At 64.1% G+C, this 57,212-nt stretch carries 50 protein-coding genes (2 of these 50 only partly in view); 32 read left to right on the top strand and 18 right to left on the bottom strand.

Features of this window, described 5'->3' with window-relative positions:
* The 12 genes from BLR29_RS15825 to BLR29_RS15770 all read left to right on the top strand — a co-directional run.
* On the top strand, window positions 1-241 hold the 3' portion of the coding sequence (locus BLR29_RS15825) for a hypothetical protein (protein ID WP_255371274.1). 113 nt of this gene lie to the left of the window's left edge; 241 of the gene's 354 nt are visible here — the last part of the coding sequence; its start codon lies beyond the left edge, outside the window; it ends in the stop codon at window positions 239-241.
* Window positions 242-601: 360 nt separating this feature from the next.
* Window positions 602-1,552: a Bug family tripartite tricarboxylate transporter substrate binding protein gene (locus tag BLR29_RS15820; RefSeq protein ID WP_255371299.1), complete on the top strand. Its 951-nt coding sequence runs from the start codon at window positions 602-604 to the stop codon at window positions 1,550-1,552.
* Between the two features lie 296 nt (window positions 1,553-1,848).
* The gene (locus BLR29_RS15815) at window positions 1,849-2,253 is read left to right on the top strand and encodes a hypothetical protein (RefSeq protein ID WP_143018468.1); all 405 of its coding nucleotides are present in this window, start codon (window positions 1,849-1,851) and stop codon (window positions 2,251-2,253) included.
* Window positions 2,254-2,261: 8 nt separating this feature from the next.
* Window positions 2,262-2,594: a TIGR00366 family protein gene (locus BLR29_RS15810; protein WP_092137966.1), complete on the top strand. Its 333-nt coding sequence runs from the start codon at window positions 2,262-2,264 to the stop codon at window positions 2,592-2,594.
* A gap of 75 nt (window positions 2,595-2,669) precedes the next feature.
* A complete protein-coding gene (locus tag BLR29_RS15805; protein ID WP_092137965.1) occupies window positions 2,670-2,867 on the top strand; it encodes a DUF3311 domain-containing protein in 198 nt (65 codons plus the stop codon).
* Entirely contained in the window at window positions 2,864-4,366 is a 1,503-nt protein-coding gene (mctP, locus tag BLR29_RS15800) for a monocarboxylate uptake permease MctP (RefSeq protein WP_092137964.1), read from the top strand. The genes BLR29_RS15805 and mctP overlap by 4 nt, the downstream gene beginning before the upstream one ends.
* A 141-nt stretch (window positions 4,367-4,507) precedes the next feature.
* The gene (locus tag BLR29_RS15795) at window positions 4,508-5,584 is read left to right on the top strand and encodes a porin (RefSeq protein ID WP_092137963.1); all 1,077 of its coding nucleotides are present in this window, start codon (window positions 4,508-4,510) and stop codon (window positions 5,582-5,584) included.
* 396 nt (window positions 5,585-5,980) lie between these two features.
* Window positions 5,981-8,662 carry a pyruvate dehydrogenase (acetyl-transferring), homodimeric type gene (aceE, locus tag BLR29_RS15790; protein WP_092137962.1) on the top strand — a complete coding sequence of 894 codons (2,682 nt, stop codon included), beginning with the start codon at window positions 5,981-5,983 and terminating at the stop codon, window positions 8,660-8,662.
* A 310-nt stretch (window positions 8,663-8,972) separates the two neighbouring features.
* Window positions 8,973-10,022, top strand: coding sequence for a thiamine pyrophosphate-dependent enzyme (locus BLR29_RS15785; RefSeq protein WP_092137961.1), 1,050 nt, complete (start codon window positions 8,973-8,975; stop codon window positions 10,020-10,022).
* A gap of 17 nt (window positions 10,023-10,039) precedes the next feature.
* Window positions 10,040-10,648 (top strand): G/U mismatch-specific DNA glycosylase, encoded by a 609-nt coding sequence (gene mug, locus BLR29_RS15780; RefSeq protein ID WP_092137960.1) that lies wholly within the window; start codon window positions 10,040-10,042, stop codon window positions 10,646-10,648.
* 4 nt (window positions 10,649-10,652) lie between these two features.
* Window positions 10,653-11,231, top strand: a complete 579-nt coding sequence (locus tag BLR29_RS15775; protein ID WP_092137959.1) for a hypothetical protein — start codon at window positions 10,653-10,655, stop codon at window positions 11,229-11,231.
* A 210-nt stretch (window positions 11,232-11,441) separates the two neighbouring features.
* Complete coding sequence (locus BLR29_RS15770; RefSeq protein WP_092137958.1) at window positions 11,442-12,437, top strand: SLAC1 anion channel family protein; 996 nt, start codon at window positions 11,442-11,444, stop codon at window positions 12,435-12,437.
* Between the two features lie 61 nt (window positions 12,438-12,498).
* On the opposite strand, the gene BLR29_RS15765 is transcribed toward BLR29_RS15770, so the two are convergent.
* Window positions 12,499-13,572, bottom strand: coding sequence for a GlxA family transcriptional regulator (locus tag BLR29_RS15765; RefSeq protein WP_255371273.1), 1,074 nt, complete (start codon window positions 13,570-13,572; stop codon window positions 12,499-12,501).
* 263 nt (window positions 13,573-13,835) lie between these two features.
* Here BLR29_RS15765 and BLR29_RS15760 point away from each other — a divergent pair, with 263 nt between their 5' ends.
* Both BLR29_RS15760 and BLR29_RS15755 read left to right on the top strand, forming a co-directional pair.
* Window positions 13,836-14,579: a GIN domain-containing protein gene (locus BLR29_RS15760; protein ID WP_176860971.1), complete on the top strand. Its 744-nt coding sequence runs from the start codon at window positions 13,836-13,838 to the stop codon at window positions 14,577-14,579.
* Window positions 14,580-14,962: 383 nt separating this feature from the next.
* The gene (locus BLR29_RS15755) at window positions 14,963-17,785 is read left to right on the top strand and encodes a 2-oxoglutarate dehydrogenase E1 component (RefSeq protein WP_092137956.1); all 2,823 of its coding nucleotides are present in this window, start codon (window positions 14,963-14,965) and stop codon (window positions 17,783-17,785) included.
* Window positions 17,786-17,885: 100 nt separating this feature from the next.
* Here the strand turns inward: BLR29_RS15755 and BLR29_RS15750 are convergent, their stop codons facing one another.
* From BLR29_RS15750 to BLR29_RS15740, 4 genes are all read right to left on the bottom strand, one after another.
* A complete protein-coding gene (locus tag BLR29_RS15750; RefSeq protein ID WP_092138247.1) occupies window positions 17,886-18,893 on the bottom strand; it encodes a bestrophin family protein in 1,008 nt (335 codons plus the stop codon).
* Between the two features lie 77 nt (window positions 18,894-18,970).
* Complete coding sequence (locus BLR29_RS31990) at window positions 18,971-19,156, bottom strand: hypothetical protein (protein ID WP_143018467.1); 186 nt, start codon at window positions 19,154-19,156, stop codon at window positions 18,971-18,973.
* A gap of 114 nt (window positions 19,157-19,270) precedes the next feature.
* Window positions 19,271-20,710, bottom strand: coding sequence for a catalase (locus BLR29_RS15745; RefSeq protein ID WP_092137955.1), 1,440 nt, complete (start codon window positions 20,708-20,710; stop codon window positions 19,271-19,273).
* A gap of 79 nt (window positions 20,711-20,789) precedes the next feature.
* Entirely contained in the window at window positions 20,790-21,785 is a 996-nt protein-coding gene (locus BLR29_RS15740) for an alpha/beta fold hydrolase (RefSeq protein ID WP_369804625.1), read from the bottom strand.
* 467 nt (window positions 21,786-22,252) lie between these two features.
* Between BLR29_RS15740 and BLR29_RS15735 the strand changes: the two genes are divergently transcribed.
* A complete protein-coding gene (locus BLR29_RS15735; RefSeq protein WP_092137953.1) occupies window positions 22,253-22,762 on the top strand; it encodes a DUF1993 domain-containing protein in 510 nt (169 codons plus the stop codon).
* 77 nt (window positions 22,763-22,839) lie between these two features.
* Here BLR29_RS15735 and BLR29_RS15730 read toward each other — a convergent pair whose 3' ends face one another.
* Window positions 22,840-24,048: an MFS transporter gene (locus BLR29_RS15730; RefSeq protein WP_092137952.1), complete on the bottom strand. Its 1,209-nt coding sequence runs from the start codon at window positions 24,046-24,048 to the stop codon at window positions 22,840-22,842.
* Window positions 24,049-24,145: 97 nt separating this feature from the next.
* Between BLR29_RS15730 and BLR29_RS15725 the strand changes: the two genes are divergently transcribed.
* From BLR29_RS15725 to BLR29_RS15700, 6 genes are all read left to right on the top strand, one after another.
* On the top strand, window positions 24,146-25,075 hold the full coding sequence (locus BLR29_RS15725; RefSeq protein WP_092137951.1) for a LysR substrate-binding domain-containing protein: 930 nt from the start codon (window positions 24,146-24,148) through the stop codon (window positions 25,073-25,075).
* 165 nt (window positions 25,076-25,240) lie between these two features.
* Window positions 25,241-25,876, top strand: coding sequence for a 7-carboxy-7-deazaguanine synthase (gene queE, locus BLR29_RS15720; protein ID WP_092137950.1), 636 nt, complete (start codon window positions 25,241-25,243; stop codon window positions 25,874-25,876).
* A gap of 3 nt (window positions 25,877-25,879) precedes the next feature.
* Window positions 25,880-26,356 carry a 6-pyruvoyl trahydropterin synthase family protein gene (locus tag BLR29_RS15715; protein WP_092137949.1) on the top strand — a complete coding sequence of 159 codons (477 nt, stop codon included), beginning with the start codon at window positions 25,880-25,882 and terminating at the stop codon, window positions 26,354-26,356.
* A gap of 17 nt (window positions 26,357-26,373) precedes the next feature.
* On the top strand, window positions 26,374-26,994 hold the full coding sequence (gene tadA, locus BLR29_RS15710; RefSeq protein ID WP_092137948.1) for a tRNA adenosine(34) deaminase TadA: 621 nt from the start codon (window positions 26,374-26,376) through the stop codon (window positions 26,992-26,994).
* A complete protein-coding gene (ldcA, locus tag BLR29_RS15705; RefSeq protein ID WP_092137947.1) occupies window positions 26,991-27,914 on the top strand; it encodes a muramoyltetrapeptide carboxypeptidase in 924 nt (307 codons plus the stop codon). The genes tadA and ldcA overlap by 4 nt, the downstream gene beginning before the upstream one ends.
* A 175-nt stretch (window positions 27,915-28,089) precedes the next feature.
* Complete coding sequence (locus tag BLR29_RS15700; protein ID WP_092137946.1) at window positions 28,090-29,712, top strand: ABC-F family ATPase; 1,623 nt, start codon at window positions 28,090-28,092, stop codon at window positions 29,710-29,712.
* A 141-nt stretch (window positions 29,713-29,853) separates the two neighbouring features.
* Here BLR29_RS15700 and BLR29_RS15695 read toward each other — a convergent pair whose 3' ends face one another.
* On the bottom strand, window positions 29,854-30,480 hold the full coding sequence (locus BLR29_RS15695; RefSeq protein WP_092137945.1) for a hypothetical protein: 627 nt from the start codon (window positions 30,478-30,480) through the stop codon (window positions 29,854-29,856).
* Between the two features lie 197 nt (window positions 30,481-30,677).
* Between BLR29_RS15695 and BLR29_RS15690 the strand changes: the two genes are divergently transcribed.
* The 4 genes from BLR29_RS15690 to BLR29_RS15675 all read left to right on the top strand — a co-directional run bounded on the left by BLR29_RS15690 (window position 30,678) and on the right by BLR29_RS15675 (window position 36,281).
* On the top strand, window positions 30,678-32,108 hold the full coding sequence (locus BLR29_RS15690) for an aldehyde dehydrogenase family protein (protein WP_092137944.1): 1,431 nt from the start codon (window positions 30,678-30,680) through the stop codon (window positions 32,106-32,108).
* A gap of 189 nt (window positions 32,109-32,297) precedes the next feature.
* Window positions 32,298-34,766 (top strand): penicillin acylase family protein, encoded by a 2,469-nt coding sequence (locus BLR29_RS15685; RefSeq protein WP_092137943.1) that lies wholly within the window; start codon window positions 32,298-32,300, stop codon window positions 34,764-34,766.
* Window positions 34,767-34,803: 37 nt separating this feature from the next.
* Window positions 34,804-35,553 (top strand): glutamine amidotransferase, encoded by a 750-nt coding sequence (locus tag BLR29_RS15680; protein ID WP_176860970.1) that lies wholly within the window; start codon window positions 34,804-34,806, stop codon window positions 35,551-35,553.
* A complete protein-coding gene (locus tag BLR29_RS15675) occupies window positions 35,550-36,281 on the top strand; it encodes an MOSC domain-containing protein (RefSeq protein WP_092137942.1) in 732 nt (243 codons plus the stop codon). Before BLR29_RS15680 ends, BLR29_RS15675 begins: the two co-directional genes overlap by 4 nt.
* On the opposite strand, the gene BLR29_RS15670 is transcribed toward BLR29_RS15675, so the two are convergent.
* Window positions 36,272-36,526, bottom strand: a complete 255-nt coding sequence (locus BLR29_RS15670; RefSeq protein WP_092137941.1) for a DUF1289 domain-containing protein — start codon at window positions 36,524-36,526, stop codon at window positions 36,272-36,274. The genes BLR29_RS15675 and BLR29_RS15670 overlap by 10 nt on opposite strands.
* Before the next feature lie 255 nt (window positions 36,527-36,781).
* Between BLR29_RS15670 and BLR29_RS15665 the strand changes: the two genes are divergently transcribed.
* Window positions 36,782-37,246, top strand: coding sequence for a PaaI family thioesterase (locus BLR29_RS15665; RefSeq protein WP_092137940.1), 465 nt, complete (start codon window positions 36,782-36,784; stop codon window positions 37,244-37,246).
* A 67-nt stretch (window positions 37,247-37,313) separates the two neighbouring features.
* Here BLR29_RS15665 and BLR29_RS15660 read toward each other — a convergent pair whose 3' ends face one another.
* From BLR29_RS15660 to prpB, 5 genes are all read right to left on the bottom strand, one after another.
* Window positions 37,314-38,438 carry an asparaginase gene (locus BLR29_RS15660; protein ID WP_092137939.1) on the bottom strand — a complete coding sequence of 375 codons (1,125 nt, stop codon included), beginning with the start codon at window positions 38,436-38,438 and terminating at the stop codon, window positions 37,314-37,316.
* A 315-nt stretch (window positions 38,439-38,753) separates the two neighbouring features.
* A complete protein-coding gene (gene prpF, locus BLR29_RS15655) occupies window positions 38,754-39,947 on the bottom strand; it encodes a 2-methylaconitate cis-trans isomerase PrpF (RefSeq protein WP_092137938.1) in 1,194 nt (397 codons plus the stop codon).
* Between the two features lie 76 nt (window positions 39,948-40,023).
* Complete coding sequence (acnD, locus tag BLR29_RS15650) at window positions 40,024-42,621, bottom strand: Fe/S-dependent 2-methylisocitrate dehydratase AcnD (RefSeq protein ID WP_092137937.1); 2,598 nt, start codon at window positions 42,619-42,621, stop codon at window positions 40,024-40,026.
* Window positions 42,622-42,702: 81 nt separating this feature from the next.
* Window positions 42,703-43,860 carry a bifunctional 2-methylcitrate synthase/citrate synthase gene (gene prpC / locus BLR29_RS15645; RefSeq protein ID WP_092137936.1) on the bottom strand — a complete coding sequence of 386 codons (1,158 nt, stop codon included), beginning with the start codon at window positions 43,858-43,860 and terminating at the stop codon, window positions 42,703-42,705.
* A 74-nt stretch (window positions 43,861-43,934) separates the two neighbouring features.
* Window positions 43,935-44,843 (bottom strand): methylisocitrate lyase, encoded by a 909-nt coding sequence (gene prpB, locus BLR29_RS15640; RefSeq protein WP_092137935.1) that lies wholly within the window; start codon window positions 44,841-44,843, stop codon window positions 43,935-43,937.
* Between the two features lie 415 nt (window positions 44,844-45,258).
* On the opposite strand from prpB, the gene prpR reads away from it, so the two are divergent.
* Complete coding sequence (gene prpR, locus BLR29_RS15635; protein WP_369804632.1) at window positions 45,259-47,205, top strand: propionate catabolism operon regulatory protein PrpR; 1,947 nt, start codon at window positions 45,259-45,261, stop codon at window positions 47,203-47,205.
* Between the two features lie 127 nt (window positions 47,206-47,332).
* Window positions 47,333-47,770 (top strand): carboxymuconolactone decarboxylase family protein, encoded by a 438-nt coding sequence (locus BLR29_RS15630; protein ID WP_092137933.1) that lies wholly within the window; start codon window positions 47,333-47,335, stop codon window positions 47,768-47,770.
* A gap of 273 nt (window positions 47,771-48,043) precedes the next feature.
* On the opposite strand, the gene BLR29_RS15625 is transcribed toward BLR29_RS15630, so the two are convergent.
* The 4 genes from BLR29_RS15625 to BLR29_RS15610 all read right to left on the bottom strand — a co-directional run bounded on the left by BLR29_RS15625 (window position 48,044) and on the right by BLR29_RS15610 (window position 51,474).
* On the bottom strand, window positions 48,044-48,499 hold the full coding sequence (locus BLR29_RS15625; protein ID WP_092137932.1) for a cupin domain-containing protein: 456 nt from the start codon (window positions 48,497-48,499) through the stop codon (window positions 48,044-48,046).
* A 9-nt stretch (window positions 48,500-48,508) separates the two neighbouring features.
* Entirely contained in the window at window positions 48,509-48,946 is a 438-nt protein-coding gene (locus BLR29_RS15620) for a carboxymuconolactone decarboxylase family protein (protein ID WP_092137931.1), read from the bottom strand.
* A 264-nt stretch (window positions 48,947-49,210) separates the two neighbouring features.
* Window positions 49,211-50,500 carry an ergothioneine biosynthesis protein EgtB gene (egtB, locus tag BLR29_RS15615; RefSeq protein ID WP_092137930.1) on the bottom strand — a complete coding sequence of 430 codons (1,290 nt, stop codon included), beginning with the start codon at window positions 50,498-50,500 and terminating at the stop codon, window positions 49,211-49,213.
* Between the two features lie 353 nt (window positions 50,501-50,853).
* A complete protein-coding gene (locus tag BLR29_RS15610) occupies window positions 50,854-51,474 on the bottom strand; it encodes an FMN-dependent NADH-azoreductase (protein WP_092137929.1) in 621 nt (206 codons plus the stop codon).
* A gap of 158 nt (window positions 51,475-51,632) precedes the next feature.
* Here BLR29_RS15610 and BLR29_RS15605 point away from each other — a divergent pair, with 158 nt between their 5' ends.
* The 3 genes from BLR29_RS15605 to BLR29_RS15595 all read left to right on the top strand — a co-directional run bounded on the left by BLR29_RS15605 (window position 51,633) and on the right by BLR29_RS15595 (window position 53,794).
* Complete coding sequence (locus tag BLR29_RS15605) at window positions 51,633-52,613, top strand: LysR substrate-binding domain-containing protein (protein WP_092137928.1); 981 nt, start codon at window positions 51,633-51,635, stop codon at window positions 52,611-52,613.
* 156 nt (window positions 52,614-52,769) lie between these two features.
* Window positions 52,770-53,183: a DoxX family protein gene (locus BLR29_RS15600; RefSeq protein WP_092137927.1), complete on the top strand. Its 414-nt coding sequence runs from the start codon at window positions 52,770-52,772 to the stop codon at window positions 53,181-53,183.
* Between the two features lie 71 nt (window positions 53,184-53,254).
* Window positions 53,255-53,794 carry a DUF4136 domain-containing protein gene (locus BLR29_RS15595; RefSeq protein WP_092137926.1) on the top strand — a complete coding sequence of 180 codons (540 nt, stop codon included), beginning with the start codon at window positions 53,255-53,257 and terminating at the stop codon, window positions 53,792-53,794.
* A gap of 58 nt (window positions 53,795-53,852) precedes the next feature.
* Here BLR29_RS15595 and BLR29_RS15590 read toward each other — a convergent pair whose 3' ends face one another.
* On the bottom strand, window positions 53,853-55,088 hold the full coding sequence (locus BLR29_RS15590) for an EAL domain-containing response regulator (RefSeq protein WP_092138245.1): 1,236 nt from the start codon (window positions 55,086-55,088) through the stop codon (window positions 53,853-53,855).
* A 160-nt stretch (window positions 55,089-55,248) separates the two neighbouring features.
* Here BLR29_RS15590 and BLR29_RS15585 point away from each other — a divergent pair, with 160 nt between their 5' ends.
* Window positions 55,249-57,212: the 5' portion of an FtsK/SpoIIIE family DNA translocase gene (locus BLR29_RS15585; protein WP_092137925.1), read on the top strand. Its footprint extends 1,747 nt past the window's final position; only the first 1,964 of its 3,711 coding nucleotides appear in the window; the start codon lies at window positions 55,249-55,251; its stop codon lies beyond the right edge, outside the window.

Genomic DNA, 57,212 nt, shown 5'->3' with positions numbered 1-57,212 from the left:
GCAAGCAATGCGCTCGTCGGCAGCTATCGTGAAGGACATGCGTCCGGTGATCGTCCGGGTCGCTGCCGCCCGCAAGAATGTCGACCCCTACACCGATGGTGCAGTGGGGACTCGCACGCCGGACCCGTGGGCCGATGGCGGGCATGGAATTGGCAAGCCGGATCCATACACCGATGGCGCATACGGCACGCGCAAGCCGGACCCCTATACCGACGGTGCGCGTACGGGAAGTGAGGCGTAGCGCGTTCGAGGTCCGGCGGCATGGTTGCCTGTTTCCTGATTGGACGCGTGGGCATGTAGACCCCAGGGAATCGCATGCCCCGATAACCTGATGTCTTGTCGCGGACGACTTGTCCGGCAATCTGTACGACACACCCTCTGACCGGCTCCCGCGCGCGCGTCACACGCGTCCTTCGGGTGTGCGCTTATCGCACGAAACCATCTCCTGCCACGCAAAACTGGCGCTCTTCATGGCGGCGATACCGAACACGGTCTCGCATAATTGCCGTACCGGAGTGAATCCGGCCGCAAGCCCGCCGCGCGGGCACAAGTCCAATGAAGGAGATGCGTTTTGAGTACCAAGATTTGCACGGCGCTCGCTTTGCGCCTGGTTACCGTTGCAATCGGTGCACTCGCTGCCGGCCACGTGGTCGCGGCGGAGTGGCCAACAAAGCCGATCAAGGTCATCGTCCCATACACGCCGGGGGGCTCGACCGACACTGTCTCCCGGGTGGTATTCGAGAAGGTTTCCCAAAATCTGGGCCAGCCCATCGTGATCGAGAACAAGCCGGGTGCCAACAGCACGCTGGGCGTTTCGGTTGCCGCGCGTTCGGCACCTGATGGCTACACATTCGTCTCCGTGCTGGCGGCCTACAGCGCCAATATGTCGCTGTACTCGAAGCTGAGCTACAAGCCCTCGGACCTGACGCCGGTGGCACAGATGGCCGAGTTGCCCCTGTTCCTCTTTGCGAGCAAGAAGCTGCCGGTGAAGACCGTGGGAGAACTGGTCGACTATGGCAAGAAGCATCCCGATACGCTGACGTTTGGATCGAGCGGCGTGGGTAGCTCTGCCCATCTGACGGGCGAACGGCTGGCGATGGAATCGAAGGTCAAGATGACCCACATCCCGTACAACGGCAGTGCGCCGATCCTGCCGGCATTGATGTCCGGCGAGGTGTCCATTGCGTTCGATCCACTGCTCGTGCCGATGCCACATGTGAAGTCCGGCAAGATCAATGTGCTGGCTGTCGCGTCGGCCAAGCGCTGGCCGGGTGAGCCGAATATTCCGACCATGGAGGAAGCGGGATTCCCGGGCTTCATCATGAGTTCGTGGACAGGGCTTCTGGCCCCGGCCGGAACGCCGCAGCCAATTGTTGATCGCATGGCCAAGGCAATCGCCGCTGCCACGCGTAGTCCGGAGGTTGCGAAGAAGCTGACGGATCTGGGCTTCATACCGGTGACGGGTAGCTCGGAGGAGTTCCGCAAGCTTATCGAGCGGGACACCACGCGTTACGCGGAGATCGTCAAGGCGGGGAAAATCACGCTCGATTGACGTCGGCACTCAGCGCACAAAAAGGCGAGCACGATGCTCGCCTTTTTTTCGCCCTGCATTCGTCCTGATACATCACATGATGATATAAATACAGAAGCGGGCTCGATGCATTGTCGTTCCCGGCTTTGGCCAATAGCTCGCATACGTTGGCCAGAGATTCGCCTATTTGCCTCAGCCCGCACGCGCTCGCTTCACTATCATTCGAATCATCGGTTCCCCGGGACGATTCAATGCAGAGGGCTCCCGAAAGCATCGAATCCTGATTCATCCGCAGCAGGGCTGCGACGTGGTGTTCCTTGAAATGGCACCACTCATTTGGTAGGCAACGTATGACCAGTGATCCTGTCGACATCGCTTCCGCGCTTATCGCAAACCGGCGGCCATTTGTCCTGGCACTGGTCATCGGTGTCGCCGGACTCGCGAATGAATATGCGGGCGACATGACGATCTTCGCGTCCAACGGCACGGTGCTTGCCGGGAATGCATGTGGACTCGGCGCCGAGAGCCAGTTGCAGGAGGGCGTCAGGAAATGCTTCGCGAGCGAGTCTCCCATGGTTATGGATATCGAGCTGGTCGATGGCGACATTGACGACGGCGACACGCAGCCTGCCGGCTTGCTGAAGATTTACCTGGAGGCCGTCGTGCCGCGCGCGGGTCGCTGGCAACCTCCTCTGGAGAGGCTGGCGGATACGGCGGCATAAGGCGTGAAATGATTCAGCGTATTTCGTGGTTCTTCACACAGGCTGCGCCTCGCGCGCTGCCTCATCCCCTGATCTCTTCGATCTTCGTGGCCATCGCGACATTCGTGCTCGCATTCGGCCTGACGCCTCAGGCACCGGGCGAACGCGTACTGATGTGGGGTTTCGGCTTCTGGAATCTGCTCGCGTTCTCGATGCGGCTTACGGTCAGACGTGGACGAACGTGGTGGCACCGGTCCGGGCATCGCCGGCGGAATGGCCGTGCGCGACATCAGGGGCTATTGCGTGACTGCGGCCTGCTGTTCGCTGGCGCCGTGTTTGCCGCCGGCCTGTACTTGTTCTGATGCCATTGCCACGGGTGACTGACATCGTTGAAGCAACGGTGCTTGTATCCGCTCAACAATTTTAGGAGAGCAAATATGGAGACACGAAAGAAAGGAGACCGCGGCTGGATCTGGCTGCTCCTCCTCGCCCCCTACATCGGCCTGTTGTGGCTGCCGTTCTATAACAGCGCCCAGCCAGAATGGTTCGGCTTTCCGTTCTTCTACTGGTATCAGTTCCTCTGGGTGCCAGTCACCTCCTTGCTGCTGTTCGTTGCCTATCGGAGCATGAAATGATCGACACATCGGCAGTTGACGGCGTGGCGATGACGGTATTCATTGCATTCTTCGTGCTCGTCACGGTGCTGGGCTTTGTTGCGGCGCGCTGGAAGCGCGGCGACCTGTCACAGCTTCACGAATGGGGGCTCGGCGGCCGGCAGTTCGGCACGGTGATTTCATGGTTCCTGGTCGGCGGGGATTTCTATACGGCCTATACGGTTATCGCGGTCCCTGCATTGGTGTATTCCGTGGGCGCGTATGGCTTCTTCGCAATGCCGTACACGATCATCGTCTACCCGTTCGTGTTTGCGGTGATGCCGAAATTGTGGGAAGTCTGCCACCGCAAGAACCACATCACGGCGGCTGATTATGTTCAGGGAGAATTCGGCGGCAAATGGCTGCCGGCGGCAGTTGCCATCACGGGGATCGTCGCCACGCTGCCATATATCGCGCTGCAGCTCATCGGCATGCAGGTAGTGATCAAGGGACTCGGTGTCGACGGCGAGTTGCCATTGATCGTCGCCTTCGCAATCCTGGCCGTGTACACCTATTCGAGCGGCCTGCGTGCGCCGGCCATGATCGCCTTCGTGAAGGACATCATGATCTATATCGTGGTCATTGCCGCGATATCGATTATTCCGAGCAAGCTCGGTGGCTACGGGGCACTGTTCCATGCAGCCGATACGTATTTCGCTGCGAAGGCCGGCGCCACGGGCATCATTCTGAAGCCGGCACAGTTCACGGCATATGCGACGCTGGCGCTCGGATCGGCGCTGGCGGGGTTCATGTATCCGCACACCATGACGGGTGTGTTGTCGTCGAGCTCGGCAAACACGGTGCGCAAGAATGCCATCGCGCTGCCGGCTTACACGCTGTTGCTGGGTCTGATCGCAATGCTCGGCTATATGGCAATCGCGGCCGGCGTGCACGTGACGTCCGCTTCGGACGTGGTGCCGGCGCTGTTTTTCAAATTGTTCCCGTCGTGGTTCGTGGGATTTTCGGCGGCGGCCATCGCCATCAGCGCACTGGTGCCGGCAGCCATTATGTCGATTGGCGCGGCAAACCTCTTCACGCGCAATCTCTACAAGCCGTTGATCTCGCCGAACGTGACACCGGAGAAGGAAGCGAAGAGCGCCAAGCTGTTCTCGCTGGTCGTGAAGTTTGGCGCGTTGCTCTTCATCATCGTGCTGCCGACGCAATACGCCATCGACCTGCAGTTGCTCGGCGGGGTCTGGATTCTCCAGATCTTCCCGGCGGTCGTGTTCACGCTTTACACGCGGCGCCTGACTGCAACCGGGCTATTTGCCGGCTGGGCTGTCGGCATCGTCACCGGCACCAGCCTGGCGATCTCCCTGGGGCTGAAGCCGGTGTACACGCTGCATTTTGGCGACGCTGCCTATCCGACATATATCGGCGTGATTGCGCTGGTGGTCAATATTGTCGTGTCGACGGTGGTATCGGCGGTGACACAGAAACGCCGTGTTGCCGACGACAGGGCCTCCATCGCCGCACGGTAACAAGTCCGCCTTCCGGCCTGGCGGGCTGGAAGGCGGCACGGGTTGCCTGGTGCGGCCCTGGGGTCTGGCGGACAGATGTACCGAAGAAGGTCGCTGTTATCGCCATGTAGTGGTGTTCCAATAAAATGATCTGGAGATTTGATGAAGAAGGTTCTTGCGGTATTTGCCGCATCCGTTGCAGCTAACGCCGTATATGCCCAATCGAACGTGACGCTGTATGGTGTCGCGGACGCTGGCGTTGAATACATCAACAATGCAGGGCGCAACGGGAATGGTCTCGCACGGGTAACTTCGGGGAATCAGTCCGGCTCGCGCTGGGGTATTCGTGGCGCGGAGGACCTGGGCGGCGGGATGAAGGCGGTCTTCCAGCTGGAAAGCGGTTTTGATATCGACACCGGTAATTCCGGTCAAAGCGGTCGCCTGTTTGGCCGCGATGCCTACGTGGGGCTGGAAAGCCGGTATGGCGTGCTGCGTCTGGGACGGCAGCAGACCTCGATGCGCGAATTCGGCTCTGCCTACGATCCCACCGTCATTGCCGACCGCTACGGCATGCTGTCGATTGCGCCGGAGTTTGGCGCACGCGCGGATAACGCCATCAAGTACCTTGCCGCGTTCGGCGGCTTGACCGCCCAGGCGTTCTACTCGTTCCAGGCCAACGGCACCGAGGTGGCTGGCAGCAACGTGTTCGGCCGCGAGTTTGGCGCATTCGTCAATTATGCGAACGGCCCGTTCTCCGTGGGTGCGGCGTATGACGATATCCATGTCGGCACGCCGACGAATCAGGCGCCAGTGCTCCGCCGCGTTTCGGTGGGGGGCGCTTACGCCGCGGGTGCCGCCAAGGTATTCGCAGGGTATCGCCTGGCCAAGGCGTACGACGGTGCGAGGCTGCCCGGCGCGCAAGCGGCCGACGCGGGCTCCAACTTCTACTGGCTGGGGGTGGTCTACAAGCTGACGCCGGCGTTCTCCCTGATGGGCACGGCCTACTACCAGGACTTCCGGCAGACCGGATCGGACCCGTGGCAGTTCGTGCTGACCGGCGACTACGCGCTCTCCAGGCGGACCGACGTCTACGCGTCGGTGTCCTACGCGCTCAACAAGGACAACTCGCAACTTGGCGTCAACGGCTACAACAGCGGCAGCGGCACAACCGCCGTCTTCAACGTCGAGCCTGGCAAGAACCAGTTCGGCGCGGTGATGGGCGTGCGTCACCGTTTCTGACGCGCGTTGCCCCGGCGACGGGGCGTCGTTTTTGTACGCTCGGCAGGCGACAGAGCAATCCCGGCAGGGCGTGCCTTCGTCGCACCGACTGCGCATCCGGATGGCACATCGTTGCGGGAAGCGAGACAAAGCCTGCCGCCGGGTGGCGAGCAAGCCATGCTGATGCGCTGCAGCATGGCAGCGTCGCCTGGCGGCCGGGCCTTTGGCGTCTCCCGGCAGGAAGAGATGCTCGTCGATGGAAAAAGCCGTACCGGGTGACGAACCGTCACGAATCGCCATCAATCGCCTTACCGTGGCGAGTTCCGGGTGCTAACCTTGCCTAGCTACCCCTGCCTTCGCCCTCTGTGCATCGAGGGCAGGCGCTTTGCGTGATTGACGCATGAGAGGAGTCCTATCATGGCGGAAGCCAACCCAGCCAATTCCCGCAACGACGAGATCGACGCTCAGGAAACCGCCGAATGGCTGGATGCGCTCGACTCGGTGATTGCCTCCGAGGGACCGGAGCGCGCGCATTACCTGATAGAGCGGCTGATCGAGCGGGCGCATGGTGCCGGCATCTACCTGCCGTTCAGCGCCAATACCGCCTACCTCAATACCATCCCGCTGGAGGCGCAGGCCCGCAGCCCCGGAGACCAGCGGCTCGAACATCGCATCCGCTCCTATATCCGATGGAACGCGCTCGTGCTGGTGCTGCGGGCGGCGCGCGAGACCAATGTCGGCGGCCACATTGCCAGCTTTGCCTCGGCGGCAACGCTGTACGAGATCGGCTTCAACCATTTCTGGCATGCGCCGTCGGCACAGCACGGCGGCGACCTTGTCTATTACCAGGGGCACTCCTCGCCGGGCTTCTACGCGCGGGCCTTCCTGGAGGGCAGGCTGACGGCCGAGCAGATGGACAACTTCCGCCAGGAGGTGGGCGGCAAGGGCATCTCGTCCTACCCGCATCCGTGGCTGATGCCGGATTTCTGGCAGTTCCCCACCGTTTCGATGGGGCTGGCGCCGATCATGGGCATCTACCAGGCGCGCTTCATGAAATACCTGCAGGACCGGGGGTTCGGTCAGCACGAAGGTCGCAAGGTGTGGGTGTTCTGCGGCGATGGCGAGATGGATGAACCCGAGTCGCGCGGCGCGCTGGGCATGGCCGGGCGCGAGCATCTCGACAACCTCATCTTCGTCATCAACTGCAACCTGCAGCGGCTCGATGGCCCGGTGCGTGGCAACGGCAAGATCATCCAGGAGCTGGAATCGGAGTTCCGCGGCGCGGGCTGGAACGTGATCAAGGTGGTGTGGGGCAGCAAGTGGGATGCGCTGCTGGTGCGCGACAAGGCCGGTATCCTTGCGCGCCGCATGATGGAGTGCGTCGACGGCGACTATCAGACCTTCAAGTCGAAGGACGGCGCCTATGTGCGCGAACATTTCTTCAATACGCCTGAACTCAAGGCGCTGGTGGCGGACTGGTCCGACGACGATATCTGGGCGCTGAACCGCGGCGGCCACGATCCGCACAAGGTCTACGCCGCCTACAAGGCGGCCAGCGAGCATCGCGGTCAGCCCACCGTGATCCTGGCCAAGACCATCAAGGGCTATGGCATGGGCGAAGCCGGCGAGGCGCAAAACATCACCCACCAGCAGAAGAGCATGCGGGTGGAGGCGCTGATGCATTTCCGCGATCGCTTCCAGTTGCCGCTCACGGAACAGCAGCTCGACGAGTTGCCGTACCTCTGCTTCGAGAAAGGATCGAGCGAACACGCCTACCTGCATGAGCGCCGCCAGTCGCTGGGCGGCTACCTGCCGGCGCGCCGCCGGCGCGGGCCGGCGCTGGAGGTGCCGCCGCTATCGGCGTTCGAGGGGCAGCTCAAGGCCAGCGGCGAGGGCCGCGAGTTTTCCACCGCGATGAGCTTCGTGCGCATCCTCAACACGCTGCTGCGCGACAAGGCGCTGGGCCGGCGCATCGTGCCGATCGTGTCGGACGAGTCGCGCACCTTCGGCATGGAAGGGTTGTTCCGGCAGATCGGCATCTGGTCGCAGCAGGGGCAGAACTACACGCCGCAGGATGCGTCGCAGCTAAGCTTCTACAAGGAATCGAAGGACGGCCAGATCCTGCAGGAAGGGATCAGCGAGGCTGGCGCCATGTCGGACTGGATTGCCGCCGCCACGTCGTACTCGACGCACGCCGAGCCGATGATCCCGTTCTTCATCTTCTATTCGATGTTCGGCTTCCAGCGCTTTGGTGATCTGGCATGGGCGGCGGGCGACCAGCGTGCACGCGGCTTCCTGCTGGGCGGGACCGCCGGGCGCACCACGCTCAACGGCGAAGGGCTGCAGCACGAGGACGGGCACAGCCTGGTGTGGGGCGGCACCATCCCCAACTGCATCAGCTACGACCCCACCTTCGCCTATGAACTCGCCGTGATCATCCAGGACGGCCTGCGCCGCATGGTGCAGGAGCAGGAGGATGTGTATTACTACCTCACGGTGATGAACGAGAACTACGAGCATCCGGCCATGCCGCAGGGTGCGGAGGCGGACATCCTGAAGGGGATGTACCTGTTCCGGCGTGGCAAGGAGGGTGCGGCCGGGCAGCCGCGCGTGCAGTTGCTGGGTGCGGGCACCATCTTCCGCGAGGTCATCGCCGCGGCGCAGTTGCTGGACGAGGACTGGGGCGTGCAGGCTGACCTGTGGGGCTGCCCGAGCTTTACCGAGCTGGCGCGCGAGGGCAATGCGGTGGCGCGCTGGAACCTGCTGCATTCGGGCGAGACGCCGCGGCGCTCGCACGTGGAACAATGCCTGGCGCCGATGCAGGGGCCGGTGATCGCCGCCACCGACTACGTGCGCGCGCTGGCGGACCAGATCCGTCCGTTCGTGCCGCGCCGGTACTCGGTGCTGGGGACCGATGGCTACGGTCGCTCTGACACGCGCGAACAGTTGCGGCACTTCTTCGAAGTCGATCGCTACTGGATTGCCCTGACGGCGCTGAAGGCGCTGGCGGACGACGCATCGATCGACAAGGCGCTCGTGCAGAAGGCGTTGCAAAAATATGGTCTGGATGCGGAGAAGCCATATCCGCTGCATGTCTGAGATCTGACGGGCAGGTCTGGCCGAAAGGGCGCAATGCCTGAGTACGTGACTTGACGTGACGTGAAGTGGTGACTTGAGGGGCGTGGCCGGCGGAACAGCGCCGGCCAGCATGCCCAGGTGCGTCATGCAAGGCGAGACATTCCGTTGGCCCACAACCGACCGACTATGGCCAGTTTCTGGCCTATCTTCAACGCCCTGAACTACGGGTCTTCCCTATAGTTGAATCATTCGTTGCACCCCAGTCGGTGCGGCGCGCAAGAAAGCCGGTCGCGTACCCGCTTGTTTCTTGATGCTGCAGGGATGATCGAACATGGACTTTGGAAGATTTCACGGGAAGACGCTGACAGATCGGGAACGGAAGCGGATTTTGTGGGCGCTCGTCGAGACCGAGGGCTTCGGGAGGTTTCTCGAAGAAAGGTTTGCCGGAACAAGGCGATTCGGACTGGATGGCGCCGAAGCCGCCATCCCGGCACTGGAGGAAATTCTGCGTCGCGGATCGCTTCTTGGCCTGACCGACGTGGTAATCGGCATGGCGCACCGTGGCCGCCTCAACGTCCTCGGCCAGATTCTGCGGAAGCCCCCCAGGGCCATATTCAAGGAACTCAAGGGTGGTCCATTGGTTTCCGAATCGGGAGCATCTGCCGACCGCGAATTCGATGGGCGCTCGCTTCATCTCTCTGTGACAGGAAATCCTTCACATCTCGAAACTCCGAGTCCCGGAGATGTCATCGATCGTTCCAGTGTTCTTTCGCTACTCGTCCATGATGATGCGGCCTTTGCGCATGGAGGTGCTGTCGAGGGCTTCGATGGCTTGAAGGGCGATGGCACCGGTGGTTCCGTACATCTGGTTATCAATCGTCAGATCGGTATTCCCCCGGCCCCCCGCCATTCGCGCTCTTATCGCGATCCATCGGACTTCGGCAGGACATTGGACGCGCCAGTCTTTCAAGTGAATGGGGACGACCCGGAGGCGGTTGTTCGCGTTGCCGCGATGGCAATAGCGTTCCGGCAGGAATTCCGCAAGCCGGTGGTTATCGACATGCTCTGCTTCCGCCACGACGGGGATAGCGAGGGAGATGAGCTGGCATTCACGCAACCCGGGGTGAACAGGACCATTCGCGCTCGCGAGTCGGCGCTGGAAATCTACGGCCGGAAGCTGATCGAAAAAGGCGTTATTACCCAAGCGTTCATCGACAGTGCGAAGGCTTCCTGGGCGGCTCGCCTCGCGTCGGAATATGACGCCAGCCACGATGACATGCCCGCCGAGGCCGATTGGCTTGAAGGAAAGTGGGCTGGCCTCTCACTGATCTCGCTCTTTAAACCTCGGCCATTGCACGTGGCATCTCCATGTGTGACTTGAGGGTGAAGGAAAGACAAATGAAATCTCTACATCTGGTCCCGGCGCCGGGACCTTCCGGGCGCTTGCAGGACCTGATGAAGACAGGACTTTCGGCGGTGTTCTGTGGATTGAATCCCGGATTGCAGGCCGCAGCGACTGGCTATCACTTCGCTGGCCATGGAAACCGATTCTGGCAGGCCATCTATCTTGCGGGATTCACCGACCATGAGATCAAGCCTGCGGATTGCCATCGACTGCTGTCATATGGATACGGCCTGGCAACCGCGGTGAGTCGACCGACTGCCAGTGCGAGCGAACTCTCGCATGCGGAGTATGTCGCTGCTTCGCAGCAGTTCGCCCTGAAGCTCGGGTACTTCGGCCCCGCCTACGTTGCATTCCTGGGTAAGGCCGCTTATGCGGCGATGGCCCATCAGCGAATAGTCAATTGGGGGCCGCAGTCGCAGTCAATAGGCGGTTCGAAGGTATGGGTATTGCCCAACCCAAGTGGCCGGAATCGTGGATTCAGTCTTGCCAATCTGGTTGATGCCTACAGCGAATTCCGTCGAACCGTGGAGAGTGAAAGCGCCGACGAGGATTTCCTTGCGGCTTTCGGCAAACAACGTCAACGCGAGTTGAACGGGAGGTAGTGAAATGGTATGGACGACCGACGAGATCGTCGAGCGGGCAACAACGCATCTCAATGATGGAGAGTTTGTCTATCTGGGCCCCGGGTTACCCGCGGCTGTAGCGAGCCGGATTCCGGCAGATACCGAAGTCTGGCTGCATGTGCATGACGGCGTTCCGGGAATGATGTCCTATCCTACGGATGATTATATGGACGCGGGGTTCATCGCTGGCAGTCGGGAGCGACATGCCGATGCGCGGCAACGGGAGGTATACCACTCCACGGATTCCTTCGCGGAGATGACCAGCGCATCCATGGACATGGCGATCCTTGACGCAAGTGGCCAGTATGGAAATGGGGTGGCGATTGCCCAATGGGCGATCGGCAGCGGCGCCAGAAGCGTTGTGCTCCTGCTTCAATCAGCGCGCGGGATCAAGGACATCGCCGATTCGTTGATGGGCAGCGAGGGCGATGGTGTCAGCTACAGAATCATCTCCGACTCGGTGGTCGTGGATGTCACCCCAAAAGGCGTGACGTTTGTCGAGGCGATGAACGGTACAACGCGCGCTGATATCGAGGCACTGACATCACTGCGATTTGCATGAAATTCGTGCCGGACGTGTCGCGGAAGGCTTGAACGGTCGCGTCCATCGAACGTATTTTCCTGGTTCCGCGATTCACGGTGGCCAGAAACCGGCAAAGGTTGTCTCCAAACAGCCTCGCGCAGCGGAAACTCCACTCAGTACCAAACCTATACTCGGCACATCGCTACAGGGTAACGATGTCCGTGTGTAGTCCTTTACTGAGGAGAACCGATGCAGACTGTGCCACCCCCCATTGAGCGCAGCATTGAGGAACGCGAGATATCGGTAAAGCATCTCCCTGTGAATCTCTTTGCCTCGGTCATGGGAATCTCGGGGCTTGCCCTTGCCTGGCGACTCGCCGCACATCAGTACGGCGTCAGTCCGGTCGTCTCTGGCGTGATCGGCCTGGTGGCCGTGATCGCGTTTCTGATTCTGGCCATCTCGTACACGGTGAAACTCGCAAAGTATCCGAATGCGGTGATGCACGAGTTTCGACATCCCATCGCCGGGAATTTCTTCGGCACCGTGCCTATTGCGGTCTTGCTGATTTCTTCGATTATTGGCGAAGCCGATCACGGCGTGGCGGAGGTGGTGTGGGCCATCGGGGCGATTGGCACCATTGCGCTCTCGTTCACCATTTTCAGTCGGCTTTTCCAGGGAAAGATCGATTCCGGGCATGCGCTGCCGGCCTGGCTGATCCCCGGCGTCGCGACACTCGACATTCCTGTTGCAGGCGGGGCAATGCGCATGCCGTGGGCGCACGAGCTCAACATCTTTTCACTGGCTGTCGGGACGATTCTTGCTCTGGTGTTCTTCACCATGATTGTGTCCCGGTTGATTCATCATGAGAAGCTGGCGAGCAATATGATTCCGTCGCTCATGATCCTCATCGCGCCATTCGAAGTGGGGTTCCTGGCGTACACGAACTTCATGCAGCGAATCGATGTGTTCGCGGCAGTCTTGTTCTATTTCGGATTGTTCCTTTTCTTTACCCTGGTGCTCAAGGTGTTCCGCCGAAGCATTCCGTTCACCGCGGGTTGGTGGGGCGTCAGCTTTCCGATTGCGGCACTGTCGAATGCGGCATTGAAATATGCGGATACGGTTCGCCTCTGGCCGATTACCGTGCTGGCGATTCTTCTGCTGGCGTTCTTGAACGTGGTCATCGTCATGCTGTTCATACGAACCATGCGGACTGTGTTCAACGGTGACTTGCTATCCGGCAGGTGATGCGCCTGTTGCAATAGAGGCTTGAGAAATAGGGTGCGCGTCGTACGACGGCTCGCGCCTCTTAGTGCTCGACGATGGCGGCTGCGTGCGATGCCGAAATCCGGCCCACCCGGCGCGGTTTTTGCGGCATCGGATGCTCGCTGTTGTTGCGCTGCTCCGCGGCATCGCGTGACGCGCCCTCGCTCTCCAGGAAGCGCAGGCGATATTCCTTGGGCGTGATATCGAGGCGTCGTGAAAATATCATCCGCATGTGCGTGGAGCTATGGAATCCGCATCTGAAGGCGATGGTTTTCAGAGGCACATCCGTCTGCTCAAGCAATTTTCTCGCAAAGTCAACGCGTACCTGCTCGACGAAGACAGAAGGCGAAACCTTGGCGTGCTTCGCGAAGGTACGGCTGAACGTGCGTCGGCTCACGCCTACCGCGTCCGCCAATTCCTCGATCGAGAAGGCGTCGGCAATATGGTCGTTGACGTACCGTAGCGCCTTGCTGACGATGGAATCCTCTTCCGGGCCAACGGCGAGATATGGGCTGTACTGGGATTGCCCGCCATCGCGGCGGATATAGACAATCAAGCGCTTTGCAACTTTCACCGCCAGCGCGTGCCCGAGGTCTTCCGCGACCAATGCGAGACACAGGTCAATGCCGGCGGTAACGCCGCCACATGTAAACAAGCTGCCGTCACGGACAAAAATCTTGTCTGGCCGTACGCAGGCGCGAGGGAAGTGCTCCTGAAGCCGTTTCGTTTCAGACCAGTGCGTGGTGACTTCCCGCCCGTCAAGCAGCCCCGCATGGGCGAGCAGGAATACGCCGTTGCAAACTGCACCGAATCGCTGTGTCGACAGTGCCTTGTCGTGAAGCCAGGACAGGAATTCCGGGTCGGGCTGCATCTCGGGAGCGCGTGGGCCCCCGGCTACCAGCAACAGATCGCAGTTGTCGGCGTAATTGCGATAGTCCACCGGCACGCTGATTTGCATACCATTCGAACAGGTGACGCTATCGGGACGCACGCCCACCAACGAAATCTCGTATCGCTTGTGGGGTGGCAATAGCGCATTGGCCTCCGCAAAAACATCCATCGGACCAGCAATGTCCAGCGCTTGTACGCCATCAAACACAACAACAGCGAGTTTCATTAATTGATCTGTTCGTTCACTTCTAGACTGACGTCACGGCTATCGCATTCTTGAGCGCAACTGTCTGGGTTGTTCGAGCAAAGTCAAACGACCGACGGCTTGCCAAGTGCGTCAGGAGACATTTCGCCGTCAACGCGCTTGCATCTATTCCACGCTGTTTAGAATATCAGATGTTGATCCGGCAGCGTGGACCGAGCCACCGATCCATCATTCGATCTCCAATGCATCTGCGGTGTCACTTTAGCGATCTAAATGAGGTCAGCGTGACGAGATATCTGCAATTCGCCCAGATCACCATGCTAGCCGTTACAGGCTGCGCCCGCGCGGATAGCACGGTGATCGTCAATGGTCATCAGGTTACGGTCACCGGCAACAACAGCTATGTCGAAGTGAACGGAACGGTATATCGAGACACCGGAGGCGTGACGGAGGAGGCAAAAGGCCCGATCGCGATGGAAACCCGCTCGCTCGACAAGTTCACGGCCGTTTCACTGAACATCCCGGCCAACGTCACGTATCGGATCGAGCCCACGCCGCGCGTGACGGTGACGGCGCAGGCCGACATCCTGGCGAAAATCCGAACCGCTGTGGAAGGGAAGGTGCTGGTCATCGGGGTATCCGGTCCCATCGTGACGAGCAAGCCCATCCAGCTCGATATCGAGGGGCCGAATCTCACGGGCATTGGTGTAACGGGCGCGGGGCAGTTCAGTGCGTCCCGTCTGCGCGGAAAGGCCGTGACGTTTGACGTCTCCGGCGCGGGGCACATCATGGCGGACGGCGTGGTCGAGCGTGCGGACGTCGATGTGAGTGGGGCCGGGCAGGTGGACCTCACGGACCTTCGCACGAAAGAAATACGTATTGATGCTTCCGGCGCCGGCCGCGTGCAGGCTCACGCCACCGAGATTGCGGACGTGAATGTCAGCGGCGCGGCAGATGTTCGCGTCGCGGGCAATCCAGCCAGGCGCCACGTGGATCGAACCGGGGCCGCCTCGGTCAAATTCGAATAGCCCGCGGCACCTTGCCGTTGACGCCTGTTCGACGTGCAGACATACGAGATTCCGGAGAATCCGACGCCATGGCCAGAAATGAGCAGGGAATGTCCCCAAACCAACATAGCTAGGGCGTCAATGAAAATCCGCAAAGCGTAATCTGGTCCCCATCAGCAGTCAGGAGATTGCTGATCCTGGCGGGCACAGGGACCTGGTGGCAGAAGTCACGGGGTTTTGCACAAGCTGACGCGGACCGGATCGCACTGAAAGTTGCCTCTTTTCGCCGTCGGAACTTTGTCTTCGTGTACCTGTGGAAGCATTGGCTTGGCCAAGGCGGCAGCAGGTGCTGCCTTGGGTTATGGCAGATACCGGGCGTGAGCCCGACTGAGGACAGAGTCATCATGATGATGCGGAATCGGAATACCTCCTTTCTATTCGGAGGCAATGCTCCATATGTCGAAGAGCAATACGAGGCATACCTTGCCGACCCGAACACGGTGTCGGAGGAATGGCGCGGATATTTTGACGCATTGCAGGGCATGCCGGCGGTTGATGGATCGGATGCGGGTGACGTCGCGCACGCGCCGGTGGTGTCTCGTTTTGTCGAGTTGACCAGGCAGGCGCGCAGTGGCGGACGCTCGGAGAACGAAATATTGGGTTTCGCCCGGAAACAGGTCGCCGTTCAGGCACTGATTTCGGCGTATCGCATGGTCGGCACCCGCAATGCCCATCTCGATCCGCTGCGCTGGACCGCGCCAGTGCCGTTGCCTGAATTAAACCCGAGCTACTACGGGTTGTCCCAGGCGGATATGAACACGAAGTTCAGCATGTCGGGCGCTTATTTTTCAGGCGACGATGCAACGCTCGGCGATTTGGTGCAGGCGCTGACAGAGACATATTGCGGGACACTGGGCGCCGAGTTCATGCATCTGGCCGATCCGGACCAGCGTAACTGGTGGCCAATGCGTCTTGAGCCTTCGCGTTCAAAAGCGACCCTGGATGGCGGCGACAAGCTGCACATTCTCGAACGGCTGACGGCTGCCGAGGGCCTTGAAAAATACCTGCATGCACGCTACGTCGGCCAGAAGCGCTTTTCGCTCGAGGGCGGTGAATCGCTCATCGTCCTGCTGGATGAATTGATCGCATACGGTGCCACGAAGGGCGTCAAGAGTTCGATTCTCGGCATGGCACACCGTGGACGCCTGAATGTTCTCGTCAATATTGTGGGGAAGCCGCCGGCTGCGTTGTTCGACGAGTTCGAGGGGAAGACCGCGCATCTTCTTCCGGCCGGCGACGTCAAATATCACAAGGGTTTTACCGGCTTGCTCCCGACGGCAACCGGACCGGCGGAAGTCACGCTCGCGTTCAACCCGTCGCACCTTGAAATTGTCAACCCGGTTGTTCAGGGCATCGCTCGCGCGCGCGCCGAAGTATTGGGGCAAGGTGCGAGCGCAGTCCTGCCGGTGGAAATCCATGGGGACGCGGCGATTTCGGGGCAGGGCATTGTCATGGAGACGATGAATCTGGCGAATACCCGGGGATACGGCACGGGCGGCACGATACATGTGGTCGTGAATAACCAGGTTGGCTTCACCACTTCCGATCCGAGGGATGTCCGGTCTTCGTTTTATTGCACCGACATCGCCAAAATGATCGAGGCACCGATCCTGCACGTGAATGGCGACGACCCTGAGGCGATTATTGCCGCAACGCGTCTGGCGATTGATTTTCGTGCGACGTTCGGGAAGAGCGTCGTGATCGAGCTGGTTTGCTTCCGCCGCCATGGCCACCAGGAACAGGACACGCCGAGCATCACGCAACCGCTGATGTATCGCTCCATTGCAGGACACCCCGGCGCCCGTACGATCTACGCCAGGAAGCTGGTGGAAGAGGGGATTCTGACGGCGGAAGACGTGGAGGAATATATCCATGACTACCGCGAGCGTCTCGACGCCGCGCAAACCGCCGAAGAGAGGAATCCAGTCGATCAAAACGAAGAGGTGAGCTGGCCGCGACTGCTCGATGGAAACGCTGACCGTATTTACTACACGGCGCCCTTGCCTGATCTCGTTCAAAGCCTGGCACTCAAGATCACGAGCATTCCCGAGCAGTATTCGGTGCATCCGCTGGTCGGAAAAGTCATGACTGCCCGCCGCGAGATGGCGGAAGGCAAGCGTCCGCTGGACTGGGGCATGGGCGAACATCTGGCCTTCGCGTCTCTTCTCTCCGCGGGCATTGACGTGCGCCTGAGCGGGCAAGACAGTGAACGCGGCACCTTCAGCCATCGGCACGCGGTGCTCCACGATCAGAAACGGTCGGCTCGGGGAGAGGGCACATACGTCCCGCTGCGCCATGTGTCCGATAACCAGGGACGATTTTCAGTCACCAACTCGGTGCTGTCAGAGGCTGCGGTGCTCGGCTTCGAGTACGGATACTCGATTGTTCGACAAAATGCGCTCGTATTGTGGGAGGCGCAGTTCGGCGATTTCGCGAACGGGGCGCAGGTTGTTATCGACAACTTTCTGTCCGCAGGCGCTGCAAAGTGGGGGCAGCATAGTGGTGTGACGATGCTGCTTCCGCACGGGCAGGAGGGGGAAGGTCCGGAACACGCGTCGGCGCGCCTCGAGCGCTACCTGCAACTGTGCGCACAGGAGAATATGCGAGTCTGTCAGCCCACGACGCCGGCTCAGATTTTCCACCTGCTCCGGATGCAAGCCATGTCGCGCGATCGCGTTCCGCTTATTGTGATGACGCCGAAGTCCCTTCTGCGCCATCCGGAAGCTGTCAGCAGCCTCGAGGATCTCGCCACGGGGCAATTCAACGAGATCATTGCCGAATCGTCCGCTGAGGAAGTCGCGGCCAACGTCGATCGGGTCATCCTGTGTTCGGGCAAGGTCTACTTCGAACTTCTGGAGCGTCGGCGCAAGGCCCAGAAGGACAATATCGCGTTGATTCGCATCGAGCAGTTGTATCCGTTCCCGGCGAAGCAGATCAGTTCGGAACTGGAGCGCTATCCGAACCTGAAGCAAGTCGTCTGGTGCCAGGAAGAGTCAAAGAACCAGGGCTCGTGGCATTTCGTCATGGAACCGTTGCTGGAAATCGTGAAAGCCCCCGCGGCGCTGCGCTATATCGGACCCGAGGCCGCCGCATCGACCGCACCGGGTTACCGGTCGATGCACCTTGCACGTCAGGAAGAGTTCCTCCACGCGGCGATTGACGAGTAATGCGATGGCCAGGGCGAATCGGAGACGATGTCACCGATTCGCCTTGCCCGGTAGGTACGCCTGATGCCGCGAGCCGTCCAACGATCGCGATGATGGCGGTCTAGAGAACAATACCGTGGGGAGACGCCGGCTCGGGGATCGGGCTCTTCTCGCCGAGCATTTCCATGAGCTCGCGCTCGATCTTCCGGCAGATGAGTGCAATCGGGACATCGTTGGGGCTTCCTTCAAATGGATTCTCGGTGCTTTCGCCCACCTGCTCCAGTGCGAGATACATCCAGGAGATCATCGTGCTGAACGGAATGACCAGCCAGATCATGTTGCCATGCATGAAGCCTGAGACGACATCGTTGAGCTTTTCGAACTCCGTGAGAATGCCAAAGGGAAGCAGGACGCAAAAGGAGCGGACAAACAGCTTGTTGATGACCGCATACTGCCTCGGATACGGATAATCCTTGATTCGCTCCGCCCGTCCTTGCTGTTCGAAGGCATCCCTGATCGAACTTCCAAGCTCCATATAGAAGGCGTTGCTGATCTCGCCAGTTTCCAGAAGCCGCTTGATGGTCGTTGCCTGCGTCCCCAGCAACCGGCTTGTCTTGCTCTCGGCGTGCATGAGCGTGTCGATCTCGGCCTGCGGCAGATACCGCGCGAGTTCCTGTTCCAGCGGCGCTTCCCATTCGGGAACCCGGTAGTGCTTCCGGTATTCCACGTTGGATATGTTGTCCGCGTTTTCCCAAACCTTCGGGGTTCTCAGTTGATAGCGCAGCGCCGTCAGCCATGCGCAATGACGGAGAATCAGTTCTCGCCCGGCCGCCGGTCCCGCTGGAAAATCCCGGCTGATCACCCCCAGGAACCGGCTGCCAGTCAGGATGGCAGTCCAGACCTGTTGCGCCTCGGAGGCCCTGTTGTAGGTCTGCACGTTCTTGAAACCCACGATGAATGACGTGGCCGTGCCCAGCAGTACCACGACGGAAAGCGGGATCGACAGCCATTTCAGTCCGAGGAACTGATACAGGACGATCGGCAGCGCACCGCATGCCAGCAAGGCATAGAGTTGCCGTCTCGACCAAATAATGAACTCGGGCAACGTGTACGATTTTCCCAGGTGCATGGTGTGCATCTCGCGGTGGATTGGCGGCGCTTAGCGCCGAGGTCGGGGCTGCCAGCCAATAATATGGGCAGCCGGCTTCACCCCTGATACGAAGACGGCCGGAGCCCCGGTTTTGTGACAGCAACCAGTGCCTGGGGCTGTTGCCGGGCAGCCCGTGTAGCCGCAGTTTCCGTCTCGCGATTCAGTATTTCATACAGGCCGGACAGCGCGATAGCAGCAATGGAGCTGGCAAACCAGAAGGCGATGGCGCTCAGGAATTTCATGCGGCAGACACAAAAAGAGGCGCGCCCGGGGGGGCGCGGTTTAAAAGGGACGAAGAACGCGTCAGGACGAACCACTCTCGCACCGGATCATGCGATCCAGTCAGCGGCGCGTGGTCACCCCGCGATGCCCAGGGCGCTCGCCACGCCGGCACCGTAGGCGGGATCGGCCTTGGCGCAGTTGTTGACGTGCCGTTCCTGGATATGGCGAGACACGCCCGTCAGTGCGCGCGCGGTGTTCTCGAACAGCGCTTGTCTTTCCTGAGGCGACATCAACCGGAACAGATTGCCGGGCTGTTCGTAGTGATCGTCGTCGACACGATGATCCCAATGGGCCGCCGCGCCGCTCAGTGCCATGGGCGGTTCCCGGAAGTCTGGCTGCTCCGCCCATTCGCCCTGGCTATTCGGGGAATAGGAAACGGTCGCTCCGCTGTTCCCGTCGACGCGCATGGCGCCATCGCGATGGAAACTATGGACCGGGCAGCGTGGCGCGTTGACGGGAATCTGGTGATGATTCACGCCCAACCGATAGCGCGCCGCATCGCCATACGAGAACAGGCGGGCCTGCAGCATTCGATCCGGCGAAAAGCCGATGCCCGGGACGATGGTCGAGGGCGCGAAGGACGCTTGCTCGACCTCCGCAAACACGTTCTCCGGGTTGCGGTTCAGTTCCAGGACACCAACTTCCATCAGCGGATACGTCTGGTGTGGCCACACCTTGGTCAGGTCGAACGGATTGACCTCGTGCGCCAGTGCCTGTTCCTCGGTCATGATCTGCACATACAGGGTCCAGCGCGGATACTCGTGACGCTCGATGCTCTCGAACAGGTCACGATGGTGACTCTCGCGGTCGCGTCCGATCACCTCCGCCGCTTCCACATCCGTCAGGTTCTCGATGCCCTGGTGCGTTTTGAAGGTGAACTTCACCCAGTGACGCTCGTTGTCCGCGTTGATGAAGCTGTAGGTATGGCTGCCAAAGCCGTGCATATGGCGAAAGCTTTTGGGAATGCCACGGTCGCTCATGACAATCGTGACCTGGTGCAACGCCTCGGGGAGAAGCGACCAGAAGTCCCAATTGTTCTCGGCGCTGCGCATGCCGGTACGCGGGTCGCGCTTGACCGCATGATTCAGGTCCGGGAAACGCAGCGGATCGCGGAAGAAGAAGACCGGGGTGTTGTTGCCAACGAGATCCCAGTTCCCTTGATCGGTGTAGAACTTGAGCGCAAAGCCCCGGATGTCCCGCTCGGCGTCGGCCGCGCCACGTTCCCCGGCGACTGAGGAGAAGCGCGCAAACAACGGCGTCTGCTTGCCGACGCGCGAGAAGATGCTGGCCCTCGTGTAGCGGGTGATGTCGTGCGTGACCGTGAAGGTGCCATAGGCGCCCGCGCCCTTGGCATGCATGCGGCGCTCGGGGATGACTTCGCGGTCGAAGTGAGCGAGCTTCTCAAGCAGCCAGACATCCTGGAGCAGGGCGGGTCCGCGTGGGCCGGCGGTTTGTATATTGAAGTTATCGACGACCGGCGCGCCGTTCGCCGTGGTCAGTTTCCGATTGGACATTGTGGCTTTCTTCAGGAATGTTTTGCGGGAACAGCGCGACGGTGGGAACCGCGTCGGCGAGTCCCCTTGTTGGTCCGAATCAGCTACGCAGGAAGGCCAGAAGGTCCTGGTTGAGCTGGTCCTTATGGGTCTCGGCCAGGCCGTGCGGGGCACCCTTGTAGATCTTCAGGATCGCGTGCGGAACCAGCTTCTTCGCCGCGCGTCCGCCCACGTCGACCGGCACAACCTGGTCGTCGTCGCCGTGCACGATCAGCGTCGGCTTGTCGAACTTCTTCAGGTCCGCGGTGAAGTCGGTTTCCGAGAACGCGCGAATCGATTCGTAGGTGTTCTTGAAGCCGCCCATCATGCCCTGCAGCCACCACGACTCAATCATCCCTTGAGACGCCTTTGCGCCAGGACGATTGAAGCCATAGAAGGGGCCGCTCGCGATATCGCGGAACAGCTGCGAGCGGTCTGCGATCATCCCCGCGCGGATCCCGTCAAACGCCTCGATCGGCACGCCGCCCGGGTTGCTGGCGGACTTGACCATCAGCGGTGGGACTGCCGAGATCAGGCCGATCCTTGCCACGCGCGAGGTGCCATGGCGGCCGACATACCGGGCAACCTCGCCGCCGCCGGTCGAGAAGCCGATCGCCGTCACGTTCTTCAGGTCCAGCGTCTCGATGACTGCGGCGAGGTCGTCGGCGTAGTGGTCCATGTCGTTGCCGTCCCAGGGCTGGCTGGACCTGCCGTGTCCGCGCCGGTCATGCGCGACCACCCGGAAGCCGTTCGAGGCAAGGAAGAATGCCTGGTTCTCCCAGCTGTCCGAGGAGAGCGGCCAGCCGTGGCTGAGCGTGACGACCGGACCGCTCTTCGGGCCCCAGTCCTTGTAGTAGAGCTGGACCCCATCTTTGGTGGTGATCCTGTCGCCGGATGGGTTTCCCGCCGCGCCATGCGCAGCGGCGGACGTCGACGGGCGGCTGGTGCCGGCCATCGCGGCAGTCGGGACAACGGACGCAATCGTCGCAGCGACGCCGCCCAGCATGAGGTTTCGACGGCTTGCGTCGTCGGGAGACAGGGTAGGTTCAAGCTTCAAGGTACAGGCTCCGGTGGTGGATGGCCTCGCCATCGCGGTCGAACGGCCCGGGATGGATCGGCCGGGCGAAGTGACGCTGCCGTTGACGGGTGACGGTGCGGGTTGGGCGATGTAAGACGAGATAGCCGTCGCAGTCGACGTTGCGCGGCGCGAAGTGAATCGTACGAGTGCCGCCGTGCCAGCGGTAGATACGCGAAGATGCACACGCTGTTGTCCAGATCGCACCAATCCGGACCGCACGGTCATGTCCTGCCGGAGCGACGGAGGGGGATCGCCATGCGCTGTGGCGTCTTGCCGGCAAGCACGCCGGCGGTCCGGAATTCGGCGTTCGCCCAATCCCCAAGGGGCTCCCGAGCAACCTTTCCCAATCCGATCTATGCTCACGCCTGCGGGGACGGCGGGCGAGCGAGGTGACGCCGGACAACACGCAATTCCAGACACGACACACGACACAGCAAGGAGCCCCCATGGCCCTCTCGATGTACGAGGTATCGATCCCGGTATTTATCCGGGGCCTGACCAATCTGTCCGCGATCCTGGAGAAGGGCGCCGCCCATGCCCAGGCGCAGGGCACCGATTCTTCGGACCTGATTCAGACGCGGCTGATTTCCGACATGGACGCGCTGCCGGCCCAGATCCAGCGCGCCAGCGATTCCGCCAAGGGCTGCGCGGCGCGGCTTGCCGGGATCGACATCCCGTCCTATGCCGACGACGAGGTGACGTTCCCGGAGCTGCAGGCGCGCATCGCCAAGACCATCGGTTTCCTGAAATCGATTCGCCCGGAGCAACTGGAAGGCAGCGAGACCCGCACCGTCGAGCTCAAGCTCCGTAGTGGCCCGGTGACGTTCGACGGCAAGAGCTACCTGTTGGGCTTTGCGCTGCCCAACTTCTATTTCCACGTGACCACCGCCTACGACATCCTGCGTCACAAGGGCGTGCAGATCGGCAAGATGGACTTCCTCGGCGCCCCACGCTGAGCCAGCACTGACGCGCCCCGGCGCGCCAACGGCCAAAGGGCCGGCAACGGATGATTCCGATGCCGGCCCTTGCCATTTCAGTGCTGTATCGCGCCGGCCGGTACGCCGCCGCCGCGAAGTTCGATGCCGGCGGCACGGTCCAGCCGGCCGCTCCATTCGGTCAGGCCCAGCGCCACGAGCACCACCAGTGCGCCGATCCACGGCGTATGCATCAGCCCCAGGTGTTCGACGATCAGGCCACCCGCCCACGCCGCGCCGGCAATACCGAGGTTGAACGCCGCGATGTTCAGGCCCGATGCCACATCGACCGCCTGCGGCGTATGGCGTTCCGCCTGCTTGACGACGTAGACCTGCAGGCCCGGCACGTTGCCGAAGGCGACGGCGCCCCAGGCCAGCACGGTTGCGATCACCAGCCAGCGATGCGGCGCGGTGAACGTCAGCACGAACAGCACGGCGGCGAGCAGCAGGAAGACGATGCGCAGCGCCGGGATCGGGCCGTGGCGGTCCGCCAGGCGGCCGCCCCAGATATTCCCGATGGCCACGGATACGCCATACACCAGCATCACCAGCCCCACGGCGCCCGCGCTGAACCCGGACACGTCCTGCAGGATCGGGGCGAGGAACGTGAACGGGATGAAGGAACCACCATAGCCGATGGCCGTCTTGGCATAGACCAGCAGCAGTCGCGGTTCCGCCAGCACGCGCGCCTGCTCCAGCAGGGACGCCGGCGGGGTATGGCGGATTGCCGATGGCACGAAGAGCAGGCTGCCGATGAACGCGATCACGCCCAGGCCGGATACGGCCAGGAAGGTTTCGCGCCAGCCGAAGTGCTGGCCGACGAAGGTGCCCAGCGGCACGCCCGTCACCAGCGCCACGGTCAGGCCCGTGAACATGATGGCGATGGCGCTGGCGGCGCGCTCCCGGGGTACCAGACCCGTGGCGATGGTCGATCCGATGGAGAAGAACACGCCGTGCGCCAGCCCGGTCAGGATGCGCGCCACGATCAGCGATTCATAGCTTGGCGCCTTCCATGCCAGCAGGTTTCCGGCGGTAAACAGTGCCATCAGGGACAGCAGCAGAAGCTTGCGGGGCAGGCGGCCGGTGAGCGCGGTCAGCACCGGTGCGCCGATGGCCACGCCCAGTGCGTACAGGCTGACCAGCAGGCCGGCCGAGGGCACGGTGATATGCAGATCCGCGGCAATGGTGGGAATCAGCCCGACGATCACGAATTCCGTCGTGCCGATGGCGAAGGCGCTGATCGTCAGCGCCAGCAAGGCGATAGGCATGGTGTGCCTCCAGGTTTTTGGATGGACGCAGTGTGCCCGGTCGTTTCTTGCAGAAAAACTGGCTGATGTGCAGAAGATATTTGACTAGAATTCAAGAATGAAACTCACGCTCGAAGAACTGCTCGGCTTTGTCACGGTGGTGGACAGCGGGTCGATCACCGCCGCGGCGGAGCAACTCGACCAGACGGTGTCCGGCATCAGCCGCGCGCTGTCACGGCTGGAAGAGAAACTGGAGACCACGCTGCTGCGCCGGACCACGCGCCGGCTGGAGCTGACCGAGGAAGGTGCGGCCATGCTGGCCCACGCGCGCCAGATCCTGGCGGCTGCCGATCAGGCGGAGGAACAGATGCGCTTGCGGCGTCAGCGGCCCGCCGGACGGCTGCGCGTCAACGCCGCGTCGCCATTCATGTTCCACGTGGTCGTACCGCTGGTGGGCGCGTTTCGCGAGGCCTATCCGGAGATCGAGCTGGAGCTGAACACGAACGACCAGATCATCGACCTGCTGGAACACCGCACCGACGTGGCCATCCGGATCGGCGCGCTGCGCGACTCCACGCTCCATGCGCGCCCGCTCGGCAACAGCCGGATCCGCGTGGTGGCGACGCCGGATTACCTGAAAGCCCACGGCCGGCCGAAGACCGTGGCCGATCTAGCCGCGCATTCCCTTATCGGCTTCACGCAGCCGGAATCCCTGAATCGCTGGCCCTTGCGCGATGCGCAAGGCAGCGATGTGCAGATTCGTCCGCATATTGCGGCATCGAGCGGCGAAACGTTGCGCCAGCTTGCGCTGGCCGGGCAGGGTATCGTTTGCCTGGCGGACTATATGACCGATGCGGACCGTCGCGCTGGCAACCTGGTGCAGGTGCTGGTGAAAGAGACCGTCGACGTGCGCCAGCCGATCCACGCCGTGTACTACCTGAATACCCAGCTTTCGGCACGAATCGCAGTATTTCTGGACTTTCTGGCCGACCGGCTGGGGGCGCTGGCCGAGGGCGGCAAGGGCATGGAACGTCACGGCGTGGCTTAGCGAAAACCCTACGTTGTTGCTGTATACTTCTAGGTTGCCCGCTCGCCGGACATTCGCCTCTTCTGGTGATGCCCGGACCCGCCGCGAGGCCGCGGTGCCCCATCCGCGTTACCTGGTCATACACTGGCCGCAGAACGATCGAATCCCGGTCTCAGGACCCCAAGCATGACTTACGCCGTCAAGGAAATCTTCTACACGCTACAGGGCGAAGGCGCCAATGCCGGCCGCGCCGCGGTGTTCTGCCGCTTCTCGGGCTGCAACCTGTGGACCGGGCGCGAGGAAGATCGCGAACGCGCGGTGTGCCAGTTCTGCGATACCGATTTCGTCGGCACGGACGGCACGCGCGGCGGCAAGTACAAGACGGCCGGGGATCTGGCGGCGACCGTGGCGTCCGAATGGCCGCAGGGCGCCGGCGGCAAGCCGCTGGTGGTCTGCACTGGCGGCGAGCCGCTGCTGCAACTGGATGCGGCGCTAATCGACGCGCTGCACGCGCAAGGCTTCGAGATCGCCATCGAAACCAACGGCACGATCCCGGTTCCGGACGGCATCGACTGGGTGTGCGTGAGCCCCAAGATGGGCTCCGAACTTGTCGTGAAGAAGGGCGACGAACTCAAGGTCGTCATCCCGCAGGACGGCCAGGACTTCGCGGCATACGAGCAACTGGATTTCCGCTATTTCATGGTGCAGGCCATGGATGGCCCGCTGGCCCGGCAGAATACGGTGGCGGCGGTCGATTTCTGCCAGCGTCATCCGCGCTGGCGCCTGTCGCTGCAAACCCACAAGCTGCTGGGCATTCGCTGACACATGAGCAAACAAGTCTCCATCACCCGCCGGCTGGAATTCGATTCCGGCCACCGCATCCCGAGCCACGGCGGCCAGTGCCGCAATATCCACGGCCACCGCTATCGGCTGGATCTGACGTTGTCGGGCGAGGTCCTGCAAAAGGAAGGCGCGTCCGACGACGGCATGATCCTGGATTTCGGCGACATCAAGACGCTGGCCAACGAGCACCTGGTCTCCAAGTGGGATCATGCCTTCCTGATCTATCGGGGCGACACGGCGCTGCTGAATTTCCTGCAGTCGATGGACAACCACAAGACCGTCGTCATCGACAGCATTCCGACCGTTGAGAATCTGGCGCAGGTGGCGTTCGACATCCTGGCGCCGGTCTTCAAGGACTGCTTCGGCCACCATCTGCAATTGACGAAGCTAGTGTTGTTCGAAACGCCGAACTGCTGGGCCGAGGTCAGCGCGCCGGTCTATCTGCCGGCGCAGGACTGAGGGGCGTCCCAAGTCCGATGTCCGACGCAACGTCTATCGTGTTTGCCGACGCCGCGGCGCGCGACCGCCACTACATGGCCGCCGCGCTGGACGAGGCTCGCCTGGCCGGGGCCGCCGGCGAAGTGCCGGTTGGCGCCGTGGTGGTGTGGAACGATACGATCATCGCGCGCGGCCACAACCTGCCGATCCGCTCCGTGGACCCGTCCGCCCATGCCGAGATGCAGGCGCTGCGCGCCGCCGCGCAGGTGCTCGGCAACTACCGCATGCCCGAGTGCGAGCTGTATGTGACGCTGGAACCGTGCGCGATGTGTAGTGGCGCGATCCTCCACGCGCGGCTGCGCCACGTGGTGTTTGGCGCGACCGATCCCAAGACCGGCGCGGCAGGCAGCGTGGTGGACCTCTTTGCACAGGCCTCGCTGAATCACCAGACCACCGTCAGCCGGGGCGTGATGGCCGACGAATGCGGCCAGTTGTTGCGCGATTTCTTCGGCGCGCGCCGTCGGGCGCAAAAGTCGGCCCGCGCGGCGCAGGCCACGCCGGATCCGGCACAAGTCTCGCCAACGGCCGCCGATTCGGACAAAATCCCGGCTTCCGATCCGACACCTGACGCGTCACCCGGCGCGACCCCCGACGCATGAGCCAGCCCACCGAAGTCCGCCTGATCGCCTCGTCCGGCTACCCGCATGACGTGGCCATTGCCGCGCATGGCTGTGCCTGGCTCAAGCACCATGGCTACCACGTCAACAATCCGGACGTCCTGGCGCGCCGCTACCTGCGATTCGGCGGTACGGACGACGAGCGTCTGGCGGATCTGCATGCCATCGGCACGGGTCCGGCCCGCGAGTTGACGCTGGCCGTGCGCGGCGGCTACGGCCTGGCGCGTCTGCTCGACCGGATCGACTTTGGCCGCATTGCCGAGCAGGCGCGCGCCAGTGGCACGCCGATCGTCGGCCACAGCGACTTCACCGCCTTCCAGATGGCCTATCTGGCGGCCACGGGTGGCGTGACGTTTGCCGGCCCGATGCTGCTGGCGGATTTTGGCGCCGAGCCCGTCGACGCATTCATGTGGCAGCACTTCGAGGCCATCCTGCACGATCCGGCGTACACCGTCGATGTGCAGGCGCCGCAGGTCGGCAAGCTGCCGTCCGCCGTGGAGGGCGCGCTTTGGGGCGGCAACCTGGCCATGCTGTGCAGTCTGCTGGGCACCCCGTACATGCCCAACATCGATGGCGGCATCCTGTTCCTGGAGGACATCAACGAGCCGCCTTACCGTGTGGAGCGGATGCTGCTGCAACTGCTGCAAGCCGGCGTGCTGGCACGCCAGCAGGCCATTGTGCTCGGCGATTTCTCGAACTACCGCACCACGGACTACGACAACGGCTACGACATGGACGCCGTATTCGACTACGTGCGTGCCCGGCTGGGCATCCCCGTGCTGACGGGGCTGCCGTTCGGCCATTGCGTACGCAAGCTGACGCTGCCGGTGGGTGGCCATGCCCGTCTCTCCGCGCATGCGGACGGCTTTTCGCTGGCCCTGTCGGGCTATCCGACGCTGTAACGCACAGGTGGCGGCCGGTGCCGCCATCGCTCTTCCGGCCCGCGAGTGGTAAAATCGCGGGTTACTTCCTCATGATTGCTCCGCCGGACGCGCTGATGGGCTGTTCTTCCACGCGATCCCGCCGCCAGCAAACAGGCCAGGCGCACCCCGCGCCGCTTCACACAAGGTTTCAGACGTGCTTTCTACCGCAAACATCACCATGCAGTTCGGCCCGAAGCCGCTGTTCGAGAACATCTCGGTCAAGTTCGGCGAGGGTAACCGCTACGGCCTGATCGGCGCGAACGGCTGCGGCAAGTCCACCTTCATGAAGATCCTCGGCAGCGACCTCGAGCCGTCGTCCGGCAACGTCATGCTGGAGCCGGGTATCCGCCTGGGCAAGCTGCGCCAGGACCAGTTCGCCTATGAAGACAACCGCGTGCTGGACGTGGTGATGATGGGCCATACCGAGATGTGGGCCGCCGCCGCGGAACGTGACGCGATCTACGCCAATCCGGAAGCCACGGACGAGGACTACATGAAGGCCGCCGAGCTGGAGGCCAAGTATGCCGAGTACGACGGCTACACGGCCGAGGCGCGCGCCGGCGAACTGCTGCTGGGCGTGGGCATCCCGACGGAACAGCACCAGGGCCCGATGAGCGATGTCGCGCCGGGCTGGAAGCTGCGTGTGCTGCTGGCGCAGGCGCTGTTCTCGAACCCGGACGTCCTGCTGCTGGACGAGCCGACCAACAACCTGGACATCAACACGATCCGCTGGCTGGAAGACGTGCTCAACGAGCGCAACTCCACCATGATCATCATCTCCCACGATCGCCACTTCCTGAACTCCGTGTGCACGCACATGGCCGACATGGACTACGGCACGCTGAAGGTCTACCCGGGCAACTACGACGACTACATGGAAGCGTCGATGCAGGCCCGCGAGCGCCAGGTGGCCGCCAACGCGCGCGCCAAGGAGCGCATCAGCGAACTGCAGGACTTCGTGCGCCGCTTCTCGGCCAACAAGTCCAAGGCCCGCCAGGCCACCTCGCGCGCAAAGCAGATCGAGAAGATCAAGGTCGAGGACATCAAGCCGTCGTCGCGCCAGAACCCGTTCATCCGCTTCGAGTTCGAGAAGAAGCTGCACAACCTGGCCGTCGAAGTGGAAGGCGTCACCAAGACCTACGACCGCAAGATCATCAACAACCTGTCGCTGGCGATCCAGGCCGGCGAGCGCGTGGCGATCATCGGCGAGAACGGCGCGGGCAAGAGCACGCTGCTGCGCAGCCTGCTGAACAACGTCGTGCAGGACGGCGTGCAGCGCGGCGTGGAGGTGGACCGCGGCACCGTGAAGTGGGCGGAGAACGCCAACGTCGGCTACATGCCGCAGGACACGTACGAGGAGTTCCCGGTAGACCGCGACGTGATGGACTGGATGAGCCAGTGGACGCAGGCCGGCGATGACGAAACGTCGCTGCGCGGCACGCTGGGCCGCCTGCTGTTCTCGGCCGACGACATCAAGAAGTCGGTCAAGGTGCTGTCCGGCGGCGAAAAGGGCCGCATGATCTGGGGCAAGCTGATGCTGGGCCGCCACAACGTGCTGGCGCTGGACGAGCCGACCAACCACATGGACATGGAGTCGATCGAGTCGATGCAGATCGCGCTGGACAAGTTCCAGGGCACGCTGGTCTTCGTATCGCACGACCGTGAGTTCGTGAGCGGTCTGGCCACGCGCGTGATCGAAGTGCGCACCGACGGCACGCTGACCGACTACCTCGGCACGTACGACGAGTACCTGCAATCGCAAGGCATCAACGCCTGATCATGATTTGCGGACGGTGATCCGTCCGCAAATCCGTGCTTGCCATGAAAAAAGGCCGCGACTCTGAACGGAGTCGCGGCCTTTTTCATTGGGTGCCCGGGATGCTGCCGCCGGGCAGTGTGACCACCTCAGCGTGCGGTGCTATCGCGCTGGTGCCACCCCCATGTCGGCCAGCATGGCGTCGAGCTGGTCGATGATGGCCCGGGCGGTGATGTCGCCCTTGGCCTTCTGCAGCGCGGCACCGAGCGCATCGCGTAGCGCGGCCAGCTCGACGATCGTGCCGGCCTTTTCCACCTTGACTTGCATGACGTAGCCGCGCAGCCCGAGGTGGTTGCCGATCACATCCGTAAAGAAGTGATAGAGCTGCTGGTATCCGTCCGGCGTGGCGGCCGCGCGCGCGGGTGGGGCGGGCGGTGCAATCGTGGTATCGGCGAGCACGTCGTCGATGCCCTTGCCGAGTGCCGAATAGGCGGCAAACAGATTGGTGTCCGCCGGGGCGCTCTGGGGCGCGGATTTGCTCTGGCGCACCGGTGTGGGCGCCGCCGGCGCGACTTCTTCTGACGAAGGGGCGATCAGACCCAACGAAAGCAGGGTATCGAAAGATTCCTCGCCAACACCCATTCCGCCAACCTGCGCCAACAGGTCCGATTTGCGGCGTTCCCCGTTCACGATCAGCAACAATGCACGCACCTTCTGGTCCAGCTTGCGTGCACGCGTGCGGATCTCCTCTTGTCCTGCGTCCGTCTTCTGGTAAGTCGGATCGACCATGCCTCGCTCCTTTGTTATGGATCGGCCGTCCGTGGCGGGCGCCCTCGGGTGAGACTTCGCGGCCGATTTTCGACTTCTGCTTGTTCGAGGGAGAGGGCGGCGAAATAATCGATGCCGCAATCCGCTCTACAATGTGGTGCACCATAAAAGTAACAAAAAAATTGCAACCGCCGATCCACCTATTGAGAACTGTGGCCATGCAACAACGAGACAAACTATTTATCAACGGTAAATGGGTCACCCCGCACGGTACGGGGCTGATCGACGTCATCCATTCGGCGACCGAGGCGGTCATGGGCAAGATTCCCGAGGGCCATGCCCGCGATGCCGAGGATGCCATCGCCGCCGCACGCGCGGCATTCGACGGCTGGTCCACCACGCCGCCCGCTGTGCGCGCCGGCTACATCCGCAAGATCGCCGAAGGCCTGAAGGACCGGACCGAGGAACTGGCGCAACTGATCGCCGGCGAAGTTGGCATGCCGATCAGGCTTGCCCGTGCCATCCAGGTCGGCGGGCCCGTCTATAACTGGGGCCAGGCGGCCACGCTGCTGGAATCGTTCGAATTCGAGGAGCAGGTGGGCAACTCTCTCGTCGTGCGCGAGCCGATGGGCGTGGTGGCGGCCATCACGCCGTGGAATTACCCGCTGAACCAGATCACGCTGAAGGTGGCGCCCGCGCTGGCGGCGGGCTGCACCGTCGTGCTCAAGCCGTCCGAGGTGGCACCGCTGAATGCGTTTGTGCTGGCGGAGGTGATCGAGGCCGCAGGCCTGCCGCCGGGTGTGTTCAACCTGGTGACCGGTTTCGGGCCGGTGGTGGGCGAAGTGCTGGCCAGCCATCCGGAAGTGGATATGGTGTCGTTCACGGGCTCGACGCGCGCCGGCAAGCGCGTATCGGAGCTGGCGGCCCAGTCGGTCAAGCGCGTGGCGCTGGAGCTGGGTGGCAAGTCGGCCTCGGTGATCCTCGACGACGCGGACCTGCAGCAAGCCGTCAAGGGGACCATCAATGCGTGCTTCCTGAACTCGGGCCAGACCTGCTCGGCGCACACCCGCATGCTGGTGCCGCGTGCCCGCTATGACGAGGTCAAGGCCATCGCGGCCAAGATTGCGGAGGGCTTCACCGTCGGCGATCCGCTGGCAGAAACTAGCAAGCTCGGGCCGCTGATTTCGGCGGCGCAGAAGGAGCGCGTCACGGGCTATATTCGGCGCGGCCTGGAAGAGGGCGCGGAACTGGTGGCCGGCGGCCCGGATACGCCGGTGGGGCTGGACAAGGGCTTTTTCGTCAAGCCGACCGTGCTCGGCAACGTCGATCCCCGGGCCACCGTGGCGCAGGAAGAGATTTTCGGTCCGGTGCTGTCGGTGATCTGCTATGACACGGAAGACGACGCGGTCCGTATCGCCAATGACAGCATCTACGGGCTGGGCGGCGGCGTGTGGTCCGGCGACGAGGCTCGCGCGATCCGCGTGGCGCGCCGCATCCGTACTGGCCAGGTTGACATCAACGGCGGGCCGTTCAACATGAACGCGCCGTTCGGTGGCTACAAGCAATCCGGCAACGGGCGCGAGGCCGGCAAGTACGGCCTGGAGGAATTCCTCGAGTACAAGTCCCTGCAGATGAAAAAGCCGGCCTGACGTGGCGGGCTTGGATGTGTCCTGACGCGTCCCGGAAGAATGCCCGGCTGGTCCGGGCATTTTTTCGTGGATGAGATCCGCGATCCTCTGAAGCTTCGGGAAGCTTGATCGCACAAGGTTTCACGGGCGGAAGCCTGCGATCATTCGAGATTCCGATCCTTGCGATCGCCTATGACTGGAGAGGTTCCGATGGGCTGGTTCAAACGGCTGGGTTGGTGGCTGGTGTCGATCGCGCTGCTGGCGGTCACGGGCGCGGCTGGCGGCTATATCTGGTATCGCCAGGCCTCGCAGCCGGATTCGGCCGGCACGCTGCGGCTGCCCGGACTGAAGGACCGCGTGGTGGTGGTCCGGGACCGCAACGCCGTACCGCACATCCAGGCCGCCAACGCGCTCGATGCGTACTACGCGCTGGGCTACGTCCACGCGCAGGACCGGCTGTGGCAGATGCAGATGAACAAGCGGATCGTGGCGGGCCGGCTCGCGGAGATCCTGGGGCCGAGTGCGCTCGATACCGACCGCTTCCTGCGCACGCTGGGCGTGCGGCGCAACGCCGAGGCGATCCTGGCCCAGTCGTCGCCCGAGACCCGCGCGGTGCTGCAGGCCTATGCCAACGGCGTCAATGCGTTCATCGATACCCGCAAGTCCGCGCTGCCACCGGAATTCCTGATCCTGCGGACCCGCCCGGAACGCTGGGAACCGGCCGATACGCTCGGCTGGCAGACCATGATGGCGTGGGACCTGGGCGGAAACTGGACCCAGGAGGTCTTGCGCATGGGGCTGGCGCAGCAACTGCCGACCGCCCGCATCGCCGAGATCCTGGCGCCGTACCCCGGCGACAAGCCGCTGCGGACCATGGACTACGCCAGCTTCTACCGGCAACTGGCGCCGGTCGCGACGGCGATGGCAAGCGTGGTGCAGCGCGCGCCGTCGGGTTACGTGGAGGGCATGGGCTCGAACAACTGGGTGGTATCCGGGGCCCATACGCGTAGCGGCAAGCCCTTGCTGGCCAACGATCCGCACCTGGGGCTGCAGGCGCCGGCGCTGTGGTATGTCGCCCGCCTGCAGGCGCCGGGACTCGACGTCACCGGTGCCACGCTGCCCGGCGCACCGCTTGTGGTGCTGGGCCATAACAAGCGCATCGCGTGGGGCTTCACCAATACCGCGCCCGATGTGCAGGATCTCTATATCGAACGCGTGGCGCCCGGCAACCCGGGCCAATACCAGACGCCGGACGGCTGGGCCGACTTCGAGACCCGTACCGAGATCATCCATGTGAAGGGCGAGAATGACGTCACGCTGACCGTCCGCGCCACGCGGCATGGCCCGGTCTTGTCCGATGTCGCCGAACCGCTCGTCGCCGCCGCGAAGCCGCTTGGCGCGCAATATGTGGTGGCGTTCCAGTGGACGGCGCTCCGGCCAGACGATCGTACGTTCCAGGGCGGCCTGAAGCTCGGCCAGGCCTCGGACTGGAACAGTTTCCTGGCGGCGATGCGGGATTTCCACGCGCCGCAACAGAACATTGTCTATGCCGATGTCGACGGCAATATCGGCTATATCGCACCGGGACGCGTGCCGCTGCGGCGTGCCGACAACGACCTCAAGGGGCTGGCGCCGGCGCCGGGCTGGGAGGCCCGCTACGACTGGACGGGCTTCGTGCCGTTCGAGCAGTTGCCGCGCAGCTATAACCCGCCGACGGGCATGATCGTCACCGCCAACCAGAAGATCGTGGCGGACGACTACCCGTACTTCATTACCAGCGAATGGACGGTGCCGTATCGCTACCAGCGCATCAAGGCGCTGCTGGAGGCCAATCCGCGCCATACCCCGGACAGCTTCGCGGCCATCCAGAAGGACGTGGTGTCGCTGGCCGTGCGCGAAGCCCTGCCGCTGTTGCTGGCGGCGCCGGTGGCGCAGGACGCCAGTCTCCCGCCGCGTGAACGCGGACTGCTGGATGCGCTGCGCAAGTGGGACGGCACGATGGCGGCGGATCGCGCCGAGCCGCTGGTGGTCACCGCGTGGCTGCGCGAGTTGTCTCGCCTGCTGTTCGAGGACAAGGTCGGCGAGGTGCAGTTCAACCGGCTCTGGGATCAACGCAATGTCCAGTTGCCGATGCTCAACGCCATGCGCGATCCCGACGGCGCGGGCGCGTTCTGGTGTGACAACACGCGAACCCCTGCGCGCGAGACCTGCGGCGAGACGATTAGCCTGGCCTGGCGACGTGCCATCGCGGACCTGGACGCGCGCTATGGCGACAATGCCGAACGCTGGCGCTGGGGCAAGGCGCATACGGCACGCGCGGAGCACAAGCCATTCGGCAAGGTCCCGTATCTGGCCGGCTTGTTCAACGTGCGCGTCCAGACCGGTGGCGATACGTATACCGTCGACGTCGGCCGCCACAACCTCCGTGACGAACGTGCCCCATTCGAGAGCACCCATGCCGCGAGCCTGCGTGCCATCTACGATCTTTCGGATTTGTCTGAATCCCGATTCATGACTTCGACGGGACAATCGGGCAATGCGCTCTCGCCCCACTACCGGGACTGGACGGACAAGTGGGCGGGAGTGCAGTTCATCACGGTCGGCGCGCACCGGCGCAATCCCGGTGGCGACAGCTTCGACACGATGGTGCTGCGCCCTGCGGCGGAGGCGCTACCATGACGCACGCTTTTCGCACCGAACTTTCAGGAGTGGATTCATGACCGAAATTCCCGGCATTCCCAACGATGCGGCCCCGGGCGGCACGGCGCGCCGTACCGATGTCATCCAGCATGTGGCGTTCGAGCACGCCGGCGTCATCGCCAATGCCGTGCGGGCGCGTGGGCACGGTATCCGCATCTACCAGGCCGGCGTCGACGACCTGACGCCCGTGATGGCGGACCCGGCCGATCTGCTTGTGGTACTGGGCGGGCCGATCGGCGTGTACGAGACGCAAGCCTATCCGTGGCTGGAGGCCGAGATCGCCGTGATTCGCGAGCGGCTGGCATCGCGTCGCCCGATGATCGGTGCATGCCTTGGCGCGCAACTGATTGCGGCGGCGTCGGATGCCCGGGTGTATCCCGGCACGCGCGAGATCGGCTGGGCGCCGGTGACGCCGACCGAGGCCGGATTGCGGTCCCCGCTGGCGGCACTGGCCGACGCCGACTGGCAGGTGCTGCACTGGCATGGCGATACATTCGACCTGCCGGCGGGCGCCGAACTGCTGGCTTCCACGGCGGGCAACACGAATCAGGCCTATGCCATCGGCAAGCATGTACTGGCGCTGCAATTCCACCCGGAAGTGCTTGCCAGCGATATCGAGACCTGGCTGATCGGCCATACCGTGGAGCTGGCCAAGGCCGGTATCGACCCGCGCACGATTCGCCGGCGTACCGCGGAGATCGGGGCGACCGTCGCGGCGGCTGGCGAGCGGATGTTCACCCGTTGGCTGAGCGAGGCCGGGCTGTGAGTCTCGCGGTCATCGATATCGCCATCGACGCCGTGCTCGCGGGCAAGGTTCGCCCATACGGCCCCAAGGGGCTGCCGAGCGGCATCGACAAGACCGAAGTTCACGACGCGGTGCGCGTGACGACAATCGGGCTTGCAATCGACGAGCAGGGGGACCCGAAGCACCACGGCGGCCCGGAAAAGGCCTTGCATCACTATGCACGGGATCACTACGCTCACTGGCAGACCGAACTGTCGGCTTATGCCGACGCGGCCATCGATGTCCTGGCCCGTCCGGGCGCGTTTGGCGAGAACCTGAGCACCCGGGGTTTGACGGAAGCGGACGTGTGCGTTGGCGACCGGTTCCGGCTTGGCACGGCGCTGGTGGAGGTCTCACAAGCCAGGCAGCCGTGCTGGAAGCTCAATCACCGCTTTGGTTATGCCGGCATGTCACGCGCGGTGCAGAACAGCCAGCGGACAGGCTGGTACTACCGTGTGCTGGAAGAGGGCGAGGTGCGTCGCGGCGACCGGCTGATCCTGCTTGCGCGGCCCTGTCCGCAGTGGAGCCTGCAGCGGTTGCTGCGCGTGCTGTATGTGGATCGGCTCGACTATGCGGCGCTGGCCGAGATGGCGGAGCTGCCGGTGCTGGCGGAAAGCTGGCGCAAGCTGGCCCGGCAGCGCGTGGCGCGCCGCGAGGTGGAAGATATGGAGAAGCGGTTATCTGGCAGCCCGGCTGCGGATCAGTCCTGACGGAAGCGTCGCGCGGTGCCTTCGCGCGTGATGCGTTCCCAGATGACCTGTTTTTCGTCGTCGCTGTAGAACACCCAGTTGCTGACTTCCGCCGCGGTGCGGCCACAGCCCTGGCAGATTTCGTCGAACAGCGTGGAGCAGATGCCGATGCACGGACTGTCCGGACGGTTGCTCAGCCCGCCCTGGCCCTCGGAAGTGGCGGCTGCGGCAGGTGACAGGACGGAATCGGACGGAGTGACGGGCATGCGGTCGGCGGGTGGAGCGGCTGGGGGCACATTATAAACGGGGCAGATGGCCGGCCCGGCGATGGCGATACGACGTTTCCGGTCAGGTCGGCCAGGGTCGGCCAGGATCGGTCATGGTCGGCCGGGAACCGGCCAACGCGGACTACCGCCGTCTGCAGGGATTACCCCGGAAGTTATTGAGCTGGGCGCGGTGGTTGGCTACGCTGGCAGTGTCTCGATTCACGACTCATTCCCCATTCTTCCCGGAGTTTGCCGATGTCTGAAGCCTCTGCTGGCATTTCCCGCCATTCGGACGGCACCGTCGCGCCGCGTGTGGCGGCCGTGGTGGAGTCCGTGTTGATGCAGTCCCCGGTGGCGCGTGCGCTAGGCATTCGCCTCGATGCCCTCGCACCCGATCACGCCGAACTGCTGCTCCCGTTCAGCATGGAACACACCACGGTGGCGGACATCGTGCACGGCGGCGTCATTGCGACGCTGATCGACATCGCGGGCGCGACGGCCGCATTCTCCAATATCGATCCGGATGTGGTGCGCAGTGGCGCGACAGGAAACTTGTCGATCCAGTATCTGGCGCCGGCAAGATCGGCGACGCTGCGTGCGGTGGCGGTGGTGATCCGCCGCGGCAAGCGACAGGTTTCCACGGATGTGTCCGTCTATGCCGAGGGCCCCGACGAAGGTGTGCTGGTCGCCAAGGCGCTCATGAGCACCACCTTGTTCTGAAATGCCGGAGGAAGGGCCAGCGCATCCGCCTGCGGCGACGCCAGCCCTTCCGCGTGACTTCCGCCGATCAGTACTTCCAGAAGATCTGCTGCAGCGCCTTCGGATCGTTGGTCTGCGTGAGCGCCAGCGCCATCAGGATGCGCGCCTTCTGCGGCAGCTGGTCGTCAGTAACGATCCAGTCGTACTTGTCGTCCGGCTGCTCGGCGTTGCGAACCACCACGCCACTGCCCGTACGCGAAGCACGAACGATCTGCACGCCCTTGGCCCGCGCGGCCTTCAGCGGCTCCACCATGTAGTCGCCCACGCTGCCGTTGCCGGTGGCCGCATAGACGATGGCCTTGGCGCCATTTTTCACCGCGGCGTCGATGCTGGCCGGGTTGACGTTGCCGTAGGCATAGACCACGGCGACCTCGGGCAGCTTGTCGATCTTGTCGATGTCCCATTGGGTTTGCATCGTGTGCGGGCGGGCCGGGATGCGATAGAACAGCGTGCGGCCTTCCACCACGTAGCCCAGCGGGCCGAACGGCGAGCGGAACGTCTCGGTCTTGAACGTGTTGGTCTTGGTCACGTCGCGGCCCGTGTGGATCTCGTCGTTCAGCACGACCAGCGTGCCCTTGCCGCGCGATGCCGGATTCGATGCGACCAGAACGGCGTCATAGAGATTCAGTGCGCCGTCCGCGCCCAGCGCGGTACCCGGACGCATCGAGCCGACCACCACTACGGGCTTGTCGCTCTTCAGCGTCAGGTTCAGGAAGTACGACGTTTCCTCGATGGTGTCGGTGCCGTGGGTAATCACGATGCCATCCACGTCCGGTTGCTTCAGCAACTCGGAAACCCGCTTGCCCAGTTTGAGCAGGCGCTCATTGTTGAAGCTCTCCGAGCCGATCTGGAAAATCTGCTCGCCCTTGACGTTGGCGACCTTCGAGATCTCTGGTACCGAGGCGATGATCTTGTCGACCGGCACCACGGCGGACTGGTAGGCCGCCGTGTTGGTGGCCGATGCGCCCGCGCCGGCAATGGTGCCACCGGTGCCGATGATGACGATGTTGGCCTTGCGGGCTTCGGCGGTGGCGCCGGCAGGTGCCGCGGTCGGGGCCGAGGCTGGTGCCAGTTGGGCGTGGGCCACGCCGGACAGCAGGCTGGCCGACAGCAGCAGGGCGGCCAGGGACTTGAGATGGGCAGTACGTTTCATGATTCTCCTCGTATCGGCGATTGACGCGTGTCTTATGGAACGCGTTGCCACTTGTCATCGATTCATGGGTTCCGCCCGTCGGGGGTCATGGGGGTTGCCAGGGACCGCCGTCCCGGACGGAGCGTGCACTATACCGAGGCAAGCGCGTTGCGTCGACAACCTCGTCGTCGCCATGAATGACCGGAAACGTATGCCCAGTAAGACAAAGCGGCATCTTCCCCAAGGAAAGATGCCGCTTTTTCAAGGCATTGCCGATGAGGGATTACGCCGTACATTGCGCCCCGTTTTGGCCCTGTCTCGCGCCCCGTTTTGCGCCTAGAACGTGTCGCCCGGCACGCGTACCCAGCCTTCCATCAGCACGCGCGCGCTGCGGCTCATGACGGCCTTGGTCACCGTCCATTCGCCATCGACCTGGCTGGCTTGCGCGCCCACGCGCAGCGTGCCCGACGGATGGCCGAAACGCACGGCCTCGCGTTCGCCACCACCGGCGGCCAGGTTGACCAGCGTGCCGGGAATCGCGGAGGCGGTGCCGATGGCCACGGCTGCCGTACCCATCATCGCGTGGTGCAGCTTGCCCATCGACAGCGCGCGCACCAGCAGGTCCACGTCGCCGGCGTTGACCGCCTTGCCGCTCGATGCCGTATAGGTCGCCGGCCGGGCCACGAAGGCCACCTTCGGCGTGTGCTGGCGCCGGGCCGCTTCGTCGATGTCCTGGATCAGGCCCATGCGCCTGGCGCCGTAAGCGCGAATCGTCTCGAACATCGCCAGCGCCTTGGGGTCGCCGTTGATGGCGTCCTGCAGTTCCGTGCCCGTGTAGCCGATGGCCTCCGCGTTGACGAAGATCGTCGGAATGCCGGCGTTGATCATCGTCGCCTTGAGCGTGCCGACGCCGGGCACTTCCAGGTCATCGACAAGGTTGCCGGTCGGGAACATCGCGCCGCCGCCATCGTCACCTTCCTCGGCGGCCGGATCCATGAACTCGAGTTGCACCTCGGCGGCGGGGAACGTCACGCCGTCCAGCTCGAAATCGCCGGTTTCCTGCACCGCGCCCTCGGTCACCGGTACGTGCGCGACGATGGTCTTGCCGATATTGGCCTGCCAGATGCGCACGGTCACCATGCCGTTCCGCGGGATGCGTGCCGCATCGATGAAGCCGTTGCTGATCGCAAACGGACCCACGGCGGCCGAGAGATTGCCGCAGTTGCCGCTCCAGTCGATGAACGGCTGGTCGATCGATACCTGGCCGAACAGGTAGTCGACGTCATGGTCCGGGCGCGTGCTCTTCGAGATGATCACCGTCTTGCTGGTGCTCGAGGTGGCGGCGCCCATGCCGTCGATCTGCTTGCCATAGGGGTCGGGGCTGCCGATGACGCGCAGCAGCAGCGCGTCGCGGGCGCGGCCCGGGACCTGCGCCGCCTCGGGCAAATCCTGCAGGCGGAAGAAGACACCCTTGCTGGTGCCGCCCCGCATATAGGTTGCGGGAATCTTGATCTGGGGTACGTGAGGCATCGTGACTTGTCCACTTGTCCAATAGCGCGGGGCGGCATGTCGCCATGCCGCCCGCCTTGCGCTGACTGTTTAACGCTTAAGCCGCGGCGCGCGAGGATTCCAGGAAATCCTGTGCAAACCGCTGCAGCACGCCGCCGGCCTCGTAGATCGAGACCTCTTCGGCCGTATCCAGCCGGCACAGCACCGGCACCTCCACGCGCTCGCCGTTCTGGCGCCGGATCACCAGCGTCAGTTCGGCGCGCGGCTTGCGCTCGCCGATCACGTCGAACGTCTCGGTGCCGTCGATGCCCAGCGTGAGGCGGTTGACACCCGGTCCGAATTCCACGGGCAACACGCCCATGCCGATCAGGTTGGTGCGGTGGATACGCTCGAAGCCTTCCGCGACGATCGCTTCCACGCCCGCCAGCCGCACGCCCTTGGCCGCCCAGTCGCGCGACGACCCCTGGCCGTAGTCGGCCCCAGCCACCACGATCAGCGGCTGCTTGCGGTCCATGTAGGTCTCGATGGCTTCCCACATGCGTACGACCTTGCCTTCCGGCTCGATGCGCGCCAGCGATCCCTTCTTGACCGCGCCGTCGATCACCGCCATCTCATTGATGAGCGTCGGGTTGGCAAACGTCGCGCGCTGCGCCGTCAGGTGATCGCCACGATGGGTGGCGTACGAGTTGAAGTCCTCTTCCGGCAGGCCCATCTTCGCCAGGTACTCGCCGGCCGCGCTGCTGGCCAGGATGGCGTTGGAGGGCGACAGGTGATCGGTCGTGATGTTGTCGCCCAGCACCGCCAGCGGCCGCATGCCCTGGAGCGTGCGCTCCCCGGCCAGAGCGCCTTCCCAGTACGGCGGACGGCGGATGTACGTGCTTTGCGGACGCCAGTCGTAGAGCGGGTCGATCGATTCGCCGGAAGCCGCCGTGATGGCGAACATCGGCTCGTAGACCTTGCGGAACTGCTCGGGCTTCACGCTCTTCGTCACGATCGCGTCGATTTCCTCGTCGCTCGGCCAGATGTCCTTCAGGTACACCGGCTTGCCGTCGGCATCCGTGCCCAGCACGTCGCGCTCGATGTCGAAGCGGATCGTGCCGGCGATGGCGTAGGCCACCACCAGCGGCGGCGAGGCCAGGAAGGCTTGCTTGGCGTAGGGATGAATGCGGCCGTCGAAGTTGCGGTTGCCGGACAGCACCGCCGTGGCGTACAGGTCGCGATCGACGATTTCCTGCTGGATCTTCGGATCCAGCGCACCCGACATGCCATTGCAGGTGGTGCAGGCAAACGCCACGATGCCAAAGCCGAGTTTTTCCAGGTCGGGCAGCAGGTTGGCTTCCTGCAGATACAGTTCCACGGCCTTGGAGCCCGGCGCCAGCGACGATTTCACCCACGGCTTGCGGGTGAGGCCGCGCGCGTTGGCGTTGCGCGCCAGCAGGGCCGCGGCAATCACGTTGCGCGGGTTGCTGGTGTTGGTGCAACTGGTGATCGCGGCAATGATCACCGCGCCATCGGGCATCTGGCCGGGGACTTCCTCCCACTTGCCCGCGATGCCGCGCGCAGCCAGGTCGGCGGTGGGCAGGCGCTTGTGCGGGTTCGACGGACCGGCCATGTTGCGTCCGACCGTGGACAGGTCGAACTTCAGCACGCGCTCGTATTCGGCGGCGTCCAGCGCATCTGCCCACAGCCCGGCGGTCTTTGCGTAGGTCTCCACCAGGCTGACCTGGGCGTCCTCGCGGCCGGTGAGGCGCAGGTACGACAGGGTCTGGTCGTCGATGAAGAACATGGCGGCGGTGGCGCCGTATTCCGGGGCCATGTTCGAGATCGTGGCGCGGTCGCCCAGCGTCAGGCTCGATGCGCCTTCGCCACGGAATTCCAGATACGCGCCAACCACCTTTTCCTTGCGCAGGAACTCGGTCAGGGCCAGCACGATGTCGGTGGCGGTAATGCCGGGTTGGCGGCGGCCGGTCAGTTCCACGCCGACGATATCCGGCAGGCGCATCCACGACGCGCGGCCCAGCATCACGTTTTCGGCTTCCAGCCCGCCCACGCCGATGGCGATCACGCCGAGCGCGTCCACGTGCGGGGTGTGGCTGTCGGTGCCCACGCAGGTGTCGGGGTAGGCCACGCCGTGGTCGGCATGGATCACCGGGGACATCTTCTCCAGGTTGATCTGGTGCATGATGCCGTTGCCCGGCGGGATCACATCGACGTTGCGGAAGGCCTTCTTGGTCCAGTTGATGAAGTCGAAGCGGTCTTCATTGCGGCGGTCCTCGATGGCGCGGTTCTTCGTGAACGCATCGGGATCAAAGCCGCCGCATTCCACGGCCAGCGAATGGTCGACGATCAGCTGCACCGGCACCACCGGATTGACCAGCGCGGGGTCGCCACCCTGGTCGGCAATGGCGTCGCGCAGGCCGGCCAGGTCCACCAGCGCGGTCTGGCCCAGGATGTCGTGGCACACCACGCGGGCGGGGAACCACGGGAAGTCGAGGTCGCGGCGCCGCCCGATGATCTGTTTCAGGGAGTCCGTCAGCGTGGCGGGGTCGCAGCGGCGGACGAGGTTTTCGGCCAGCACGCGCGACGTGTAGGGCAGCTTGTCATAGGCGCCCGGCTGGATGGCGTCGACCGCGGCGCGCGTGTCGAAGTAATCCAGTTTGGTGCCGGGCAGCGGCTTGCGGTATGCAGTGTTCATGGCGTGTGGAGGACTGGCGTGCCTGCCACCCCGGCGGGCAATCACCGGGCGGGGTGGTGGCACTGTTGCTTTTGCTGTGAATCAGGCGCGCTTTTCGATGGGCACGAACTTCAGGTTCTCGGGGCCGGTGTAGTTGGCCGTCGGACGAATGATCTTGTTGTCGATCCGTTGCTCGATCACGTGCGCCGCCCAGCCCGACGTGCGGGCAATCACGAACAGCGGCGTGAACATCGCGGTGGGCACGCCCATCATGTGGTAGCTGACGGCGCTGAACCAGTCGAGGTTCGGGAACATCTTCTTGGCGTCGGCCATGACCGTCTCCAGGCGCTCGGCGATGTTGAACATCTTCAGCGAGCCGGCGTCCTTCGACAGCTTGCGGGCCACCTCCTTGATCACCACGTTGCGCGGGTCGGAAATCGTGTACACCGGGTGACCGAAGCCGATCACCACTTCCTTGTTTTCCACGCGCTGGCGGATGTCGGCCTCGGCCTCGTCCGGGGTGTCATAGCGCTTCTGGATCTCGAAGGCCACCTCGTTGGCGCCGCCATGCTTCGGGCCACGCAGCGCACCGATGCCGCCGCAGATGGCCGAATACATGTCGGAGCCGGTGCCCGCCACCACGCGGCACGCGAACGTCGAGGCGTTGAACTCGTGCTCCGCGTACAGGATCAGCGACGTCTGCATCGCGCGCTCCCACAGCTTGGAGGGCGACTCGCCGTGCAGCAGGTGCAGGAAGTGGGCGGCGATCGAGTCGTCGTCGGTTTCCACCTCGATGCGGCGGCCGTTGTGGCTGTAGTGGTACCAGTACAGCAGCATCGAACCGAGGCTCGCCATCAGGCGGTCGGCGATGTCGCGTGCGCCCGGCGTGTTGTGGTCGTCCTTCTCCGGCAGCACGGTGCCCAGCACCGACACGCCGGTCCGCATCACGTCCATCGGGTGGGCACTGGCCGGCACCCATTCCAGCGCGGCCTTCACGTTGGCGGGCAGGCCGCGCAGCGCCTTGAGCTTGGTCTTGTAGGCAGCCAGCTCGGACTTGTTCGGCAGCTTGCCGTGCACCAGCAGGTGGGCGATTTCCTCGAATTCGCAGGTGTCGGCGATGTCGAGGATGTCGTAGCCGCGGTAATGCAGGTCATTGCCGCTGCGGCCCACGGTGCACAGGGCGGTGTTGCCGGCGGCAACACCCGACAGGGCGACGGACTTCTTGGGCTTCGGCGTGGCCAGCGGTTGGGCTTCGGACATTGGGGTCTCCTTGGTATGTTGGTTTGGCTTGCGTGCGGGCATGTCGGTTTCAGAAACGGATGAGATTCCGCAGCTTACTTGCCCTTGCCCTGCGCGAACAGGGCATCCAGCTTTTGTTCGTAGACGTGATAGCCGATGCGCTCATACAGCTCGTTCCGCGTCTGCATGGTGTCGACCACATTCTTCTGCGTGCCGTCGCGGCGGATGGCTTCGTATACGTTCTCGGCGGCCTTGTTCATCGCGCGGAAGGCGGACAGCGGGTACAGCGTCATCGCCACGCCGATCTCGCGCAGCTCGTCCACGGTGAAGTACGGCGTTGCGCCGAATTCGGTCAGGTTGGCCAGCACCGGCACCTTGACGGCATCGACAAAGCGGCGATACATGTCCAGGTCCGTCATGGCCTCCGGGAAAATCGCGTCGGCGCCGGCTTCCACGCAGGCCACGGCACGCTCGATGGCCTTGTCGAGGCCTTCCACGGCCAGCGCGTCGGTGCGGGCCATGATCACGAAGTTCTGGTCGGTACGGGCGTCCACGGCGGCCTTGATGCGGTCGACCATTTCGCCTTGCGTCACGATTTCCTTGCCCGGGCGATGGCCGCAGCGCTTGGCGCCCACCTGGTCTTCGATATGCATGGCGGCGGCGCCGAACTTGATCAGCGAGCGCGTGGTGCGGGCCACGTTGAAGGCGGAGGCGCCGAAGCCGGTGTCCACATCGACCAGCAGCGGGGTGTCGCAGACGTCGGTGATGCGGCGGATGTCGGTCAGGACGTCGTCCAGGTTGGAGATGCCCAGGTCGGGAAGACCCAGGGAGCCGGCAGCCACGCCGCCACCCGACAGGTAGATGGCGCGATAGCCGGCGCGCGTGGCCAGCAGCGCGTGATTCGCGTTGATGGTGCCGGGAATCTGCAGTGGGCTTTCATCGACCAGGGCCTGGCGGAAGCGGGCGCCGGCGGAGCGGGCGAGTTCGGATGCAGAAAAGGTCATGGCGTGGAGTTGAAATATCGGATTCGAAACGGACCCATATGGCGCAAGGCGTGTGCCAGCCCGGAATCCACCCTCGGCGGGCGGGCTCCGGTCGGTCCATAAACCCTTACAGATCAAAGGGTTAGGCCATATCGACGCTGAAATTCCACAAGTTTCACGAGCCGATTACATCCCTTCGGCATTTCAATATTGAAATTCAGGCGTTTCAATATTGAAATGCCAGCGGCGCCGGCGCACAATCCAAATCGACCCCAATCAATCCGAATCGACTATACGCCCGAACGCGTCGCCAATCCCGGCGGTTCGCGCGCCTGCCATCCCCGTCAATCGTGGCTGCACCATGACTCCCTCGCAGAATCCGATTCCTCTCAATGCGCCCGCCATTCCGGCCGGCGCCCGACCCCGTATCTGGGCCATGGGCATCAGCCGCTTGTCGCGCGCCTTTGCCGAACTGATCCCGGCCTATGCCGGGCGCGCCGAGTTCCGGATCGTCGGGCGTGCGTTCGAGGCCGCCGCCAGCGCGATCAACCGGGAGGCCCGCGAAGGCCGGGTGGACGTGGTGGTGGCGGGCGGCTCCAACGGCGCCTACCTGCGCCAGCACGTGGATGTCCCCGTGGTGCTGGTGAAAGTGACCGGTTTCGACGTGATGAATGCGCTGGCCACCGCGCGGCGCATTTCGCCGATGGTGGCACTGGTCACCCATGCGTCGACGTATGCCGAAGTCGACGAATTCGTGCGGGCCTTCTCGCTATCCATTCCCACCTACACCTACCTGACCGAGGACGATGCCACGGCGCGCGTGCGGGCGCTCAAGGAGGAAGGCGTGCGCGTGGTGGTGGGGCCGGGCATGGTGACGGACCTGGCGGACAAGCATGGCCTGCTGGGCGTGTTCCTGTACTCAGGGAATGCCGTGCGGCTGGCGCTGGAAGATGCCATCGAGGCGGCACGGCTGCGGCGTATCGAATCGACCCGCCGCGACTACGTCAACACCATCCTCGCGCACCTGAACGAGGGCGTGGCGGCCGTGGACCCGGAAGGCCGTGTGCAGGCGTTCAACCCGGCCATGGAGCGCTTTCTGGGCACGCCCGCCGGCGCGGCCGTGGGGCGCAAGCTGTCCACGCTGGCGCCCGGGCTCTCGCTCGACGGGGTCATGCAAAGTGGCACGCGGGAACTGGAGGCGATCCATCGGCTGGGTGACAAGATGGTGGTGGTCAACCGGATTCCGATCGTCGGCGAGGCCGGCACCACCGGCGCGGTGCTGACGATCCAGGACGCCAATGCGATCCATCGCGCCGACCGCAACCTGCGTTCGCGCACGCGGACACGGCCAGCGGGTGTGCGTTACTCGCTGGATGACCTGGCCGGGGCGTCGGCGGCGATGACGGACCTGCGGGCGCTGGCGCGGCGGTATGCGATGGTCGATTCCACCGTGCTGGTGGGCGGGGAGAGCGGCACCGGCAAGGAGGTGCTGGCGCAGGGCATGCATGACGCCAGCCCCCGGCGCGCGTTCCCGTTCGTGGCCGTCAATTGCGCGGCATTCCCGGAAGCGCTGCTGGAGTCGGAACTGTTTGGCTACGAAGAGGGCGCGTTCACCGGTGCGCGGCGTGGCGGCAAGGCCGGGCTGTTCGAATCGGCGCATGACGGCACGTTGTTCCTCGACGAGGTGGGCGACATGCCGCCGGCCTTGCAGACGCGGCTGCTGCGCGTGCTGCAGGAAAAACAGGTATTGCCGATTGGCGGCATCGAGGCCGTTCCCGTCAACGTGCGGGTGATCGCCGCCACCCACAGGGACCTGGCCGCGCTCGTGCGCGAGGGCACGTTTCGGCAGGATCTTTACTACCGGCTCAATATCCTGCGGATCGAGATGCCCCCGCTGCGGGACCGCGCCGCGGACCTGGCCGATCTGGCCGAGATGCTCTACCGGCGCGCGCAGGAGCGGCTGGGTGTCGCCGATCCGCTGCAGTTGCCTGCAACGGTACGCACGCGGCTGGCACGTTATTCGTGGCCCGGGAATATTCGCGAGCTGGAAAACGTGACGGAGCGCATTGCCGTGCTGGTAGCCGGCGCAAGGCTGGAGCCGGCCGCGCTGCAGCGCGAATTGCAGTCCGCCGTCCCCGAGCTGTTTTCCACGGATTCCCGGGATCCGGCCAGTGCAGGCATGGCGGCGGTCGATGCGCCCGTCTTGTCCGCCGCGGTGGCGTTGCCGGCGGGTGCGAGCCAATCGCTGGCAGGCGTCGCGCGCGTCAGCCAGGCCGAGCATATCCGTCGGGTCCTGGCGGAATGTGGCGGCAATCGCGCGGCGGCTTGTGCGCAACTCGGCATCAGTGCCACCACGCTTTGGCGCCGCTTGCGCGGCGACTGAGCTGCGCCGGGTGGCTACCTGAAAAACGGCGGATAGTGGCTATTGGCCGGACCGCTCCGGACGCCTAGTGTGAGAGGCGTCGGATCGGGTTTGCCGATCCTTTTCCGGATGCATTTCAAGGCACGACATGACCCAGCGGCTGGATTCCTACCGGGCTAACCGCCCCAGCATCGAGCTATTGCTGCGCCTCGACAAGCGTAGCGACGCCTATCGCCTCGAACATTCGCTGGCGGACCTGGTGCGGCTACGCGTGTCGCAGGTCAATGGGTGCCCGTACTGCATCGACCTGCACACGGCGCGCGCGCGGCGGGCAGGGGAGATGGCCGGGCGTATCGACATGCTGCCGGCATGGCGCGAGAGCGAGCTTTATACGGACCGCGAGCGGGCGGCACTCGCCTGGGCGGAAGCCGTGACGCGCGTGGCGGAAACCGGGGTGCCGGACGACGTGTGGGAGGCGGTCCGGCCGCTGTTCAGCGACCGGGAACTGACGGACCTGACGTTGCTGATCAGTGCGATCAACGGGTTGAACCGTTTTGGCATCGCTTTCCGGCGCTCGCCGGAATAGACCTTCGAAGCAAAGGAAGCCCAACCGCATGCGGGATCGCCGATCATTCGGCACCCGCAATGCTTCTACTGTTTGTTTGCAATTAACGGCCAGGAATCTCCGAATACTTCGATCCGGGATTTGCCGATTGGAGAGGCTCCTGGCTGGCGGCATGCCTGGCGGTAGGAAACGATCAGAAGATCAGGCCGAAGCAGAAAACCTGAAAGCGAGGGCGCCGCGAAAAAACCCGGAAAGCCGGAAAGCCCCTGACGGCGCTGCGCGCCAGCAGATCCGCTATTGCGGCAGCGGCACCTTTACCGGCGCCTTGTCTGCCACGATCGCGTACACGAGCAGCTTGGCGGGGCGGGTCTGGCTCGCGTTGCGGGAAACCAGGTGGCGAGCGTTGGGCGGCTCATACCAGGCCTCGCCTTGCTTGAATACGCGTGCTGGCTGGCCATCGAGCTGGGATTCCACTTCGCCCTCGAGCACGTAGGCGAAGATCGAACCCGGGTGCATATGCGGCGTGGAGGCCTGGCCCGGCGCGTAGCTCACCGTGATCATCAGCGCGTCGCGGCCGACGGCTTCGGGAAGCGCCTGTTTCATGACCGGGGCGATCGTTTCCTCGCCACGGCCACCGGCGGTCTCGTGCGCCTGGGCGGGGCGGGCAACGCCGAAGATCAGCGCGCCCAGCGTAGCCAGCACGGTCAGCGCCGGCCCGGCGCCGGCCCCCTTCAGAATCTGTCGGGACATGGCGTTGCCTCAGGCCGGCGTCTTGCGGAACGAGATCGCAAAGCGGTTCCACGCGTTGATCGTGGAAATCAGCAACGTCAGATCCACCAGTTCCGCGTCCGAGAAGTGCGGGCGAACGGCCTCCCAGGCGGCGTCGGGCACATGGTCTTGCGACACCAGCGTCACGGCTTCCGTCCAGGCCAGCGCGGCGCGCTCGCGATCCGAGAAGAAGGGCGTTTCGTGCCAGACCGACAGCGTGGCCAGGCGGCGATCATCCTCGCCGGCCTTTCGGGCGTCCGAGCTGTGCAGATCGATGCAATACGCGCAGCCGTTGATTTGCGAGGCGCGCAGGCGAACCAGTTCCACCAGCGACTGCTCCAGACCGGCTTCGCTGATGCGCTTTTCCAGGCCGAGCATGGCCTTGATGGCGGCGGGGCTGGCGTTATAGAAATCAAGACGTTGTGCCATGACTTGCTCCTGTTTTATCAGTTGGCTTCGCCGGATTGGCGTTGCGACAGGATCAAGATTAGGCGCGGCAGTGGCTTGCTGGAATAACCGGTTTTTTCTATTTTGAGGTAGCCACCTAACTGGCGTGCGGGTCCGGACTAGAGGCTGTTTCAAAACGAAGCGAAGCGGTCCCGGCTAGACGCGCAGCCGCAGACAGTACAAGTGGTACGGCAAGCGAGTGTGGCTAACCCGGCAACAACGCCAGAATCATTTTGATAGTGCCTCTCAGATGTCGTCGGCCAGGCGGACGCCGGTGAATTGCCAGCGCTGATGCGGGTAGAAGAAGTTGCGGTAGCTCGCGCGGATGTGGGACTCCGGCGTGACGCAGGAACCGCCGCGCAGCACCATCTGGCTGCTCATGAACTTGCCGTTGTACTCGCCGACGGCGCCGGCGCTGGGCCGGAAACCGGGGTACGGCAGGAAGGCGCTGCCGGTCCATTCCCAGACATCGCCAAACATCTGGCGCAACGCGCCGGCCGTGTTCTGGCGATCCGGTAGTGGTCGCAGTACCCGGCCATCCAGGAAATTGCCGGTGGCGGGCAGATTGCGCGCCGCGTGCTCCCATTCAGCCTCCGTGGGCAGGCGGCGCTCGGCCCAACGGGCGAAGGCGTCGGCCTCGAAGAAACTCACGTGCGTGACGGGGCTGTCCGGATCCACCGGCTGCATGCCGCGCAGGCTCATTTGCCACCATGTGCCCTCGCGTTCCTCCCAGTAGAGCGGCGCCTGGATGCCGTGATCGCACACCCAGCGCCAGCCGTCGGACAGCCAGAGCCCAGCCGTTTGATAGCCCCCGTCCTCGATGAATTCGAACCACTGGTGATTGCTCACCGGGTGCGAGCACAGCGCGTAAGGTTGCAGCAGCACGTTATGGCGTGGCGTCTCACAGTCGAACGCGAAGTCGTCGCCGCCATGCCCGATGGCAACCACACCGCCCGTGAAGCGGATCCACTCCGGCGCGGGACGCGGGTCCGCGATCACCGGCGCCGCCAGCTCCGGCGCGAAGGCCGGGCGCAACGGGTTCTGGGCGAACAGGTGCAGGATGTCGGTCAGCAGCAGCTCCTGGTGCTGCTGTTCGTGGTTCAGGCCGAGCGTGATGAGCGCCGCCTCGTCGTCGGTCTGCGCCTTCGTCAGCAGGGACAACATGGTCTCGTCGACGGCCTCGCGATACGCCAGCACCTCGTCGAGCGAGGGACGCGACAGCAGGCCACGCCGGGGACGCGGATGCCGCGCGCCCACGGCCTCGTAGTACGAATTGAACAGGTAGCGATACTGGGGGTCCACCGGCTCGTAATCCGGCAGTCGCGCCGCCAGCACGAATTCCTCGAAAAACCAGGTGGTATGCGCCAGGTGCCACTTCGCCGGGCTGGCATCTTCCATTGACTGCACGGTCGCATCCGCATCGGACAGGTCCGCCACCATGGCTTCCGTTGCGGCGCGCACATGGCGGTACTGGCCAAGCAGGGCGGGCTCGTGCGGGGGATGGTTCGCGGCGGCAGGCAACAGTGCTGAGGTCATGCAGGCTCCCGGAGACGGATCAAGGCAGAGACAACACGGGTGAGACGGCGCTGCGCCAGGCAGCACGGACAAGGCAGGCGACGGAGGGCGTGCCATGCGGCACGGCGCTGGATGAATCCGCCAGATTTCGAATCATCATAGACCTGATCGCCGGGCGGAGCGAGCCGGGGCGGGGCGCGAACGGCTGCAGGGCAAGGCCCGGGGCGGCGCGCGGGAAGGGCCGGCGCCTGCAAACGCGCATGCCAATGCACGCGCGCGCAAGAAAAAACGGGCCGCACCAATAAAGGCGGGGCCCGGCGGGAAAGCGCCGGCACCGCGGAGGGCGGCACCGGACACGGAGGAGAGCGTCAGGTTCAGGCGGCGGCGCGGGTGCCGTCGTTCAGCGCGGCGATGGCCGTGCGGGCGGCGGCGAGGCCGGCTTCGCGGGCATCCGGGCCCATGGCCAGGCCGTGCGCGCGGACGATGGTGACGTCCGTGATGCCCAGGAATCGCAGCACCGTGTCGACAGTGATTTCATGCAGATCCAGCGCGTTGGCGTCCTGGCGCACACCGCCGCGGGACGACACCACGATGGCGCGCTTGCCCTTGGCCAGGCCTTCCGGGCCGTTGGCCGTGTATTGGAACGTGCGGCCGGCCTGGGCGATGCGGTCGATCCAGGACTTCAGCTGGCTCGGAATGCCAAAGTTGTATTGCGGGGCGCCAATGACCAGCACGTCGGCGGCCATGAACTCCGCCAGCCACGCTTCCGTACGCTGCAGCTCGGCTTCCTGCACGGCGTTCAGGCCGTCCTTCGGGCCACCCAGCACGGGCAGCAGGTTGCCGGTCAGGTGGGCGGGGGCGTCCTGGTCCAGATCGCGGACGGTCACCTTGGCCTGGGGGTTCTTGGCAACCAGGTCGGCGACCACGCTGGCCGTCAGGCCACGGGAAACGGAGTTATCGCCAAGTACGCTGGAATCGATTTGCAGGATGTTCATGTCTGGCTCCACGGGGGCTGTGTTCGGTTGGGATGACTGAAAGATAAGCCCTGGCCATTGGTGCCGGTAGTGAGGCAAAATGCAAATAATTGTTCTACCTGCGCAACGCCGCGACCAGAGCCTTTGTGGCAGCGCGCGATGTCCGATGGAGATTCGGCATGCAAGACCTCAACGATCTGTCGCTGTTTGCCCAGGTGGTGCAGCACGGCAGCTTTTCGGCCGCCAGCCGCGCCACCGGCGTGCCCAAATCGCGGCTGTCGCGCCGGATCGCCCAGCTGGAGCGGGACCTGGGCGTGCAACTGTTGCGCCGGACCACGCGCCAGGTGCGCGTTACGCCGCTCGGCGAGTCGTATTACGAACATTGTCGGGAAATGCTGCAGGCGGCGGAAGCGGCACGCGAGGTGATCGAGCATGCGCGAGAGCAGCCGGGCGGTTCGCTGAAGATCAGTTGCCCGGTGGCGATCACCCAGATATTGCTGGCACCCGAGATCGGCACCTTCATGCGCGCCAATCCGGGCATCCGGCTGGAGATCGACGCCACCAATCGCCGCGTCGATGTGATTGGCGAGGGCTACGATCTGGCGCTGCGCGTGCGCGATGTGCTGGAGGATTCCAGCCTGGCGGTGCGCACCTTCGGCAAGAGCGACATGAAGCTGGTGGCCAGCCCGGCGCTGCTGGACAGCATCGGGCGGCCGCGCACGCCGCAGGCGCTCGACGGCATGCCGGGGGTCGGCCAGAAGCCGCATGACGGCAAGCACGCGTGGACGCTATTCAGCAAGTCCGGCGAATCCATCCATATTTCCTACGATCCACGGCTGGTATCGGACGAGTTCGCACTGCTGCGCGAGGCCGCCATGGCCGGCGTCGGCGTGGCCATGCTGCCGCGCATGTACTGCCGGGACGAGATCGAAAGCGGAGAACTGGAGGAGCTGTTGCCGCAATGGGATTTGCCGATGGGCGTGCTGCATGCCGTATTTCCGTCGCGCAAGGGCGTGACGCCCCCGCTGCGCCGCTTCCTGGAGTTTCTCGCCGAAGTATTGCCGGAACACGCGCGCCGCGTCGGCATGATGACGGCGAGCACTCCGCCCATGCACGTGGCACCGCCGACGGAGCCGCCTGCGCGCCACGGCCCGCCATGAGGAACCTCGGGATGCCGTGTGCCGGAAGTACGACGTTTGTGGCCGCTGCGCCTTTACCTTCACGCCAGTGCGCACTAAGGTAGTTGTGCAGGTCACTTGCGCGAGGGCAAGGGCGCCCGGCGCGCGCACCAAATTTCACGGCAAGGAGCAGAGTCGATGAGTCGCACGCAAGGATCGCAGGACGTGGGCAAGGCGATACTCCGTATCGCACTCGGTGCGCTGATCCTGGTGCACGGAATTTCCAAGCTGATGACGGGGCCGGGCTTCATCGTGCAGGTGGTCACCAAGGCGGGGCTGCCGGAATCCGTGGCCTATCTGGTCTACATCGGCGAAATCGTCGCGCCCATCCTGCTGATCATTGGCCTCTGGACGCGGCTTGCCGGCCTGATCATTGCCATCAACATGATCGTGGCGCTGGCGCTGGTGCACGCGAGTCAGTTCGGCGATATGGCCCCGACCGGCGGCTGGGCGCTGGAGTTGCAGGGCATGTACCTGGCGGGGGCGCTGGCCGTGGCGCTGCTGGGGGCAGGCCGCATGAGTGTCGGCGGCATTGACGGCAGATGGAATTAGCGCCGCGGAGCATTGCCATGGGACCCCGACTGCCTGACCGTCTCCACATCCAGAGATGCGCGCTCGGCGCCATGACGCTGGTCGCGCTGGCCGGGTGCGCCACCGGGCCCGATATCCGCACCGACTACAACCGCGCCGTGGATTTCTCGGCGTATCGCACCTTCGGATTCGTGGCGCGGCCTGGCACCGATCGCGAGGGCTATGAAAGCCTGACCACGCAATACCTGAAGGCGGCGGTCCAGCGGGAGATGACCGCGCGCGGCTATCGCTACGCCGCCGCGTCGTCCGACCTGCTGATCAACTTCAATGCCCGCTTGCAGCAGAAGATCGTCAGCGATCCCATGCCGATGGGGCCGGGCTACATGGGCTATTACGGCTATCGGCGCGGCCTCTATGCGCCGTGGCCCGGATACGGCTTCTATAGCGACACCTATTCGTACACCGAAGGCACGCTGAACATCGACCTGATCGATGCGAAAAAGAACCAGCTGGTCTGGGAGGGCGTGGCGCAAGGCGATGCCAGCCAGGCCGATTCCAAGGACAACCAGCAGGCGCTGGACAAGGTGGTGTCACAGATTTTTGCGAAGTATCCGTTCCGGGCCGCGCCGTAGCACGCCGGCGCCCCTTGCGTGCCTATCACGCACCCCTTGCGTGCCCATCACGCACCCATCACGCGCCCGGGCCGTCGGCGGTCCGCCAGTCGCCGGCCCGCGACAGGGCATTGGTGACGAAGGCGTCGATCGGCAGCGGGCGTGACCACAGATAGCCCTGGCCGACATCGCACCCCAGCGCCAGCAGCGCGTCGCGTTGCGATTCTGTTTCGATTCCCTCGGCCACACACGTCAGCCCCAGGTCCCGCGCGAGCCGGATCATGCTGCGGCAGATCACGGTGCGCTGGTTCTCTGCATCCACGTTGACGACGAACGAGCGGTCCAGCTTGATCTGCGTGAAAGGCAGGTCCGCCAGCAGCTTGAGCGTGGCGATGCCCACGCCGAAATCGTCGATCGCCACTCCGTAGCCCAGCAGCCGCAGGCGGTTCAGGGCAACCGACAGCGCCACGGTATCGGCGACGGGAAATCCTTCGGTCAGTTCGATGGTCAGCAGACGCCGCGGAACGCCCGCGGCCTCGACCATGGCTTCCACCCGTTCCAGCACATCCGGCCGGCACAGCGTCTGCGCCGATGCATTGATGCCCAGCTCGATCTCCATGCCGGCGGTGCGCAGGCGCTGGTGCACGTCGAGACAGCGTCGGGCGGCCAGGAACAGGATCGGGTCGGCGGCACCCAGCGCTTCCAGGCGCGGGATGAACAGATCCGGGCGGATGTTGCCGAGCGCAGGGTGGTGCCAGCGGCAGAGCGCTTCGGCACCTGCCAGCCGCCCCGTCGCCAGATGGAACTGGGGTTGCAGCACGATCTCGAAACTGGCGTCGTCGCGCACGGCGGCGAGTAGCGCCTCGTCGTCCGGCATGCCTGCATGAGCCGGCGCCGCATCGTCGCGCTCGGCGGTTTGCGTCAGGATGGATTCCAGCAGCGTGGCCACCAGGGGCTTGTGCAAGGCGTGCACGTACGGCAATCCGAGCGTCTCGGCCAGGTCGCGGTGCGAGGCGAGGATGTCGTCGGCCAGAAGGGTCATCCAGACCCAGACGGGCGAGGCGCCGGCAAACGCGCCGCTGCCTCGCCGGGCCAGCTCCGCCATCAGCTGGGGGCCATTGATCACGGGCATCTCGATATCGCAGAGCACCACGTCGAATGGCGACGCCGCGAGCATGGCCATCGCTTCGCCGCCGTCGCAGGCCAGCGTGACCTGCGTCACGCCCAGTCCGCGCAGCAGGTTGGCGGCCACCGTCCGCTGGAACGGATGGTCTTCGACCACAAGGACGCGAAGGTCGGCGAGGGGAGTTGGCATCGGTACGGCAACGGCATCGGGCAGTGGAACGATGGTACCGCAGGTGTTGCGGCTGCCCCGCATCGAGCAAGAAAAGGGTGAAAAACCTTTACGCCAGGCGTGCGGCGAGCCCAGACCCGCTACAATCGCTGCCCGCAGTTTTGAACGTGTCATATCAATCATGGGTCTGGGCTGGTTCGGATTATCGACCTTCTGGCTGTTGCCGCTTGTCTGGCGAATGGTGGGGCGCGCGCTTGCAGGCGATCGCCGGCTGTTCGGTCGTGGCTCGTTGCGCGTCTGGCTGGGTACGCTGCTGGTGCTGGGCGCCAGCGCAACGCTGGAATCGCTGACAGGAGGCGAGGGCGAGGGCGCTGCCGCGGGCGGCGCAGTGGGCCATGCGCTGGCCGGCGGCGCGGCAAGCCTGCTGGGCTGGACGGGTTCGCTGCTGATGATGCTGGCCGTGCTGGGCCTGGCTGCACCGATGGTGTTCGGCGAGACCTGGCGCAGCCTGTTCCTGCTGCGCAAGCCGCGCGCCGCTGCCGACGAAGGCCGTCCCGAGGTGCGTAACGACGCCCGAGCCGACGCCCGCGCCGATTTCCGTGGGGCCGGTCGCAGCGAGCTTCGTGGCGACGTCGGCGGAGATTTCCGCGCCGACATCGGCACGTCGCATGCCGCAACTTCCGCGCAGCCCGGCTCGCGCGAGTCCGTGGATCGCTGGGAGACCACGTCGCTGCCGACGCATTCGTCGGCGGGCTGGAATCCCACGCCGCCGCGACACAAGGGCATCGAGGCCGTTTCCGCACGCCGTCAGCCGGCGTGGGAGCCGCCTCCACGCACACGCCAGTCGCCGCCGCAGCCGGGTGAAATCTGGCTGCATCATGCCGAGGCGCCGGGTGCGGTGAAGCCAGCACCCGCACGCGCCGCGACCACGTCGACATCCGCTGCGCCAGCGGCTGTCGTGCCGCCCGCGTCGGCGGGTGCGTCAGGTGTGTCGGCTGCGTCGACCGCATCGGCACGCGCGGCGAAGCCGATGACGCCAGCAGGCCACGCCGGCCACATGTCTCACGCTGCATCGATGCAGTCAGCCGCATCGGCAATCTCATCCGCCGCCGCGCGTCCGTCGCCGGCCGCTGCAACGACGTCGAAACCGGCGCCCGCGCGAGCCACCGTCGTCAGCAGCCCCTTCCGCAATCCGCAGCTCGGCCTGCGTGCCGCCGTCACTACGCTGCCCGAGGCGATGGCGACTTCCGCGGCGGTTGCCGTGGCGCCGGTCGCAACGGTTCCGGCAACAATGGACGAAGCGCCGGAAGTCGTGGTCATCGATCCGGCCGCAGTTGCCGTGCTCGCCACATCCGAGGACGTCTCCAGGGCTGACGCGGAGGCTGGAGCCGAGGCCGTAGCCGAGCCAACGTCCTCATCCGAATCCTCGCCCGAATCCTTGTCCGAGTCCGCAGCTTCGTCCGAATCCGGGACCGGGGCTGGTGCGGTGGCGCGGGCCGAGGCGATCGTGACGGAAATCGACGACATGGCCGAAGCCAGCGACGAAGACCGTGCCGAGTCGCCCGTGACCATGGCCGCCATCCGGCAGGAAGCCATGGAGCTGCTGGCCGAGCTGCGCGCGCTGGCCGCGCGGCCGCTCGATGCTGAAGATATGGAGCAGCCCGATACGGTGGAAGCCATGTCGGCCACGGAAGCCATCGACGCCGTGGAAGCCGTTGCGGCAGAGGAAGCCGTCGTAGTTGGAGAAGCCGTCGCAACAGGAGAGGCCGCAGCCATCCGGGTAACGGCAGCGCCCGGGGTCGAATCGAATACCTCGGCGCCCGTCGCCGAAGCCGTGCCGGCCGTTGCATCGGACGATGAGGCTGCAGAAGAGGGTGTCCCTGCGGCCGCGCTTGATGCGGTTGCTACGGTTGCTACGGCGGCTGATGTCACGGTGGCAGATGAGGTGGCAGACGAGGTGGCAGCCGTGGTGGCCGAGGCCGGCACACCAGTGCAATCGTCGGCCGAGGCGGTCGCGCAGGCCATGGCGTCCGCTGCCGATGCCATGGAGTCCGACACCGAGGACAGCACCGATACCACCAACGCTGCCGACAACGACGACCATACCGACCATCCCCATAACGCCGACAGCACCGACGCCAGCGA

This window comes from Cupriavidus sp. YR651 (genome assembly GCF_900101625.1).
In the GTDB taxonomy this organism is placed as follows: domain Bacteria; phylum Pseudomonadota; class Gammaproteobacteria; order Burkholderiales; family Burkholderiaceae; genus Cupriavidus.
This window is presented reverse-complemented; position numbering and strand designations above follow the sequence as displayed.

What these genes read in the sequence shown, in the direction of transcription:
- BLR29_RS15810 (WP_092137966.1), top strand. Translation starts at nt 2,262, where the DNA reads ATGATTCAGCGTATTTCGTGGTTCTTCACACAGGCTGCGCCTCGCGCG.
- BLR29_RS15805 (WP_092137965.1), top strand. Translation starts at nt 2,670, where the DNA reads ATGGAGACACGAAAGAAAGGAGACCGCGGCTGGATCTGGCTGCTCCTC.
- mctP (WP_092137964.1), top strand. Translation starts at nt 2,864, where the DNA reads ATGATCGACACATCGGCAGTTGACGGCGTGGCGATGACGGTATTCATT.
- BLR29_RS15795 (WP_092137963.1), top strand. Translation starts at nt 4,508, where the DNA reads ATGAAGAAGGTTCTTGCGGTATTTGCCGCATCCGTTGCAGCTAACGCC.
- aceE (WP_092137962.1), top strand. Translation starts at nt 5,981, where the DNA reads ATGGCGGAAGCCAACCCAGCCAATTCCCGCAACGACGAGATCGACGCT.
- BLR29_RS15785 (WP_092137961.1), top strand. Translation starts at nt 8,973, where the DNA reads ATGGACTTTGGAAGATTTCACGGGAAGACGCTGACAGATCGGGAACGG.
- mug (WP_092137960.1), top strand. Translation starts at nt 10,040, where the DNA reads ATGAAATCTCTACATCTGGTCCCGGCGCCGGGACCTTCCGGGCGCTTG.
- BLR29_RS15775 (WP_092137959.1), top strand. Translation starts at nt 10,653, where the DNA reads ATGGTATGGACGACCGACGAGATCGTCGAGCGGGCAACAACGCATCTC.
- BLR29_RS15770 (WP_092137958.1), top strand. Translation starts at nt 11,442, where the DNA reads ATGCAGACTGTGCCACCCCCCATTGAGCGCAGCATTGAGGAACGCGAG.
- BLR29_RS15765 (WP_255371273.1), bottom strand. Translation starts at nt 13,572, where the DNA reads ATGAAACTCGCTGTTGTTGTGTTTGATGGCGTACAAGCGCTGGACATT.
- BLR29_RS15755 (WP_092137956.1), top strand. Translation starts at nt 14,963, where the DNA reads ATGATGATGCGGAATCGGAATACCTCCTTTCTATTCGGAGGCAATGCT.
- BLR29_RS15750 (WP_092138247.1), bottom strand. Translation starts at nt 18,893, where the DNA reads ATGCACCTGGGAAAATCGTACACGTTGCCCGAGTTCATTATTTGGTCG.
- BLR29_RS31990 (WP_143018467.1), bottom strand. Translation starts at nt 19,156, where the DNA reads ATGAAATTCCTGAGCGCCATCGCCTTCTGGTTTGCCAGCTCCATTGCT.
- BLR29_RS15745 (WP_092137955.1), bottom strand. Translation starts at nt 20,710, where the DNA reads ATGTCCAATCGGAAACTGACCACGGCGAACGGCGCGCCGGTCGTCGAT.
- BLR29_RS15735 (WP_092137953.1), top strand. Translation starts at nt 22,253, where the DNA reads ATGGCCCTCTCGATGTACGAGGTATCGATCCCGGTATTTATCCGGGGC.
- BLR29_RS15730 (WP_092137952.1), bottom strand. Translation starts at nt 24,048, where the DNA reads ATGCCTATCGCCTTGCTGGCGCTGACGATCAGCGCCTTCGCCATCGGC.
- BLR29_RS15725 (WP_092137951.1), top strand. Translation starts at nt 24,146, where the DNA reads ATGAAACTCACGCTCGAAGAACTGCTCGGCTTTGTCACGGTGGTGGAC.
- queE (WP_092137950.1), top strand. Translation starts at nt 25,241, where the DNA reads ATGACTTACGCCGTCAAGGAAATCTTCTACACGCTACAGGGCGAAGGC.
- BLR29_RS15715 (WP_092137949.1), top strand. Translation starts at nt 25,880, where the DNA reads ATGAGCAAACAAGTCTCCATCACCCGCCGGCTGGAATTCGATTCCGGC.
- tadA (WP_092137948.1), top strand. Translation starts at nt 26,374, where the DNA reads ATGTCCGACGCAACGTCTATCGTGTTTGCCGACGCCGCGGCGCGCGAC.
- ldcA (WP_092137947.1), top strand. Translation starts at nt 26,991, where the DNA reads ATGAGCCAGCCCACCGAAGTCCGCCTGATCGCCTCGTCCGGCTACCCG.
- BLR29_RS15695 (WP_092137945.1), bottom strand. Translation starts at nt 30,480, where the DNA reads ATGGTCGATCCGACTTACCAGAAGACGGACGCAGGACAAGAGGAGATC.
- BLR29_RS15690 (WP_092137944.1), top strand. Translation starts at nt 30,678, where the DNA reads ATGCAACAACGAGACAAACTATTTATCAACGGTAAATGGGTCACCCCG.
- BLR29_RS15685 (WP_092137943.1), top strand. Translation starts at nt 32,298, where the DNA reads ATGGGCTGGTTCAAACGGCTGGGTTGGTGGCTGGTGTCGATCGCGCTG.
- BLR29_RS15680 (WP_176860970.1), top strand. Translation starts at nt 34,804, where the DNA reads ATGACCGAAATTCCCGGCATTCCCAACGATGCGGCCCCGGGCGGCACG.
- BLR29_RS15670 (WP_092137941.1), bottom strand. Translation starts at nt 36,526, where the DNA reads ATGCCCGTCACTCCGTCCGATTCCGTCCTGTCACCTGCCGCAGCCGCC.
- BLR29_RS15665 (WP_092137940.1), top strand. Translation starts at nt 36,782, where the DNA reads ATGTCTGAAGCCTCTGCTGGCATTTCCCGCCATTCGGACGGCACCGTC.
- BLR29_RS15660 (WP_092137939.1), bottom strand. Translation starts at nt 38,438, where the DNA reads ATGAAACGTACTGCCCATCTCAAGTCCCTGGCCGCCCTGCTGCTGTCG.
- prpF (WP_092137938.1), bottom strand. Translation starts at nt 39,947, where the DNA reads ATGCCTCACGTACCCCAGATCAAGATTCCCGCAACCTATATGCGGGGC.
- acnD (WP_092137937.1), bottom strand. Translation starts at nt 42,621, where the DNA reads ATGAACACTGCATACCGCAAGCCGCTGCCCGGCACCAAACTGGATTAC.
- prpC (WP_092137936.1), bottom strand. Translation starts at nt 43,860, where the DNA reads ATGTCCGAAGCCCAACCGCTGGCCACGCCGAAGCCCAAGAAGTCCGTC.
- prpB (WP_092137935.1), bottom strand. Translation starts at nt 44,843, where the DNA reads ATGACCTTTTCTGCATCCGAACTCGCCCGCTCCGCCGGCGCCCGCTTC.
- prpR (WP_369804632.1), top strand. Translation starts at nt 45,259, where the DNA reads ATGGGCATCAGCCGCTTGTCGCGCGCCTTTGCCGAACTGATCCCGGCC.
- BLR29_RS15630 (WP_092137933.1), top strand. Translation starts at nt 47,333, where the DNA reads ATGACCCAGCGGCTGGATTCCTACCGGGCTAACCGCCCCAGCATCGAG.
- BLR29_RS15625 (WP_092137932.1), bottom strand. Translation starts at nt 48,499, where the DNA reads ATGTCCCGACAGATTCTGAAGGGGGCCGGCGCCGGGCCGGCGCTGACC.
- BLR29_RS15620 (WP_092137931.1), bottom strand. Translation starts at nt 48,946, where the DNA reads ATGGCACAACGTCTTGATTTCTATAACGCCAGCCCCGCCGCCATCAAG.
- egtB (WP_092137930.1), bottom strand. Translation starts at nt 50,500, where the DNA reads ATGACCTCAGCACTGTTGCCTGCCGCCGCGAACCATCCCCCGCACGAG.
- BLR29_RS15610 (WP_092137929.1), bottom strand. Translation starts at nt 51,474, where the DNA reads ATGAACATCCTGCAAATCGATTCCAGCGTACTTGGCGATAACTCCGTT.
- BLR29_RS15605 (WP_092137928.1), top strand. Translation starts at nt 51,633, where the DNA reads ATGCAAGACCTCAACGATCTGTCGCTGTTTGCCCAGGTGGTGCAGCAC.
- BLR29_RS15600 (WP_092137927.1), top strand. Translation starts at nt 52,770, where the DNA reads ATGAGTCGCACGCAAGGATCGCAGGACGTGGGCAAGGCGATACTCCGT.
- BLR29_RS15595 (WP_092137926.1), top strand. Translation starts at nt 53,255, where the DNA reads ATGACGCTGGTCGCGCTGGCCGGGTGCGCCACCGGGCCCGATATCCGC.
- BLR29_RS15590 (WP_092138245.1), bottom strand. Translation starts at nt 55,088, where the DNA reads ATGCCAACTCCCCTCGCCGACCTTCGCGTCCTTGTGGTCGAAGACCAT.